Here is a 57,671-nt window from a genome sequence, read left to right as displayed (position 1 = left end):
CCAATCTAACGCGGCGGCAACAAGAGGCTTTACTGACACGAAAAACAGTAGTGCAATCAAGAAAAAAATCCGCATCAGCCTGTTCCTCAAAGAGAAGTGTAAAAGAGTGATTGTCGATCACGGATACGATTTGGCTTATATTGATTCTGAATGATCATGGAGTAGATTGCAATCCTGCGATCTCTGATGTCTTAAGAAAGAATGTTCCTTTGGGATTGAGCAATGCAGGAACTCTGCCTATGGTAAATAGATACTCGACTGTTTTTTAAAAAGAGGCCCTTATGAAATTCTTATTATCGCTTTGTCTCGCACTCATTTTTATGCATATCGGCCAGACTCAGGTAACAGCTGGTGAAGAACAGAAACCGCTTACTTATGAGGTCGATTTGCGGACTGTCTCTGAAGGCTTTGATGGTAAGACCTGTTGGGTGCATGCTCGCGCGGGCGTGATTCCGCAACGAAATAATGATAGACCATTAGTTGTGATGACCATGCAAAAATTATTGCTCAGTGGCTCTGACGTGTTTTACGCGCTGAATGAGATGAGAACTGCCGATGGTGAGAAATGGATCGGACCGATTGAGCACGCTCCGTTGGGGAGACGCCGATTATCGAAAACGAAAGAAATTGCTATCTGCGATTTCACTCCCGGATGGCATGCTAACACAAAGACATTATTGGGAACCGGTCATTCAGTACGCTATGAAAACAATAAAGTGATGCATGTTCGCAAAAGGCATGTTGCTTATTCCGTTTACGATGAGAAAGATCATAGCTGGTCGGAATGGACCACGATGAAAATGCCAGATGAGCCCAAATTCGAAAACTGTGGCTCTGGTTCCGGCCAGCGCGTGGATCTGAAGGATGGTACGATTTTGTTACCGGTTTACTTTAAGAAAAAAACAGAACGGCAATATAGCACTGCGGTTGTATTGTGTGACTTTGATGGGAAAAAACTGACCTACAAAAAGCATGGTAGCGAGCACACAGTACCCGCTAAACGAGGCCTGTACGAACCTTCTGTGGCAAAGTTTCAAGATAAATTTTATCTGACGATGCGGAATGACGAGAAAGGATATGTCTCAGTCAGTGATGATGGTTTGAATTACTCAAAACCTGTTATCTGGAAATTTGATGATGGGCGTGAACTCGGGAACTACAACACGCAACAGCACTGGGTGACACATAGCGATGGCCTGTTTCTGGTTTATACCCGCCGTGGTGCGAATAACGATCATGTATTTCGTCATCGGGCACCACTGTTCATGGCGGAAGTCGATCCTCAAACCTTACGCGTCATTCGGAAGACCGAACGAATCATCGTGCCCGAAAAAGGAGCCCGCATGGGAAACTTTGCGGTTGTGAAAATCAGTCCGCTCGAATCCTGGGTGACGGTTACCGAGTGGATGCAACCTGTGGGGATCGAAAAGTACGGTAGTAATAATCGGGTTTACACCGCGCGCATTAAGTGGTCTCATCCCTCGAAACCAGAGTAGGACTGCATTAGTCCTGTTTTCCGACTAACTCTCGCAGTGTTTGCATTAAGACCGCTTCGATTTCTGGGGCGGTTCGGGAGACGCGGCCCGTTTCATAGCCTCCTTCGGCATAGGAAACTTTCGTTCCAATATAACCTGGTCCCTGATCGCCATACGCGGCCATGCAGACAAAATTCTGAGGCGCCATTTTCTGTGCCGCGAGCTGGTATTCGACGAACAATTCTCCCGGCATGTGAATCACATATGCCGGACCAATCTGCAGGCAGGTGATATCAATTGTTTTGCCAGCTTCGGTTCTTTGTAAATAGACCAAATCACGCGAAGCTCGAATTCGGTCTGTGAGCCGCGCTTTGGGGTTTTCCAGGATGCTTGTCAGCTTTTCTTCGTCCAATGTATCCCTCAGCGGTAGTAATACAGGTTTCGATTTCCAGCTCACCTCCTTCGCAGAGACAGGTGTTTTTTTTGTTGACTCCCAAGCTTGTTTCATTCCTGCCGCCAGTCGTTGCGCGAGCAATGGACGATTTTCAGGATCGCCATTGTTGTATTTTCCTGCGCCGATATTTCCGCCTGCACCATTAAAGTGAATGGGAAACACATTCGGCAGACTCTTTTGTCTTAGTCCTCTCGCAATTCCTACCGTGTCACAACTCACGCCTCCCCGACCGTAATAGCTTTGAGGATGGGTTGCATAATAACTGAGGGCCGCTAAAGGCTGGTCTTGATTCCAGAAACTGAGGACACGGACATAGGGGTCAATGGTCCCTTCGGGCGCTGCGATGGCAGCAGGGTTGCGTGATGAACTGTAACGCACAATTTTGACCTTACCATTGGGACCGAGAATACGACGGTTAGAAGCAAATTGTTTCACTTTGCCTTTTCCCGTGCCGATGTGTGTCACAGGTTGTGATTGTTTCAAGCTATTGCGCGCTGCTTCTACCGAGCGATTCATTACGTCTTCCACATAGGCTTCATCAAACATGACTCCACTTATGTTATTCTGTTTGAGAAGTTCACTTGTTGAGAGATCTACACCCGGTGTATCGTGCTGGTGTAGACAGTGAATGGCACAACGCTCGGTTGATGTGTTGAGCGCATCGGCCAGTTTGTTTTTCCAGACATCTTGTGTCCCATTGTTCGCTCCCACCCAGTCGAGTGCCAGGATGACAATGGGTTGGCCTGAACCCAATAGAATCATACCCCGAGCACTCAACGGATCCACAATTTTTTTTGCTGGTGCTACGTGTCCATAACAGAGCGGACTTCCCAGAGGTGGCGTAATATCACATTCAAATGTGGCAATTCGTAACAGATTTGCCTTTGAGTTCTCTTCTGCCTGACAGATTTTACTTTGAGAGACGAACAGAGTACATAATACGGTCAGGCTGAGAATAAAAGTGATATATCTTCTGAGTAAGGGCATCGGTCGAACTTTCGTGGGAAATTAATAATGAGGATAGTTCTGGCTGGAGTTACATAGTATAACAGATTGCTTATTTATCAATTCAAGCTGTTTTTATAAATTTGAAACAGGAGAATGACATTCTAGATGAAAAAATTTGGGGCTAGTTTGTGATGCGTCAGATTTTTCTGGGTAATTTTGATTTCGAGCATCAATTAGCAAATGAAGTCTATGGAACTTCAGGAGGAACGACGCCGGTTCTGAATGCAAGTCTGGCGAGTTGCTGGGTTGGTTTGGCTGAAGACGATGATCTTATTTCTATTCCCGGAAAAATTTCTGCTGAGTTCACTACTCAGTTAGAATACGCGGGTTTACCTCGCGTCGAGTTCACGAATCAATGGCCAGGTCAGGCAGAGGCAGCCTCATTGCAATTAGTACCTTGGGGCTGGTCAAGCGAAATGCATCAGATCGTGAAATCAAAGGGCCTGCGGGCGAATGCTCCTCCCACTACTGCCGTGAAAACGGTGAATGCACGTACGTTTTCTTTTCAGTGTGAGCAGGAGTGGGACCTATTGTTGGCCGGGAGTCAACAGCTTGAGAATCTTGAAGAACTGGAGTCTGCGGTGAGCGCATTACAGAATCATCAAGCTAGCCAGGAAGCGTCGTGGGTGGTGAAAGCGAATTTCAGCATGTCCGCACGCGAACGGATTCAGGGGCAGGGGGGGCAGCTTACCGATCAGATGAGAGGCTGGGCCAAGAAACGTTTTGCACAAGGCCAGACGCTGTTTCTGGAACCCTGGGTAAATCGCAAGGCAGAAGCAGGTTTGCAGTTCGAAATTCCAAGCCAAGGGGCTCCTCAATTTATGGGAGTTGCTTTATTGCGTAGCGATGCGCGCGGACAATATCGCGGTAGCCAGATTGTCATCGATCCACGAATGCGAGAGGAGTGGCAGCCTGCGGTCGAAGTGGGACAGCGAGTTGCCCGACGCGCGCAACAGGCAGGCTATTTTGGCCCGCTGGGCATTGATGCCATGTGTTATCGGGACGAAAAGGGAAAACGGCAGTGGAGACCAATACAGGATGTGAATGCACGCCATACCATGGGGCGGCTGGCGTTGGAGTTTTCTCGGTTTTTAGAGCCGAATCAGGCAGCGAGCTGGTTACACTTTCCCTGGAAAGAGTCGTATGGTGTCAAGTTTTCAAACTGGTTAAGATGTGTTTCGGAACAAGGAGAATCGGGAACACGGTTGATTGCGACGTCACCCGATCAAATTAATGGAAACACGTTGCCGCTGGTCAGTGTATTGGTAATTGCCGATTCCGTCGAGCAATTGAAGCAGACAGAAAATCATCTGTTGGGTGCTGTTTCTGACCTTTCAGAGACCGGTTGTTGAGGTTGACATTGAATCTTAAAACAGAACAGACCACGGTAGCATGACCGAACAGCGGGAACCTCAACCACAACAGCGCAGTTGGCCCCGTCGATTGCTTAACCGAATGGAAGTCAATCGTGCGGTTTTTTATGCGCTGGTGAATCGAGGTTGGCAATTTCTTTCCGGTCCGGTGACGATGCTTTTGATCGTCGCGTTTTTTTCCAGTGAGGAACAGGGCTACTATGTTACATTTGGCGCATTGATCGCCTTACAGACCTTTGTCGAAATGGGCATGCAGGTCGTGACACTGTATCTGGCCAGTCATGAATGGCATAATTTGGATTTGAATGAACGGGGGTACTTGACAGGAGACTCATCGGCCTTATCACGTTTAAGAAGTCTGGCTGTGCTAGTGTTGAAGTGGTATGCAGTCGCGGGGACGCTTTTTGTGACGGCCATTGGTATTGCCGGCTATTACTTTTTTTTGTCTCAACCGGAAACAGAAGTGACTTGGCGCGGACCATGGCTTTGTGTGGTGGGATTGACGGCACTCAGTTTGATGGCGGCTCCCTGTATCGCATTGCTGGAGGGATGCAATCAGGTCTCTGTGACGAATCGGTATCGCGCGATGCAGGGGATTATGGGGACGTTGGTTGTCTGGGGAGCCATCTCCAATGGTGCCGGTTTGTGGACCTGTGTGGCGGTTTCAGCGGTGCGTTTGTTTTGGGAACTGTGGCTGATTGCCGTTCGCTATCGACGATTTTTTGCGACACTGTTAAAGCCTCAAACCGGACCACAAGTGAGCTGGTCGGAGGAAGTCTGGCCTCTCCATTGGAAGCTGGCGATTCAGGCGATGGCAGCTTATTTCACCAGTTCCTTCGTCATTCCACTGATGTTTGAGTATCAGGGAGCAGCAGTCGCCGGTCAGCTGGGGCTGACCTGGACTGCGTTAATGACACTGCAAATGGCCGCCTATTCCTGGATGCTCACACGTGCTCCCTTGTTTGGCACATTGGTTGCAAAAAATGACATTACCGAATTGAATCGTGTCTTTCGTCGTCTGTTTCAGGTTTCGACAACGGTGCTCTTGATCGGGGGAATCCTGTTTTGCCTGATCGTCTTCTTGCTGCAAACCATTCGGGATATGGACGTGCCAACTGCGTTAGTCGCTCTGGAACCAATCTGGAAATTAGCTCAAAGGTTACAGCAACGAATTTTACCCTTGTATCCGACCGTTTTACTGACACTGGCGATTCTTCCGATTCATATTGCATTGTGTGTGATGGCCTATATTCGCCCGTTCAAGCAGGAACCATTTCTACTCCTGAATACCATATCTCAACTGGCGACGGGTTTGCTGGTCTGGTATCTCGGTAAAATCTATGGTCCGGTGGGAGCGGGCTGGGGCTTTCTAATTATCGGCTATTTACTGACAGTGCCCGGTTTCCTGTTAGTCCTCAAGCGATTTGTGGCTCGAAGGACGTAATTTTTGTGTGGAGGTTGATCCCCCCCTGGGTTGGGTGCAAATGTATAAGAAATGGAATTCTCATTGACAAAAAAAGGCATGTCTGCGATGCTCGCCCCGCAAAAAAAGTCACTTCAGTCTGATTCATGGAAGAGTCATCATTATGCTTGAAGTTATCAGCCCTTATCAATTCTGCGAACAGCGCGCGGAGTACGATGCAGAAATCGCGAGAATGCGTCATTCGCATTACATGGAATACCCCAAGCACGTGCATCTGGAGACTCTTGCTCGCTGTAATGCAAGCTGTAATTTTTGTCCGTATCCGAATCTGAATCGCAAACATACAAAAATGAGTGATGAGCTCATCGATAAAGTATTGAATGAGCTCACTGAGTTGCCTCCTGAAATGAATTTTCAGATTTCGCCATTTAAAGTAAGTGAGCCATTTCTGGATACGCGTTTGTTTCAAACGCTGGGAAAAATTAATGCGTTGATACCCCAGGCCATGATCACACTGACTTCCAACGCTTCTCCGATTACCGAGGATAAACTAGAAGCACTTCAAGAAATTAAAAATATCGGCTATCTCTGGATTTCTTTTAACGACCATCGTGAGGAAGAGTACGAACGCGTGATGGCCCTGCCTTATCAACGCACGCGCGAGCGTCTGGATATGATTCACGATGCTTTCACTGAGGGAGATGTTTATTTTCCAGTGGTATTGTCCCGTGTGGGAGATGGTTCCCTCGTCGATCATGAGTTTGGAGAGTGGGTGAGTGTAAACTATCCACTTTTCAGGTCCAGCGTTTTTCCTCGTATGGAATGGACGGGGCAAGTGAAAGGTTTGACTGTGAACGAGGTTCCCAATATGGGATGTGCCCGTTGGTTTGAACTTTCTATTACGGCAACAGGAGAAGTGGCCCATTGTTGCGCCGATGGCCAGGCAGAGTATCCTATTGGTAACGCAAACGAGCAGCATGTTCTCGAAATTTATAACTCACCTGAATATCGTAAGCTTCGAGAGGCCACGGTTTCTCGATTGAGTGTCGAACCCTGCAACAGGTGTACCTTCATGTGACGAATCACTGAGTCCTGGTTCCTGAGTTCGTTTTCTTCAGATACGGTTTCAATTCTGGGACCGCTGTGGGAATCTTCTCTACTACAAGTCCTGCAATCTTGCGTGCCCCTTTACTGGTGAAGTGGCTTCGATCCTCTGGCTTGGGACTGAAGTAAGCACTTTTTTCATCTCCCAGTCGGTTGAACAACGCCACGCTTTTCTGGTGCAGATCGATGACCGGTACGTTTTTCTCGCGACCAACTTTCAGCATGGCATCCGCATAGGGACGCAGAGTGGTCCAGATCATACCATTTTTAAATCGTCTACGAGTTACGGGAGTGACGAGTATAGGTTTGATATTCGCTGCTCGGGCCTCATCAATATATTGTCTTAAATACTGTTGGTAATCGGTTGTGGGATGCGTGGAGCGATCTCCTTTGCCGGGGCAGTCGTTATGGCCAAACTGAATCAAAAGGTAGTTTGCTTTTTCAGCGACTGCTTTCTTCCAGCGACCTTCCTTGATAAAACTTTTTGAGCTCCGACCGGAGGCGGCCCGATTGAGGATTGTTACGTTGTCGTTGAAAAATTCGCCGAATACCTGACCCCAGCCCGTGAGATCAGGACGATCTTTAGGTCGTTTGGAATAAGTGGCGACCGTGGAATCCCCAATGAGCATCACCTGAATTTGTGGCTCTTTTGCAACCGTCGTGACTGGAGAACAGAACAGGCATAAAAAAGGCATGATCAATGAGATCAGAATTCGAAGGGGAGCAGTTTTCATAGGATAGTTCTCATTGTCAATTAAGAAATGGGCTTCAGTCTTTGATCATTCTTGTGATTCCTCAGTTTAGGTCGATAAGATTGTATTTAAAAGTAGGTTGACAGAAGAAAAAAGATGGCTAAAATGGACATTAATATCCGATATAGGTTCTAGCCTGCCCCGAAAAGCAGATTGCAGTATATTTGTAGTGCGTTTGTTTCCTGCCTTTAACTTCGAATGACTCACCCATGTATGCCAATATTTTGAATGTGCTTGTGAATGGTCTTCGTTTGATTGGTTTCTGCTGTTTTTTGCAGGTGCCGGTGTTACTGTTTGCCCAAGTCAGCTTTGAAGAAGCCCCCATCAATTACAACAAGGCGAAACCAGAAAATCGAATCACTCGTTTACAAAAAAAGCTAGAGCAGAATCAGATCAAGTTGACATACGACCGGAAAAAGGGAACCGGCTATTTAGCTGACGTATTGAAGTCTTTGGAGATTCCGGTTTCTTCTCAAGTACTTGTTTTTTCAAAAACGAGTTTGCAGATAAAGCACATCGATCCCCAATCACCTCGCGCGCTTTATTTTAATGACGACTTGTATGTCGGTTTTGTGCAAGGCGGCTCAGTACTGGAAGTTTCTGCCAGTGATGCGAAACTGGGAACTGTTTTTTATACGCTCTCTCAAACAAAAACATCTCGACCGACGTTCGTGCGAAAAACGTTTGAATGTACTCAGTGTCATGCTTCATCAATGACTCAGGGTGTTCCAGGTCACATTATGAGATCTGTTTACCCTGGTCCTGATGGTATGCCTGTCTTTCGTGAGGGTACCTATCGCAGCGATCAGTCTAGTCCGTTTCATGAGCGCTGGGGAGGCTGGTATGTCTCGGGAACTCATGGAAAAATGCGCCACATGGGAAATCTGCTTTTTCGAAAAGGGGACAGTTCCAATAATTTGAATCGCGAGAGTGGCGCGAATGCCGTTGATCTGGAGAAATGGTTCGATACGAGTGCTTACCTGAGGCCGCATAGCGATATTGTGTCATTGATGGTTTTGGAGCATCAGGCCAAGATGCATAACTTGATTACCCGCGCACAGTTTGAAGGGCGTATCACTTTGCGAGATGCGGCAGTCATGAACAAGATGCTGGAGAGAGAAACATCATTTCAGAGTGACAGTACGAAAAGACGTTTTGAAAGTTCGGCCAATCGCTTGCTCGATTACATGTTGTTTACTGAAGAATTGGTGCTGCAAGATCGAATTCAAGGGGTTTCCAGTTATCAAACCGAATTCCCATTGTCAGGTCCAAGAGATCGTCGGGGACGTTCATTGCGCGACTTCGACCTGGAACAGCGGTTGTTTAAATACCCCTGCAGTTATTTGATCTATTCAGAGTCATTTGATGCACTGCCACGTCCCATTCTGGATAAAGTCTATCGACGATTATGGGAAATTCTGTCTGGTAAGGATCAAACCAAAAAGTACGCTCACTTGAATGCACAAGACCGCCGAGCCATTCTGGAAATCCTGATCGAAACCAAATCAGGGTTACCCGATTATTGGAAACTTTAATCCTCGTCGTTTGGTGATATCCGTACTACAGTATTAGAAGTGAGGCGAGTGTTCGAGCTTTCTTCTGAAAATCGGGTTTATACGCTCACATCTGCTTTGGTATTGGTTGTTTCAGCGAATTGCGATGCATAGAATGACTCAATCATTGAGTTGTAATATTGGGGTGATTCTCTCTGTTTGAGCAGGGTGGGATAATAGAATGCTCCCATATACAATTTCGTTTCCAGCTTATCTGAAATCACGATTATCAACTATTAAGCTTAGTACTACTAGGAGCTTACGGGATGTTGCCCCGACGCGAAGTATTTCCACACGTCATCGAAATCAATTATCAGGCCAGGCAGCGTTTAGGGTGTTGTGTTTACCTTGTGTTTAATGATCAGAATGAATGGTTGTTAATCGACATTGGGTATGAAGACACCGTGTCAGAAATCATTGAAATGATTCGACAGATGGATTTTCCGCTGGCAAATTGCAAATATCTGATTGCAACTCACGCTGACGTCGATCATATTCAGGGACTCAGCCGTGCCAAAGAATTGTTACCCTCGGCCGAGGTCATTGCACATCCGAGTGCCGCTCGACTGCTCGAAGTAGGCGATCGAATCAGTACTTACGCAGAAATTAGTGCACAAGGCATTTCGATTGATATGCCTCCGTGTAAAGTTGATATTGAAGTAAAAGAAGGAGACGTCATTAACCTGGGTGAAGAGATCAAGCTGGAAGTCTGGCACACACCCGGACACACAGATGGGCAATTGGCGTTTCGTTTTGGGGAGCTACTTTTCTCAGGTGACAACATCTATCGAGATGGTTGTGTTGGGCACATTGATGCCCACCATGGTTCTGATATTCCGGACTTTATTAATTCGTTAGAGCGTATTCGGGACTGTGATGCAAAATGGCTACTCCCCAGTCACGGTCCAATCTTTCGGAACAAAAAGGAACTCTTGCAAGCGACCATTGATCGTTTGAATACTTATCTGCATATGGCAGATTTCGGGACCTGTGCCATCGATTGGCCACTGCAGGACGAGTGGGACGACGAGCTCGTAAAGGGATTTGATCCTGATACCGCGCAATAAGTTCCCTGGAAATGTGACTTTACGTTCACTTTTTATCTGTTTGTGAAGCTGCTGGTTCAGCTCAGGTCGTCTGAAAGCTTAATTTTAAACAATTACTGAACTCCCTATTTTATCTTTTTTATGGGAGTTTCAGTTCTCTATGGCCAAATTCCTGATGCTATAATCCGCAAAATTGCTATCATTATCAGGATCTTCATCACAAACACAAATGTTGCTTGTGTTGCGACAAGTTTAACCCGATGCGACGACGAAAAATACCGATATGCGTCGATCGTAAAAAGTCATATTGGCTGTGAACTGGAATCGGGCTTTTCATTTTTTTAGTACATTCTCGATTGATTCATGCTGTAAAAGTGTGACAATTTGGTGATTCCGATTTGAGTGAGTTCTGGAATTCTCTAGAAGAAATCTCAAGTCAGGTCTGTTAAGCAGTTTTTGAATCAAACAACTTTCAACTTGAATTTCGATCTTACAGTTTGAGAGCTGAAATTCGTTAATTTGATAAAGCCTATTCAGGCTATTGGATTACTTAATGGCTTCGTTTTTCGAAAAACGCGATCCCTGGGGACATAATCTCTCATTATGGGTCGTAGTCTTCATGATCTTCATAACTCCTGTGCTGGCTGGAGTTTTGCGAGAGATTCGTCAAGAAAATAATGTTGAGAATTGGCTGCCACCCGACGACCCACAGTCGAAAGTTCTGGCTTGGCATCGTAAAAGTTTCGGTATTGAAGACCGTATTCTCGTTTCCTGGGAAGGGAGTTCACTCACAGATTTGCGGGCAGAACGCTTGAAAACCCTTCTGATGGGAACCGCCGATGAAAAGGGAATACGACATGGTGGCTCTCCTTATATTCAGGAAGTGGTGACACCCCAGGATGCCATTCAGAGAATGGTTGAATACCGGATTGAGCCAGAAGAGGCACAAGAGCGTTTAAAAGGGGTCTTACTCGGTACTGGGATGCTGAAGATCCGCTTAACTGAGGCCGGCAAGAAACGACAGGAACAGACCACCCAGGAGCTCATCGATAAAGCGAAGAGCGAGTTGGGTTTGGTGCTTACCGTTAAGCCCGCGTTCAAAGAGTGGGTAGAGATGGTTGATGAGTCTGAGGAAGCAGAAACCATTAAAGAGCCTATTGATGAGGATGAAGAACAAGTCGATTTTAAAGAACTCGTGGCATCGATTCCAGCTCACGATTTTCAGGTCAGTTGGTCACGAATGCAACCTGATGCAGAACTCACAAACCAATTAAAACAAATAGCACTTTCACTGACACGTCCGTCGATTCTACCCGAACCACTGGCCGCGAGTTCTGAAGAGAAAACAGATTCTACCCCTCTGGTTCAACCGACTTTGATTGAAGATTGTTTTTTTGCAACAGGTACTCCAATTTCGATTTCGATTGCACTGTCAAACCCTGGTGATGCGGATCATGGTGCTGCGGTCGATGCAGTGAAAGCGGCGGCATTCAAAGCAGGTATTCCAGCAGAAAGCCTCCATATCGGCGGGAGACCCGCTGCAGGAGCTGCATTAAACCGCATGGTTAAAAAATCTTCCTGGGATACAGACTACCCTGCCTGGCAATTTCATAAACGGTCTGTGACATTGTTTTCAGGATTGATTGGAATTGCCCTCGCCTTTTTCATGTTACGGAGTATCAGGCTTTCTTGTATCGTATTATTAGTTTCATATTTCACAACGTTTGTGGCGGTTTCCGTTGTGCCTCTGACGGGAGGAACCATGAACATGGTTCTGGTTGTCATGCCGACGTTGTTGACAGTGTTAACACTTTCCGGTTCGATTCATGTCGCAAACTACTGGAAACATGCAGCACATGTGAATATCAAAACGGCCGTAGTAGAGGCAGTGGAAATGGCACGCGCTCCCTGCATGATGGCCAGCTTAACAACAGCCATCGGTTTGGCATCCTTAATAACCAGCCCTCTATCACCAGTTCGTGACTTCGGACTCTATTCCGCCATTGGTTGCCTCATCTCTTTGTTAATGGTGTTATTTGGCTTGCCGTCCTTGTTACAATTATGGCCAGCGAAGCCTCCTAAAGCCTCTGAGATTGACACCAGGAACTGGCAAAAGTTAGGAAACGCGCTGTCCAGACATCAAATGATGGTTTCATTGAGTTGCCTGATGCTCTTTGCCGTTTCCTGTTATGGCTTCAAGTGGTTCCGCACGGAAACGAAAGTGATCAAGTATTTTCCCGATTCATCCCGCGTGATTCAAGACTATTTGTTCCTGGAAGAAAACCTTTCAGGGATTACGCCCGTTGATACCGTAATTCGTTTTGATAAAAATGCACAGGATAATTTGAATTTTCTCGAACGCATTGAGTTGGTTCGAAAAATTCAAAGTCGTATTGAAGAGCATCCCGAAATTAGTGGCTCCATTTCCCTGGCTGATTTTCGACCTGTTTCAGAGCCGTTGCCTGAAGGAGCGAGCACGTTTCAAAAATTACGACATGCAAAACGCGTAAATGAAACCGAAAGACGTGTCCGTGAAAGCCTCGAGTCAGGAACTGCTAAATCGTTTCTACATTTAGCTGATCGGGAAGTAGTATTAGAGCAGGAAACCGCTAACGGTGCGAGGTCTGTGCCTGTGAATGAAGGAGACGAGCTGTGGCGAATTACATCTCAGGTCGCCATTATGACGGATTTGAATTATGGTGATCTTACACGAGACTTAAATCAGGTCACTCAGTCTGTATTACGAGACCATGCAGGTACTACGCATATCGTGACCGGCACGATTCCCCTGTTTCTGCGCACACAGGAGGCAGTTCTTGAAAGCTTGATCAAAAGTTTTGGTTTGGCTTTTGCTGTGATTGCGGTCGTGATGATGATTCTATTGCGTAGCCCTCTTGCCGGTCTGATTACCATGTTACCCAATTTGATGCCCATTGGTGTGGTTTTTGGATTGCTTTGCTGGATGAATATTTCGATCGATATCGGTACGATGATTACTGCATCAGTCGCGCTTGGGATTGCCGTTGATGGAACATTGCACCTGCTGACGTGGTTCAAAATTGGTATCGAGGAAGGCAAGACCAAACAGGAAGCAGTGGCTGCTGCACTCGGTCACTGTGGACCGGCGATGTGGCAAACCAGTGCTGCTGTCGCGATCAGTTTGGCAATGTTGTATCCGGCTGATCTTCTGTTGGTCAGTCGTTTTGGGATCTTGATGTGTGCTCTAGTCACAGCAGCCCTGGTGGCTGACATTATCTTTTTGCCCGCACTTCTGGCTGGCCCTCTGGGTTCTTTGATTGAAACATCATTGAAAAAAGAGGCGGCTGCAGATGTTCCGCTGTTACAGGAAGGCAAAGCAACGATGCCACATCTACAGCATGCGATCAAGCGTGCTCAGTCTGAGAAAACATTCGAGACTTAGTCCGAAACCGAAAAATGATTGATACTCTCGGACGATTTGGCTTGGTCTAGAGTTTTGAATCACTGTGTCTCCCCTTAGCCTATTTGTCTTCTGAAGGCTTTCGTACGTTTTTCAAAAATTCTAAGATCTTCTGAGTGGGAACATCATCTGATAGCCCAATTTCTCGGTTGATTGTGAGATGAGTTTTTCCTTGCGCAGAGACCAATTTCGAGGAAATTCCCTTTGATCTCAAATTTTTCTCCAGACTTTCAGACTGACGCCTGGATTCTGCTCTTTCAGCAACATGCACGATTAAAAAAGGGGGAATGGATTGCTTTTCGTGTATATAAGTGATGGGCGACGCCGTTTTCCACGTTTTCTCATCAGTTCCGAATATTGTTGTATAGAGCTTTTTTGCAGTCGGGCCAGCGGTCCTGATTCGTTCCGAAATATCATAACCGGCACCATCCAGTAAAATGGTTCCTTTAATTGATTTCAGCGAAAGCGACTCTCTTTTGAGATAAGCGGGATTTGTGGAAACCAAGGCGACGAGATGAGCTCCCGCTGAATGTCCCATGAGGAAAATTTGATCCGCATTACCTCCATACTTTTTGGCGTGTTCTTGGACCCAATAAATTGCTTCTGCAACATCCTGTGCCTGTTGATCGTATGTGGCTTGTGGATAAAGTCGATAATTAATGCTGGCTAAAATGAAACCATGGTCGGTAAAGAATTGCGGTTTGTTATTTACGCCACGTTTGTCACCAATTTTCCAGCCTCCACCATGTACCCAAATGACAATGGGATGATTTTTTCCTGATGCTGGTGTATATAAATCCAGACTCTTAAAATGCTTTCCTAGTTTAATTGTTGTGTCATAGGGAATGTTCCGAATGGTTTTGAATTTCTGGAGGACAGGCTGCTGTTCAGAAAATGCCATCGCGTTGAATAATGCCAGATACATGATTGACAACACACAAATCATCCAAGACCAAGTATTGAAAAAAGATTTATCTGTCATTGATTCTGACCTCGTTTTTTGACCGGAATGGGCGATTGGTTCCCGCTTTTAGCTGGATTCTCGTTTTTTCATGAAGTAAATATCCATACTCGATTTTTGTAATAGATCGAATTGTTCCCAGAGAGTGGGACATTCGAATTCAGCATCGCGTGGCGTTCTCAATATTAAGCTACAGTTTTCAGAAGAGACAGTATCTCGGGCCAGCCTTTCTAGCGATTCGTATAAGCGCGAACCGGGTTTGAGATCATCGATCATCTTGTAGGGAGGGTCGAAGAAGATCATGTCGAAAGGGACAAAATCCGGAACGTTTTTTGGTCGGAAGGAGGAAAGTTGGGCATTGGTCTTCCAGCAGAGAGTTTCTTTTTCCGCGCCGATATTTTCAACATTGCGTTTGAGAAGCTGGTGCGCTTTGCGATCTTGTTCGATGAAAACAACACTCCTGGCCCCTCTGCTGAGTGCTTCTAGACCCAGTGATCCCGTTCCCGCGTAAATGTCGGCAACACGCTTTTCTTTGACGGTCTCTCCCAACCATTCAAAGAGTACTTCTTTTACAAAGTCGGTAATCGGGCGTGTTGTTTGGCCTGGGTTGGTATGTAATTTACGCCGACGATATTTACCTGCTATAATACGCACTGCTCTGTCGTTTCAATAAAACTGGTGGGAAATTCAGTAGTCACGCTGATGGAAAATTATTTTAAACCCATATTATATAAAGACTTGATCACGATGAGAAGTGTCACTCATTTTCCCTCTTTTGTGCCATGCGTTCCCAGTGTTTTTTGATGATGTCTGCCGCTTCCTCAGCTACAGAGTGGAATTCTTTTTTCTCCTTAGGTTTAGGTTTGGGTGTAGTTGAATCAGACTCCGTGGGGGGGAAATTTGTCGTAGGGATAATCGTCGTGTCACCTGGTGAAGCGGCTGAATTGTTTGTATCCTCCGAGAGCCAGCTTGAAATATCGTCATCTGAAAGCGGTGGATCCGCTGGATCAGGGGTATAATTGCTTGGCTTTTTGACAGCTTTTTTCGCTCCAACTAACTCAAATACCATTGGGCCTACGCGAAGCAAGGCACCTGGCTCAAGAGGTGTTTCTTTTTGAATTGCGATATCATTAACGTAAGTTCCATTACGGCTTTTTAAATCAATCACAGAGATTTTTTCGTCGAGGACAATTAATTGGCAGTGTCTACGACTGACATCAGAGTCAGTAATACGAATATCGCATTCCAGCTCACGACCAATGGTGATGTCTCTTTCAGGAAGCTTTAACGTTTTCCCCTGATGCTTACCTGTTTTGATTATGAATTTTGGCATACTAGCCCTCAAAATTAAAACTGAAGTTGGCCTATTTCCTTTGATGATAAGGTATTGAGAACTTAAGTTTCATATTATTTAATTAAAATTATTGAAACGAAGTAAGATGAATCGATTTAATCATGCAGAGGAACCACAAGTGCTTCTTGACATGAGGGACATGTCATCGTACGCCCTCTATGTTTAACGCGAACTTTTAGTTTTTTACCACAGGGACAGTAGAAATGAATTCGTTCATCTAGGTCTTCCTTGGAAGAATCGAGGTGATCATGTTCCCAGACTTCATTTGAAATCTCTTTGATCATTTCCAGTAATTCATCCGGGTTAAACGGTTTCAACAGATAACCATCCGCACCAACTCGTTTTGCTAATTGACGTGATTCTGGAGAGTCAATTGCAGTCAAAATGAGGATGGGAACATCACTTTCTTTTTGTTTCATCCGTTCACAGATTTCAAAACCACTTTCGTGAGGAATGATTAAATCTAGAATCACAAAATCAGGTTTATGCATACTGAATGATGAGTGGGCTTGTCCGCCGTCTTTTGCTATTGTTACATGGTAGCCATGTTCCTCTAGCAGCTTTTTGAGAAATAAGGCGGTATCCTGTTCGTCGTCCACAACAAGAATGTGATTGACGATCGAAGATGTCATATCAAAGCGAGTTTCATTCGTAGCCATTAGGGAGACTCCCTGTTTCAGTGTCCCCGGTTCCGTCGGGCTTTTTGTTTTTATCTTTCACTTTCGCTGAAAAATATTTCGTTCATTTTCACTCTGTTGGAAGAGCATGCCTATAAAAAATGGGATTCATCAACAGTCGAATTTTGAATATTCCATCAATAAAAGCCAGAGTTTTATTATCCCAGAGGAATAATTAAATGACACGGCAAAAAAAATAATTTCGGTGGAAATAGCAAAAAGTCCTAAAAAATAGGGACAAACACATTGACTTTTAGAATTAAGATCACTTTACTTACGCTTGGCCATGAGAGAGTTTTAGTGATTTCTCAGGCTGAAAACATTATTACAACTCACTATGACGAGGTGGCCCCCCACTTCTTTCATTTTCAAATTCCAGTATCAGGAGTTCACAATGGCAGCAAAGGCTACTAAAGATAAGCCACTTACCAAAACAGAGATCCTCAATGCACTAGCTGAAAGTTCTGGACTCACCAAGAAAGAAGTAACAAGTGTTCTCGATAGCTTAAGTGATTTGATTTCCAAGAATATTGGGAAACGTGGTCCGGGTGTCTTCAATATGCCAGGTCTTCTGAAAATCCAAGTTCAGCGAAAGCCAGCAACCAAGGCGACAACACGCCCTAATCCATTCAAGCCTGGCGAAATGATGCAGGTTGCTGCAAAGCCTGCACGGAATGTCGTCAAAGTACGGCCTCTCAAAGCACTGAAAGAAATGGTCTAATCACCTTTCTGTCAGCCTTTTATCTTGCTCAGTAAACAAAGTGGTGTAGATGCAGTTCTCCTCAGCGGAAACTGCATCTTACCTTCTTTTGTTTATAATGATATCGCATCAAAGATCGAAAATATCGCTTACTCACTTGCCAGAAAATCATTCTGGCTCTTGATTTTGTAGGGGTCTTGATAGCACAAAACACTTAATTTCAAATTTTATTCGAAATTTAAGTGTTTTTTGTGAAGAATGGTATCATTAGGTCTTTACTGCAAGATGCTTTATGTAAGTGCCTTTAAATCATTACTTTACGTTTTTAGTTTTAAACCTAAAATCAAAATATGCTACTTCTCCCTATCCTGGAAGAGGGCGTGTATGCCTTGTTGTGCTGCGCTAGCCTCTTGACGGTATAAATGTGGGCATGTAAAATCTAGCCGTATGTGATCAATCAGTAATAATACTCATTGATTGCAGTAGTGTTTTACCTACCAGCGAACACTGCATTTAGATTTACGTGGGGTGCATTATGCATCCTCAGAGAGAAAATGGCATGTTAGTTTTATCGCGCAAGAAAAATGAGAAAATCGTAATTGATGAGAATATCATCATTACGATTGTTGAGATACGCGGTGACAAAGTCCGCTTGGGAATTGAAGCCCCTCGCGATGTTCCCATTCATCGAAGTGAAGTCTATGATGCAATTCAAAACGAGCAGAATCAAGTTTCTACCAAAGAGAATGGGACTTCTGAAGTCGTGCAATAACTTTGCTTTGTGCATCTTTGAATACTACCAAAGCCGCCTGAGGGTGGCTTTTTTTATTTCATTGATTTCTGAACATCAAGCGAGTTTGGGTAAAGTATTCAAAAGTTTTTTCAGAGAACGTGGATTCTGTTAATGCGATCCGCTTGACTTATCCGATGGAAACCTTAGATTACTAATCTCACCGGCCCCATCGTCTAGTTAGGCCCAGGACATCGGGTTTTCATCCCGAAAACAGGGGTTCAAATCCCCTTGGGGTCAGTTTAAGTAAAAGCAACGATTATTCAATTGAATAGTCGTTGCTTTTTTTGTGTTCATCTTGAAGTGTTTCGCTTCGAACAATCTCATCTGCGTGGTTTTGAATTCTCGACGTTGCTCTTACGATGATTTCCATATTTTTTTCATCCGTCAATAAAATAGGATGATGCAAAAGTACGAGATTGCGATCGCATGCTGAGGCACTTGGTAACTCATTAAACTTTTTAAATCGTTTTTGGCTATGAATCGTGTGTAATGCCCTGAATCCGGGGTGTAGGGCGATTCCTTCGGCCTGCATCGATTGGCAAAATTGAGCTCTCGACATACCTGCGAACTGCTCCGGTTGATATTGGAAACCCAATTTGTAGTAGCCAGGGCAGGAGGTAGTTTGATTTGTACTTTCGTCGTTTTGAAAGCTGACCAGTCCCGATGTTTCTTCCAGTTTTTGCTGCAGATGTAACACATTTTTATGTCGTTTTAGATTATCTTCCTGAAGCGATTTCATTTGTGGTAGTAATATTCCTGCCTGTAATTCTGTCAATGGGTAAGCCTCGTTTCCACGGTATGAGTAAAGTCTGACTCGTTGTGCAATTTGGGGTGAAGACGTAAATAGTGCACCACCGCGGCCTGCTGTTAATAATTTACTACCACCAAAGCTAAGTACTCCGATGTCTCCCCAGCTTCCGGCAATTCGTCCTTCAATGTTGGCACCAGGTAATTGGCAGGCATCTTCAATGACAGGGATTCCCCATTTTTTTGCGAGCTTCTTCACAGCTTGCATCGGGACCAGGCCTCCATGAAGATGAGATACCAGAATGCATTTTGTAGAGCTGCTCACGGCTTGCTCTAGCAGGCTGATATCCAGGTTACTATTCCTGCGATTGACATCAACAAGCATCGGCGTGGCGCCTACTGTCAAAATATTTTTGAAATTTCCTTCAAAGTCATAGGCTGCGAGAATGACTTCATCACCTGTTCCGATTCCAAGCCCACGCAGTGCAAGTTCGATGGCAACAGTTCCACTCGAGCAAAGAACCACTTCTTCAGTCTGATGAAGTGCGGCAAGTTCTCGCTGTAATTGTTCTGAATAAGGGCCATGATACTTGCCCCACACACCCGATTTTTGTGCCTCTTGTAAAATTTGATTGACTTCGCGATTTGGTAGAGGCCACTCTGGAGGACCTTGGGGGAACAATGGTGTTCCACCTAAAATAGCAGGTTTTTCTTGTGATGAACTGTTCATAAGCATTTGTTGCTGGTTTTGGATTTTAGATCGGAAGTCGGAATTCGTGATCCTCATAGTATTGTACTGAAGAATGTTTAACTAAACTATGTATATCGTGCGATTGCAGACTACAACCGGTGAGTTTAGAGCGTATAAATTCTAGTAATTCAAAATCAATTTCATTAGTGAGTGAGTCAAATATGACACATCAAATCAAATTCATAATGGTGGGTGGTTTTTTAGGGGCTGGAAAAACGACAACCTTAGGGCGATTGGCAAAGTATTATTCCGATCAGGGGTTGAATGTAGGAGTCGTTACCAACGATCAAGCTTCTGATTTAGTCGATACGAATACCTTGAGGTCACAAGGTCTACATGTGGGTGAAGTCGCAGGGGCCTGCTTCTGCTGTCATTTTGATGCTTTGATGGAGACGATCGAAGAGTTGGGATCAAAATCGAAGCCCGATGTGATTCTGGCAGAACCGGTTGGCAGCTGTACTGATCTTGTAGCAACTGTGATTCAGCCTATTAAACGCTTGTTTGATGCGGAGTTTTCCATCCATCCCTATGCCGTTCTCATGAAGCCCAGTCATGGTAAAAAGATTTTGAAAAATGAAAAAGGATCCGGCTTTTCCCCGAAAGCTGCTTACATACTGAAAAAACAACTGGAAGAAGCAGACGTGATTTTGGTGAATCGTATTGATGAGCTTGCAGCTGAAGATGTTGATGAACTTACTGCTTTGGTTGATGAACACTTTCCCGGGACTCCTGTCTTAAGAACATCAGCCCTCACAGGAGAAGGGTTTGAAGCACTGGTTGAGTTCTTAGAACAGGATGGTGATTTTGGGAGTAAGATCCTTGACATTGATTATGACATTTATGCAGAGGGTGAAGCTGAACTTGGCTGGTTGAATAGTAGCGTGCGCGTCACATCTGAAAATGTGTTTTCTCTCGATCAGTTATTGCTGGACGTCATTTCTCAGTTGCAAATTTCATTTAAGGAAAAGGGAGTCGAGACAGCGCACCTTAAGGTGATCGGTTTATGGGAAGGATTTTATGGTGTTGTTAATCTGATTAGCAATGACAGCGCACCAAAATTATCTTTACCGTCAGACTGCACAGTAAACGAACTGGATCTGATTGTGAATGCACGCGTTGCCTGTGATCCGGAAGCGTTAACAGAGCAGGTGACGCACGTTTTGCAGCATTGTGCAAAAACATTAAACGCAAATTTAGAGTTCCGTCAGACTCAAAGTTTTCGTCCGGGTAGACCTGTTCCAACACATCGCTATGCGTCACCTCAGTGATGTTCGCGATAGCCATCTGTTTTCATCAATCATGATTCATTTTTGATTTAATTTGAGTCTAATGTCTGAGCTGAGTTCTATATTTGATCCGAAGCGTCGGCAGAGATTTCGCCGACAACTGTTGTCCTGGTACAACACTCATCAGCGTGATCTGCCCTGGCGAGGGGTTAACGATCCATACGCCGTCTGGATCAGTGAAATCATGCTGCAGCAAACGGTTGTTGCAGCCGTGATTCCTTATTTTGAAAAATTCATGACCCGTTTTCCAGATCTGCAGACATTGGCGAATGCCGAGGAAAGCGAAGTGCTACAGTATTGGGAAGGTCTTGGATACTACAGCCGCGCGCGCAATATTCATAAGTCTGCTAAGATCATCGTGCAAGAGTATCAAGGCAAATTTCCTACGAGTCTCAAATCGCTCCAAAAACTGCCTGGAATAGGACGTTATACTGCGGGAGCCATTTGTTCTTTTGCCTATGACCAATCGGCTCCGATTGTAGAAGCCAATACATTGCGGCTCTACTCTCGATTGATTGGACTTGAGGAAGATCCGAGATCCAAATCAGGGCAAAATCAACTATGGGACTTTGCAGAACTCATTTTACCACGTAAGTCACCTGGGATTTTTAACCAGGCATTAATGGACTTGGGGAGTCTGGTTTGTACGCCTCAAAATCCAGCATGCAATCAATGTCCCGTCAGCTCGGCGTGTGAAGCATTTCTCAAAGACAGGCAGCATAAGATTCCGATTCCCAAGGTGCGACCGGAAATCACTCCCCTTACTGATGTCAGTATTGCCGTGTTTGAAGGGCACAAAGTGATGATTCGACAACGAATGTCGGGAGAACGTTGGGCAGGGTTATGGGACTTTCCCCGTTTTACGTTGGAGAACATGAACGGACTTGCTCATCCTGCTCTGAAAAAGCGAAAATCAAATGGTCAGAAGATGTTATTTGCAGAACACAACAACGAACGGTCGGGTAAAGATGATTTTCCAACGGGATTATCAGTGGACGTCGTTCCTCGCTTGGAGGAATATTTGCGAGAGCATGCCGGGGTCAAGGCATCGCTTCATCAGTTTGTTGCCGAGATTCGACATAATGTGACTCGCTATAAAATTCGTCTGCTTTGTTTTGTTGCAATCGTTGAGTCTGCTGATGCGAGCCAGGTTTCTTCTTCTCGTTTGCAGAGTGAGGAGCAAGCACTCTATCGATGGGTTACTGTCAGTGAGTTAGAAGCGTATCCGCTTTCAGTGACTGGAAGAAAGTTCGCTAAACTTTTGGCTCAAGAAATACCTTCATTTGACTAGTTCAACTGCGCAAAAAAATCCCCATTCTCAAAATTGCCTGAGATTGAGAATGGGGAAAACGTATTTGACTTAAGAGAAGAAAGCGGCATCCGTGCCAAAAAAGCCTTCCATGGAATTTAAGCCTTTAGGGTATTCGGATGAGATGGGGATTCTGAATGAGTCGCCTCCTTCTCCTGTAGTCAAAGACGCTGAAGAACAATGTGTATTGCGATCAGATTGGTGGGTTAGCCGGATAGTTCTTTGAAGAGTGTTCCGAATTCAGGCATGTCTTGTTCGAGTAGACTCTGCCATGCTTGAGGATTCCAGATTTCGACACAAATGACGGCACCGATAATCATGACATCTTGGTTTGGTTGGACTCCCAGAAACTCTCGAAATCCTTCGGGAATTGTACAGCGAGATCGATTGGCCAATTGAATGGTTCGATTTCTGGTAGAGAGTAAACGCCCCAGGCGTTGTACCTCGTCCCAGCGGTTTTCTAAGCGATGTGCCTGAATCTTTTGCTTGATCAGATCAACGCCCTGCTGTTGTCTGGTTTGCCAGTCTGATGCCTTCCAGAGGCTTAGGCAGCCAGCTCGTTCTTTGGTTAGCATTGTTTCCCCAGATTCGTCGGCGATGGCTTGAGCCATTTCTACAGGCAGCGAAATACGAAATCGGTCATCAACCGTTCGCTTCACTTCCCCCGTAATAAATGCTTCACCGCTCATTGCCAGCCTTCAAAAAAGGGTGTTTGTCTACCGTCTTTCAATGATTGTGAAAGAGTTTGATATTGTACTGGGCGAATAACCCACAATCAACTAGTTTTCAAAGATCAATTGGGCAGGAAACCCACATAGATAAGAATTTACAGCTCGATTACTAAAAAGGCAATCATTGATTGTCGAATTCTCGCGATTTTGTCAATTTTTCTTTTTGCGACGATTTTTCACACTGAGAAATGAAAAAGGGAGAGTAGCAGAAGAAGTTGATCTCTCTGTTCTCTGGGATCATGTTTTCAGTGCGCTCTATATCGTGCTTATGTAGCTGATCAGGATCAGTATTCAGCGTCAGATATCAGGGTGATAATAGATTGAACGTTTACAGACGCATGCTAGTTGTTTGAAGGAGCTCTCACTATCGGTCCCTCATGGTTCAACTGAAAATGATTGATGAGAATTCCATCACTCTGATTTTTATTTGATCTGAAAGCTTTTCTCGTGACTTTGAAGATCTTTGAAATTGACTTGTGTGGGTATAGCGATGTGATTCATGTGATATGTGATTGAAACTGTAGTGATATCTGATGATGGCACTTGATTCACATTCGATACTGTTCGAAATCAGCCGATAAGAACGTGATCATCGAAAACTGATGCTGAAGTTTCACATTCTTAACAGCAATAAACAGTCAGTTTAATAGTGAGAATATCATCAGAGGTAGAAGTATTCATGAGCAAGAATCATTTACTCACGCGCGCGACGCAGATTGCGCATTTTGGAGGGAGACACGGTCATGTCAATCTATAAAAAATCTCAGTAGATAATAGGCTGATTTGAAAGACTTACATTTGTCAAGAGTGCTTGAATGCAATAGAAAGGAAATGTAAATGTGAATCAGTAAGGGGACTGTTCAACGATTACTTCCGTTTGCCTGGCGAGAACTCCGAAGTTTATTCGAAACTCGCCAGGCAATAGAAGTGTTTGGTTGCAACTTAAGAATTGTCAATGAATTTTAATATTCGCGACGTTTCAAGATACCAGGCAGTGGTACAGGATAAGAGCCATCGGCTCGTGCCAGTACCGGAGCAGGGGAGTCCAATGTTAATTTATCGACATCAGGTGCAAATTCTTGTTTACAGTTAAGCATTTCATCATAGGTCACGACCTGCCCTGTATGAGCGGCCATTCTTCCCATTGAAGTGACTAGACTGGCTTCCGCACCACGTTTGACTTCGTTATAACGCTTGTCTTGACGAATTGCGTTGATCAAGTCATCCCATTCCAATTGATATGGGTTTGGCTCTGGTTGAGGATATGCCCATGCCAGATTCTCTTTCGCTTCATTATAGCCTTTATAGATGCGTGCTTTGGCTGGATGATGAGCGGATGTGGAAATCACTGCCAAACCTTTGGTTCCATGGGCAAAGCTGGCAAATTTTTGACGACAGCCAGGCATGGTCCGACCTCTCAGAAACATTTTGGTTCCGTCAGCGAAAGTGTATTCAACACTGTAACTGTCGAAATTCTGATCGACATTATCCCCACGATAGTGTCGGCCACCTGAGCCATCGGCTTGAACAGGCCAGGCATCTTTCATCCAGCAACTTTCATCGATGTTATGGATGAGGAAGTCACTGAATCCTCCACCACTGGCCCAGAGAAAGCCATGGAAATTTTTAATTTGATAGAGTAGTTCGCTCATTTTTTCGGGTTTAGGACCGGTGGCTGCAGATCCCGTTGGACCTGCCATTCGATAGGCTCTAAGTTCCAGAATATCTCCAATCTGTCCCTGCTTGATGCGGTCGTAAAGTTCCTGACGGGCTTTACAGTGACGGCACATCAGACCAACGCCGACTTTGAGATTTTTTTCTTCTGATTTCTTAGCCAGTTCGAGCATCTTGCGTGTACTGGGACCATCAACGGTCAGAGGTTTTTCCATGAAAACGTTAATCCCTTTTTCGATGGCATAACCGAAGTGAACCCATCGAAATGCGGGAGGTGTAACCAGCAAGACAACATCGCCTGGTCCAAGACAGCTGATTGCCTTTTCATATCCATCAAAGCCGATAAATTTCTGGTCGTCAGGAACGTCGACTTTGTCCCCAAACGCCTTTTTGAGGCTTTGATAACTTGTGTTCAAGCGGTTGTCAAAGACGTCTGCCATTGCGACCAATTTGATAGGGCCGCTGGTAGTTGAAAGTGCATTGGCTGCGGCACCTGTCCCGCGCCCTCCGCATCCCACTAACGCGATTTTAATTGTATTTTGGTCAGCGGCATAGACGTGTGGAATTGCAGTGCCAGCCAAAACAGAAGCCCCGGCAGCGAGTCGACTCGAATTTTTCAAAAACTCGCGGCGTGATGAGGTATCTTTAGGCGCTTTACTCATGTTGGACTCCTTTGTGGTTCATTGAATAATTTGAGGATCAAAGTGGGATGTTGATTTTATCTGATCAACCGATTGAAATCGGGATGCTGGGCGACAATTAATTATGTGGTCGAAGATCTATCAGATAAATACATATAATTGTATCTGATTATATCAATGTGAGAGAACCACTTGCAACTTGTAAGCGTGGATTCCAGTTGTGGTAAGAAGTGAGTAAACGAAGAAGCCCGATTCAAAATCAATAAAAAACCCCGGAGACTGAAGTTCAGCCTTCGGGGTTTGATTTGTGAGATATGTTAATTTATGAGCTTTTGCTTAGAAGTTGTAAGCGGGATTTTTGGGGTCAAAGTCAGCATCGCTCAGTCCTGCGTTCGTGCGGATGTTCGTGTACGTGTACTCTTCTACCAATTCAGGCTTACCGTTTCTTCTAGTTGGCCAGTCATATTGTTCGACGCGAACTGGTAGATTGGTTGCTTTATCGATGTATAAACGAGTCATTTGAAAGCGCAGTCCTGGTTTTTGTTGTGGGTAACTTGTTTCCAGGACTTTACATTGCATGTTACCAAGCTTTGCATCAGGGAAATATTTCACGTTCACCCCTGCATTGACTTGTCGTTCTTCTTTCCATTGCTTCAGAATTTGAAACAACATTTTTCGGATGCCGATCGTTGTGATGGGGTAACGGCTTTCATCCATTGCTTGAGGGCTATTGGGTTGAAGAGAAATCGTTCCTACAAGTCCTTTGATCCCTGTTTCATGAGCGAGGATCTGATTTCCATTTCTACCTTGGAAATAAATAACTTCTCTTCCTGTATGTGGTTTCTGAAAGTGTAGATAGACACTTAAAGGCTTCTCACGGAATTTAATGTTCATTGTCTGAGTAGGTTGCATGCGGCGTCCTACTTTTTCCCGTTTGATGAAGGTGCCTTCGAAGTCTTTCACTTGAGCGGTTGTATCATAGCTCTTCATTGCGAGCCTGATTGCAGGATCAAGTGGATGCTCTGCATCTGCTGCCGAAAGCAAATTGGTTTGAGTCAGAGTAGTGATCGCTGAAAGGACCATAAGCCCTGCCATGATAGCCACTTTTTTAGTCTGGCGGACCAGAACGAAGTTTGATTGGTAAGTGTGTTGTTTTACCATTGAATTTCGTGACTCCCTTTGTCGAAATCCACTTGCTTTGGGCTCATTTCCAACGGAGCACTGTTGTCGGATAAACTGCCGCAAAACTAGTAAGAAAATAGACCACTTTGCTAAACAAGAACTTCTGAAACGAAGCCCTCTTTTTGTGAGGTATTACGGTCTTGTAACTTAGTGTCGAGAATAGATACCATCCGTGTTTTGGCTCGACCTTGTAGACTACTAATCGAACTAATTGGTAAACCGTAATAAATTTTGATTACATGTTCTCTTTATTTTTTTGTAAATTGTCAAGACAGAATCTTTAGATTATCTCTTCTCACTCCTAGATTATGAACTTTTTATTCTTTTTATAGATTGTATTTTTCCTATTCTAACATGGTTCGCTTCAAAGAATATACAAGGAAATCGTTGAGATTTGCCGAAATCAATAGATTCTTCAAAACTCCAATTGTCCGTTCTCTGTTGTTTCTGTATGATCCGCCCCCTTGAGTTTGAACGTATTGAATTATAATTAGCTTCAGTATGGATTTCTCAGGAAAATGATCTGTGATTTGCTGATTCCAATGCATCAAGAAACAAAATCACTGATCGAGTAAAACTGTGGTTAACCAATATGGTTTCTGGTAACCCCAACATTGAGAACAAGGAGTGTTCCCATTGTTCAAGTCGGATAATTTCCGATAGCGTGTTGCGAACATGGAGGAGAAACGCAAATGCGCTCCAAATCGAATGACTTTTTTTCTACCATCCTAATGCTGATACCTTTGGTTGCAGTTCCGATGTTGGCCATATTTGGCATTCCGGAAATCGCTCCCGTTAAAAAGTCACCTTTCAATGAAAATGAGCAAGCCAACAGCGAAGAGTTTTCGGGCTCTCAATTCGAAGACATTTCATTTGATGCTTCAGCAGATGAAATTGATTTGGGAAGCGAAGGTGATTTTTCTCAACGGTCGGGGCCGAATCAAAACAGGGGAGAAACGAAAAGTCCCTTCGAAAAAATGGCATCGACTCAAAAAGGTTCCTTTAACGAAGAGGAATGGTTGCCACCTGCTGGCGCGCTTGAAGGTTGGGAGTTGGAGACAGTTCCCTCCAAGCTTGAAGTAGATCAGAAAGGGATCGAACTCTCTTCAGCAAACTCGAGCCAAATGTCCGAACAGAAATTAGAAAACAAACCGATTCAACAGGCGTCCTTCGAACAGGCGGGAACCTTTAATCAAGAAATCCGACAGGTCGAAAATGAAGTGAATCCATTCGAAAAAACAGCTCCCTCACGCCCGGCTACCGTCAAACCAGTTGATGAACAGTTTCGCTTACGAGCAGAGAAAATGTTGCGACGAGACCCTGTCACATGGGGTGCTGCCGTTGAAAAGTTGAATGAATTGGGGATCAGAGATTATCGACTTGAGCCAGGGGGGCGCCCTAATGAATTCTTATTTAGTTGTTCTTATTCTCCGCCTCAGAACCCAAGGATTTCCAGGCGCTTTGAAGCAGAAGCGCTCGATCCTTTGAAAGCTGTCATTCAAGTTTTACAACAGGTTGATGAGTGGAATCGAAATAAATAGACTCATCTAAAACAATCAGCCCTCTTTTAGTAGCTCACTAATAGAGGGCTGATTGTTTTAGATGAATTACGACTTAATGGCAATTAAGCGTTCTGACTCTTTTTTTTCTGTTTTGCCTTCTTCTTATTTTCGTTCTTCTTTTTTTGTTCCAACTTCTTTCGCAACTCTTTCGCTTTAGGAGGGGCCTTGCGTTTTTTGATTGTGGACTGTTTCTCAGAAGATTTTTCTGTGTTCTGCATGCTTTCAATTTGGCCACACAAGTCCGCACGAGAAATTTCAACATCTTGCTGCCGGTAAGAAGAAGATGCTGTCCAGGCACGGCAGCTTTGATGGCCTTCTACATGATAACTTTGATCCAGACTGCGGATCGCATGGCTGAACTCCAGCAGTTCATCATTAATGGCTGTTGAGGCGGTACTTAAGCCAACGGTGGCTCCAAGGACTCCAACGGTGCCTAACATGACTAACTCGGCTGATACGACCAAACCGAGTTCTTCATTCCAGAATTTGTTTAATAGATGCATGATTAAGATCTCTCAGAAAGCGGTGACAATTTTAGTTTGAGCGTAAGGTGAGAGTGAGTTCCGCCTGTTCCGATTGTATCGATTATTCGGATTAAACTGATTCTATCGATTATTTTAGAAATGTAAATATAGATAAAATAAGAAAATTGAGATGCTTTTGTTTTTTGAGAGTTTGGTGTTGCAAGGTGTTTAATAGTAATTGTTTATGTCATATTTGATTTATAAGGTGTCTAATGAGTTAAGATGCTTGAATTACATGCTCCAGTCTCTTCTGAAGACCTGATTAGAGTTAGGAGATCGGGCAATGGCAGCGTAGTAACCTGAGAAAACCGGCAAACAGACAATGGCAATGGCAGACCATTCAAAAGAAATTACTGGGAGTGAATCCCTTTATCCTTGCCTGAATTGGGGTTTCTGGACATGATCGTATCGATCAATGATCCAGTAACCTTAGAATTTAGCAACAGAATCAGGAGAAGGGTTAGCCCAGTATGTCATCACAGCAATCACCTTTAGCCATTGGTATTCGACTTTCAATTATGATGTTCCTTGAGTTCTTTGTCTGGGGAGCATGGTACGTAACCGTTGGAAACTATATGGATGCCAACGGGATGGGAAACGCAATTTACTGGGCATATACCGTTGGTCCGATTGCCGCGATTATTTCCCCATTCATATTAGGTATGATTGCAGATCGTTTTTTTGCATCAGAAAGGGTCCTTGCAGTACTGATGATTTTAGGCGGGGCTGCACTTTACTATGCCCCTAATGTTGTTGGAGAGAACGGGGCGGGAAGCGGCACTTTCATTCTTCTACTTTTGTTACACATGTTATGCTATATGCCAACTTTGGGGCTAACAAATTCCATCGCGTTTTCTCATTTGAAGAATCAGGAAGTCTGGTTTCCTTTGGTGCGTGTTTTTGGAACATTAGGATGGATTGTAGCGAACATTATTGTCAGTAAAGTCCTGGGAGCAGATAAGACAGCGACTCCATTGCTTGTTGCAGGCGGGGCTGGCGTTATTATGGGAATTTACAGCTTGACATTACCTCATACACCGCCAGCCGCTAAGGGAAAAAAGATCACAGTTCGCGACATTTTAGGGTTAGACTCACTGGCGCTTCTGAAGGATCGTTCGTTTCTAGTATTTATAGTGAGTTCATTATTAATCTGTATCCCGTTGGCTGCATATTATGCCTATGCACCTGTTTTCGTTGCTGATGCGGGGATCGCAAATCCTGCATTCAAAATGTCTTTTGGTCAGATGTCCGAAGTTCTATTCATGGTCCTGATGCCACTCTTTTTCAAATCTCTCGGTGTGAAACGGATGCTGTTATTTGGCATGTTCGCCTGGGTTGTTCGATATGCTTTGTTTGCTGCAGGTGCTTCTGACGGTGTTGCCTGGATGATTATAGCCGGGATTCTGCTACACGGAATTTGTTACGACTTTTTCTTTGTCACAGGGCAAATATATGTTGATCAGAAAGCAGGCCCCGATATTCGTGCACAAGCACAAGGATTTTTAGTATTGGCGACACAAGGGGTGGGTATGCTTGTCGGCGCACTAATCAGTGGTAATTTAATCAATGCAATTGTCACAGGCGAAGGGGCAGCAAAACTAGAGACTTGGAAAGATTTCTGGATCTATCCGACAGTCGCAGCCTTTGTAATTATGGTCGTCTTTATGATTCTGTTTAAGGACGATCCTAAGGGAGCTCAAGATGTCAGCGAAGAGGATGTGGCGAAAGCCGCCAGCACTGAAGAAATGGTCTGATTCTCTTTTGTTCTGATGAAGTTTAAAAAGCACCTTGTTCATTATTGAACAAGGTGCTTTTTGTGTTAACTGAGGGAACCGTGATTTTCGATTATCGTCCGGGTCTGATAACAGGAGCTGCCTGCAGTCGCACTTGTGTCATCGATTCTACAAGAATGAAGTCACCCCGCAAATCCGAGCGGAACCAGCGTTTGCCAGTGACTCCCATCGGACGCCCCTGGACGGCGTCCAGATTGATCTGGGGGGAAATCGGTTGTAAATATGCGAGGAACTGTCCACTTGGGGTTACCAGGGCATGTGTGGGCATTCCATTTCGACCGTTGTTGACACGTCTTACGATACCAGCCCCTGAAAACCGGGGTTTTTGAACGGGTGGTTTTGGTGAGGGCGGAGTTGTATTTTGTTGTGGAGGTACAGGTGCTGGTGCGCTGGGCTGCGGAAGTGGTGTGCCGGATAAGGTTGGCTCACTCGCTGGCTCAGGAGTGGGAGGAATCAAAGAATCCGAACCTGAAGCAGTATTGGGATCAGGATAACGGCTGGTCTTATTTTGATCGGGAGCCATTGAAACCAGTTCTGCATCACGTTTGCTGGTTTCTTCAGCAAGCTTGAGAAAATCTTCATATTCAGCCTGCACTTTACGATAGCGTTCGACTGCATCCAGTCGTAAATCAATTTTACTGGCGACGGCAGGATGTGTGATTTCTTGTTGTAATGTCTTGTAGTCTTTTTCCAGCGCATCCAGATCCCAGGCAGTTGGTTCTGCCTCAATCATAGCGCGAAACTGAATGTCAATGGTTTTAATCGCTTGTTTGGCAGCGGCAATCTGATCTTCTTTAGGTAGACTGCGTCGTGCTGAGCCATCTGTAGGAGTTTTAATCATCTCCTGTTTAGGAGAAGATGAGCCATTCTGAGTGACATTTTGACTAAAAGGGTCATTCTGGGTACCTGCGATTGGTGAATCTACAGGGCCAGGAGCACCTTTACTGGGTTGATATTGGTTTGCAGGAACCAACAAGTGACCTTCCATCCATCGCCATTCGCCAACAGGTGGATTGATCTGAAGCATCAACACTCGGCCAAATTCTGTTTGAATATTTTTGCTACCCAGAATTGTGACTTCATCATTTTTTGAGAGACGAATCTGTTCCACATCGCGCGATTCATTAAAAGCACTTCCTACACGCACAACAACCCCGTTTTCAGTGACGCGACCTCGGCGGGGGCCAATTTTTTCAACATATTCAGCTCGAATCCAACTGAAACTCCCCTGAGGGGGTGTGATCATGAACCAGCCACCTGGGTCATGCCTGTGGACGGTAACGCGGCTCCCTCTTTTGAGTTTTAGTGTTGGGTAATAACGGCGACCATTGCCACTTCTTACCAATGCTTCATCGGCGTTAATTGTTGCTTCGTAAGGAAATTTGCGTTTTTTCGCATACGTTTCGTCAGCGAGGCATAATAATACCCCTGTTATTAATAAAGGTGTCAGGATCCAGCGGTCTAACGGACACATGGAATAAGCCTCCGTGCTGACTTTTAAACAGCCCATTTGAAAAATTTTAATGATGTGGTTGAGAGTGATTGAGTAAATCGAATTGCTTTTGAATCACGTTTGGAAATGGATTCAAGTGTGAGATAGGTAGAGTTTGAGATATTGAAAGAGGAGCGATTGATAACGCAATTTTGATAGTATGGCAAGACCAAAAAATGGATAGATCGTAAAAAACCCCTTTTATCATCAGCAGAATATGCCGGAAACTCACTCAAATCAATTTTTATGTAAGATTATAAATGGTGTTGTACAAAATGAATGAGAAAGCAGACTTTTTCGTATTGACGTAAAATCCAAACTATGCAAAATTATCGTCCTCCTACGTATGGTTAGCTTGGTTCTATGACAGGACAACGGCTGTACCTTACAAGATTAATACACCATTTCCCAGAGATTGATAACGAAATTGATATCCAAAGGCTGAGTTCAAGATCGTCATCCAATCAAGAAAATATTTTAGTTCGTTTGATTACCACTACGGAGAGTGGTCCATTCTGCAAAGGAGTGCTTCGGTCGTGAAAAAGTTATTAGTATCAGTTTCGGTGATTGCCATTATCGCTTGTTTAGCCTGTTTCACTGAAACAGCGTCTGCACAAGGCAATACAGGCAATTCAAAAACAGTCGAGCACAAAGTTGGCCTGATTGATATGGCTCATGTGTTCAAGCATTATGAAAAATTTACCGCATTACGTGAAGAATTAAAAACAGAGATTCAGCAAAGTGATGCCAAAGCAAAAGCCATGGCCGAGCAAATTCAGGCTGTGCAAAAAGAAATGCAAGATTTCAAACAAGGAAGCCCTGAATACTTAGCACGCGAGAAGCAATTGGCACAGGCTGCTTCTGACTTTGAAGCGTTTCGCAAAGTTGCTCAACGTGACTTCCTGCGTAAAGAATCTCGTATCTATCACACCATTTATATGGAAGTGACAGACACAGTCAAGAAGTACGCCAAAATCTATAATTATACTTTGATCATGCGGTTTAATCGGGAAAATCTCGATACTGATGATCCAAAGAAATTGATTCAAGGCATGAATCGTCAGGTTGTTTTTCATCGTGCAGATGATGATATTACGCTCTCTGTTTTGGACTACCTCAACCGAAGTTACAAGCCCAAATCATCAGGTTCAGGGACACCGACTCGTTCAACAAGTCGACCAAAGACAAGTACAAATCGCTAAGCGATTCGTATCTGACCACTCCCATTGGATGTAGCGCAGGAGTCAGTCCTGCCTGCATCCTTTTTGCGATTTTTTCTTGGCGACAGGTTCATTTGCGCCATCGAAGGAGTAGGCAATGCAGACTCGGAATCAGAGAACGCTAGCCAGATCAATAGAATGTAGTGGCGTCGGAATTTTTACCAATGCTGATGTAAAAATTCGTTTTTGTCCGGCCCCGGAAAATCATGGTATTCAATTTATTCGAACCGACCTGGTGGATTCAAAGCCAATTCCGGCATTGATCCAAAATGCAGTATTCAAACAGAGGCGAACGGCAATTGAATATCAAGGGGCATCGGTCGAGATGATCGAACATGTCATGGCTGCATTGGCGGGATTACGTATTGATAACTGCCGTATTGAAATTAATGCTCCCGAGGCACCCTGCTTTGACGGTTCTTCACAGGAACTTTCAATTGAACTCCTGGAAGCAGGTATAGTCGAACAACCTTTTAAACGAGATTTAATTTGCATCGGGCAACCTGTCTCGGTTGAAGATGATACAGGAAGTTTTATCCAGGCGAAGCCGTTAAATCGTTCAGTGTTGGCCATTGGTTACTATTTGAATTATGGCGAAGATTCGCCCATCCCTCCCCAGTGCCTGACTCTGGAAATCAATCCGGAAACCTGGATGAAACAGTTGGCATTCTCGCGGACTTTTGTGTTGGAAGACGAAGTCGAAACGATGCGAAGTCTGGGGTATGGATTACGCCTTTCAGCGGGAGATTTGCTGGTACTGGGAGAACAGGGTGTCGTTGATAATGAATTAAGAACATTAGATGAATGTGTTCGCCACAAAATATTAGATTGTCTGGGTGATTTTGCTTTGATTGGTTGTGACTTGTATGGTTATTTCTGTGCGAATCAGTCGGGACATGCTCTGAATCGCGAGTTGATCAAAAAAATAAAATCGACTCATCAAATAATTTCATCGGAAGCAGCATGGAAGATTGCCTGAAGTTACAAATACTAGTTGAATTTTGGCACTATTTCATTCACATTCAGGCAGCTCATTGACTATAAATTTTTTAGGATGTCAGACATGTCGACAAATATTTCAAATCTCTCCTACGTCGATCCTAAAGCAGAAATAGGTGAAGATGTTTCGATCGGGCCGTTTTGCCACGTTGGCCCTAATGTGAGAATTGGAAAGGGATCTGTTTTAGATAGCCATGTTTCCATTACAGGCCATACAAACATTGGTGAGAGAAATCGTTTTTTTCCAACCTCAGTGATTGGTGCAGAACCACAGGATGCAGGATATTCCGGGGCACCAACCAGACTTGAGATCGGCGATGATAATCTTTTTCGGGAAGGTTGCACCGTTCATCGAGGTGCAGAGAAAGAAGACCACTGTACGCGGATTGGAAACCGAAATACGTTTCTCTGTAACTCCCATGTGGCTCATAATTGTCATATTTTTGATAATGTGACTCTGGTGAACGGAGTCCTGATTGGCGGTCATGTACATGTGCATGACCGGGCGATTATATCGGGAAATACGGTCGTGCATCAGTTTTGTACGATCGGAACGCTCGCCTTTATTACAGGGGCAGCACGAGCGACGATCGATGTGCCACCATATATGATCTGCACCGGTTCGGATGAATTCCGAGTCCGTACAGTCAACATGGTGGGTATGCAGCGCGCGGGTATTTCAGAAAGTTCTGTTGCCGCAGTTCGCAAAGCTCATCGATTGATTTATCGAAAAAACAAAAAGCTGGATGAGGTACGAGAAATTTTCAGTCAGGAATTAGAAGGAGTGATTCCGTTCACATTGAATGCATTATTTGAACATCTTGAAAGCATTAAGGGTAGTAAGGCCGGTCGAGGTCGTGAAGAAGCAGCTCGGAACGCCAAATTTACACCTGATGAGAACGATCAGAATTCAACACGGAGAGCAGCATGAGCTTATTAAAAGTCGCCGTAGTCGGAGTAGGAGCATTAGGTCGCCATCACGCCAGAATTTTGGCTGGAATTGAGGGCGTGAGTCTAATTGCTGTCGCAGACACAAACCCGGATCAGGGGCAGGCGATTGCCGAGCAGAATGGTTGTCGATGGGTTTCAGATTATCGCGAATTATTTGAGGAAGCTGAGGCCGTTTCACTGGCAGTTCCCACACAGGCTCATTTGGCTGTGGCAAGTGAGTTTTTATCTCGGGAGATTCCCGTTCTTGTGGAAAAACCAATCGCATGCAATCTGCAGGAAGCTGAAGAATTGGTGCGGATTGCCGAGGCTCATGATACACTACTTCAAATTGGCCATGTAGAACGGTTTAATCCAGCAACACAGGCTGCATTTGAACGTTGTTCAAATCCACGTTTTATTCGTAGCGAGCGTGTCAGCCCTTATACGTTTCGGTCAACGGATATTGGTGTGATTCATGATTTACTGATTCACGACATTGATCTGGTACTTTCTGTGGTAAATTCTCAAGTTCGAAATGTCGAAGCCTTTGGTGTTTCTGTAATGGGCGAAAACGAAGATGCGGTTCAGGCTCGCTTGCGTTTCCAGAATGGTTGCATCGCAGATTTGACTGCGAGCAGAATCTGTCCTTCCGCTAAACGGACAATGCAAATTTGGGGTACCTCTGGTTGTGTTAATGTTGATTTTACCAGTCGGGAAGTGACCTCATATCAACCTTCGGAAACGCTTTTGTACGGAACGCCGCCCCTTGAACGCGCGCGAAAAACAGGGGCAAATCTCGAAGCTTTGAAACAGGATGTGTTTGGCACTTTTCTGAAGGTGGATTCCCCAAAAGTTTCATCGGCAGACGCATTAACTGCAGAATTGACTAGTTTTGTGGACGCCATTCGGTCCAACTCAGAACCTTTAGTAGGCGGTGCACAGGCAATCGAGGCGATGCAGGTTGCGGAACAGGTGTTAGAAGCTGTCAACCGCCATGAGTGGGAGGGAAGTCAACAGGGGGCCATTGGTCCGTTTATCCAGTTTCCTGCAGAGGAGCGCCGCATGGCTGGTTAAACCAACCATGCGAGATGTTCGCCTTTTTTCCAGACATGAAGAGAGATGCGTTTAATCTAACTCCTTGAGAGCTTCTGCGACTTCAGCAACGTGTCCCTTGACTTTCACTTTGGGCCAAACAGCGGCGATCTTGCCTTCCTTATTAATTAAGAACGTGGAACGCTGGATTCCCATGTATTTTTTGCCGTAATTCATTTTTTCAACCCAGACACCGTACTTCTCAGCAATTTCATGATTTTCGTCTGCTAAAAGAATAAATGGCAACTCAAATTTTGTCGCAAATTTTTCATGCGAAGCAACTGAGTCCGGGCTGACTCCCAGAATGACAGTATCATTTCGTTCGAATGTGGAAGACTGATCTCGGAAATCGCAGGACTCGGTAGTACATCCGGGTGTATTGTCTTTGGGGTAAAAGTAAAGTAGTACATTCTTTTCGCCTTTGTACTGGCTTAAACGAACTTTTCCTTCAGGGTAAGCAGGAAGATTAAAAGCAGGGGCTCGCTTGCCAACTTCTGGCACATTGCTTTCAGTAACCATTGGGGGATCCTTCAAGAAGAGGAGAATAACGAAACAGAAAATTCCGTTATTATTTACAGAATTAAAATGTCCTAAAACAGATGTGAATTTGTGAAATCAAATTCGCATCTGCTAGCATGATAACAAGTAGGTCGAGAATTTTCGACTGAGAGCAGAATCGCTTATTTGCGAAAAAGTATGAATTCAGGATCGCCAATATTGTTTGTGATATTTGCTAATCGTTTGCAAAGCTGGCTTGGCTTGTCCCTCGCTGTTGATGAGGCCAGAGTGTGGGAATCGTCGGGCATCTTGATCTCTAAATCGGGACCAATACACACCCGTAACCGCAGGTTTAGCCAGGAGCAAAGGCAGGTATAAGTCAATCCATTCTGCTTGTGCTGCTTCTGACCAGTCTGTTTTCCATTGATTTGTCTGTACGGTTGACATGCCAGGATGGGCTTCTTCCTCAACTGTGTCACTACTGGGAAAAGCGAGAGTAATATGTAAAGGCAGATTTAGTACGCTCCATTTATCAATCAGCTTGGAAATATCCAGTAAATCATGATGGTGAGAGCCATTGGGATGGTAGCCAATACTAAGTTCCAGATCGATTCCAGAAAGACCGACACCCAGCCGATCAATGGCATCCACAAACTGCATCGGTGATAACTGATGTTGCCCTTTCGAGAGATAGTCTCCCCAGGGTTGTTCTACTCTGATGAAGCACTGAATCGAATCATCGGTTTTTTTGGCAACTTCAATAGCCCGCGCGGTCAACGTCAGGCGGGTTTCTTCGTTTAATCCAAAGACTCCTCCCGTATTCATGGAAGAAACCATTGTCCAGATTCGAATGCTTCCGGAATATCGAGTGATGGCAGTTTCGATGAAATGTGAAATAATGCTCTGGAAGTTAACCATGTCCAGCTTCCAGGATTCAAGCCAATCTGGTAAACCATGCGGGGCAAAATCCAGCAAACATCCTCCGCGAATGAGTAGATGATTTTTTTCGCACCAGTCGACCTGTTGATCACATAATTCCCAGTTCTGATCTCCCTCAATCGGCTCGATGAGTTTCCAGTTAATCAAATCGGTATTGGCGGCATCAAATGCCTGACAGATCAGCTGACTTTCTTGTTTGTTGGGGATAAACTCACCTAGATTACAGCCAAGTGAAACAGGGAGTTTCATTGCCTGAGAGCGCTGGTGGAGAATGGCCAATCGCTGTCGCGCATAAAGTTGAGTTAGCATTTCAGCTGCAGCGTGCGCTTTCTGTAATGCGACACTTGCCAGTTTTGAACATTCTTCTAAATGATCCTGGGCTACAGCTGCCTGCGCGAAGGCAGAGAATGCTTCATTATGTAAAGTCCAGAGCGCATCGGGTATATTCAAGCCAGCAACTTGCCATGCACTGAGCTGGTCTTTTAATGTAGAGATTTTACCGCGGGCTAATTCCAGCAGCAGCACATATGGTTCTTCCCGCTCTGGTAGTGAAGCGGTTCTAATCACGGGTCGTCCAAAGTTGTTAATCTGCCAGACGATGTTGAGTTTGCAGCTTTGTGATGTTTGACGGCGAAAGGTCAGAAGATTTCCATCCACTTCAACCCGCGTGGGAAACACCCTTCCGTCAACAGCGTTCAGATACGCGCGATGAAGATCAGACCAGTCTTCAGGTACTTGAGAAGGTGCAATTAAAAAACGCAAGTTGCCCATAAAACGGGTCGCAATCATTATCTGATTTTTCAAGGGTGATGTTAACTTCTGGCCACATAGTTCATTATCACGTTTGAGGGGCTGCAGGCAAGTGTAGACTCGTATGTATGTACATTGAACCTGAAGGGGAGATTAAGTACTCAGGAAACTGACGATCACTCATTTTATACGGGATTTAAGGGTTATGATTTATCATCAATTGTTTAGCATGCTTGTTCTCGCTACACTTCCTGTGTGTAAATTCATTGGATTTTAATCATGGTGGGTAGGGTTTATGGCATCAACTGCTCTTATTGAAAGTTCACTTTCAGGCATTCCCGTCAAGCGGGGAAAAGTACGTGACGTATACGATTTCGAGGATCGACTCTTATTTGTGGCGACTGATCGAATCAGTGCGTTTGACTGGGTGTTGTGTCCTGGAATCCCAGATAAAGGGAGGGTGTTAACTCAAATCAGTCGTTTCTGGTTTGAACGTTTTGCGGAGATTCCCAATCATTTAATAAGCATGAATCCTGCTGATTTACCGCTCCCAGATAATGCCGATCTGGAGGTTCTCAAGGGACGATGTATGGTAGTGAAAAAAACAGAAGTAGTTCCTTTTGAGTGTGTTGTTCGCGGTTATCTATCTGGTTCCGGATGGAAGGATTATCTCGAGACGGGAGCTGTCTGTGGTCTTGAGCTTCCTCAAGGGCTATCACAGAGTGCTCGGCTTCCAGAGCCATTGTTTACACCAGCCACAAAAGCGGAAACAGGCCATGATGAGAATGTTTCATTCGAGACGATGTGCGCGGGGGTTGGACAGGAGTTGGCGGAACAGTTACGAGATCTCAGCATTCAGATTTATCAACAAGGTTCAGAGTACGCATGTGAACAGGGAATTATTCTGGCCGATACAAAGTTTGAATTTGGTTTATTGAATGGGGAACTCATTTTGATTGATGAAGTTTTAACACCGGACAGTTCACGTTTCTGGCCAGCTGAGCTTTACCAACCCGGAGGACCTCAGCCTTCTCTAGACAAACAGTTTGTACGCGATTGGCTAGAGTCTACTACATGGGATAAAAACAGTCCGCCTCCTGAACTTCCTGAAGAAATCGTGTCGAAAACACGTGACAAATACTTTGACGCTTTTCGGCTGCTGACAGGGAATGAATGTACCTGGTAACCAATTCGGTTTCTTGCGCTGTTTCGCAGGAAATTATAGCTATTCACACTTTTTCTGTTTATACTGGGCGATGCAGGTCTGGTTGGAAGGGGCAGCATATTACTATTTTCTTTGCGTGATTTCTTCACATCATTTTCCTGTACGATTCAGAGATCGCTTTAGTAATTCTTTATCTTTCTTCATAGTTTTTCTCTGTGAGTTTTTAGGAGAATGGATCGATGTCTTCATCAGAAACTTCACCTCAAAAAGGAGCGGCCTCCTCAAACAAGATCACTCATTTGGGTGAATTCAGACTAAAACGCAAGCTGGGAGCCGGAGGCATGGGTGATGTCTATCTGGCGGAACAAGAGAGCCTGGATCGAAAAGTAGCGATCAAAACGCTGAAGAAAAAAATTGCCAACGATCCAAAATTTGTGGAACGTTTTTATCGTGAAGCCAAAGCGATGGCAAAGCTGGATCATCCTAACGTAGTCCGCTGTTATGCCGTGGGGGAAGACCACGGATTCCACTATGTGGCCATTGAGTATATTGACGGCAAGAGTATGCAGGATTGGATGAATCAGCTAAAGCGGCTTTCAGTAGGCGATGCGACGCTCATTATTCTTGCCTGTTTGGATGCACTATCACACGCTCATGAATCAAAGCTGATTCACCGTGATATTAAACCAGATAATATTTTGGTAACGAGTAAAGGAGTAGTGAAAGTTGCCGATCTGGGGTTAGCCAAAGCCGTAGACGAAGATAACTCGATGACGCAAAGTGGCACGGGATTGGGAACGCCCCTTTACATGCCTCCCGAGCAGGCACGAAATGCCAAACATGTTGATCATCGGACTGATATTTATGCCTTGGGGGGGACTTTTTATAACTTTCTAACAGGCAAATTTCCCTTTAGTGGTGATACGGCGCTGGAACTCATCATGAATAAGGAGTCAGGAAAATTTGAATCCGTACGCAAGCTCAATCCGGAAGTTCCCGAAAAACTTGACTTACTGATCGAAAAGATGATGGCTAAAAATCCAGATCACCGGTTTAAGAGTTGTTCCGAGATTATGGCTTTACTGGAAGAGATGCAACTCGAATCTCCAGCGCTTAGTTTCATCAGTTCTGCAGAGAGATCCAATGTCTCGCGTGGTCGTAGTAAAGGCAAAAACGCGACATCATCTAGTCCACCTCCTCAACGTAGTACTGGACATGAAATTTCCTCCGCCAAAGATGCCGAGCGATCTACGAGGAAAAATAAAGACGTAGTTGAGAAGCGTGTCTGGTTCATTCAGCACGAAAATGCTGCTGGAAAGACTATGGTCAGTAAAATGACCGTAGCACAGATTAAACAGGGAGTGAGAGCAGGAGTCATCAATACAGGAGCCAAGGTCAAACGCACGGCAGAAGGAAAGTTCATTTCACTGGCACAGTGTCCCGAGTTTGATTCTGTGATGCAGGTACGCACGATTAAAGATAAAGCAGACGCGCGTGCGATGAATATGGAAGATAAAATTAAAGAAATCAGCCGTGATTATGATCACAGAAATCGACGGCGATTTTTCAAGAATCTGGCTGAAGGGACCTGGGGCTGGATCACTCTGATCATTTATTTGGGAGTGATAGCCGGAATTTGTTACCTCGGATATCTGTTTATTCCGGAATTATGGCGTTGGATCGCCGTAAAATTGAATTTATCCTGAAAATTTATCAATTTTTAGATTCCATAGACGTAAATAGTTTATGGTATTATATATTTCTCACATTCCGTCAGTCTGTTTGACGATGAATTCAGTATGACTGAACGAATATTTTCCAAATCTGTTTCCCGCTATCACTGCGCGAATCTTCATTTCAAAAGAGCAAGCGTCATTCTTCTGGCATACTTGTTCTTACTGGTGCAAGGTCTATCTCCCGCCGGAAATGTTCGGGCAGGGGAAGTGGAACTGAAAAACGGAACCATCATTCGTGGTGAGCTGGCGCCCATTCTAGGTCTGACTGATGCTTTGGCTGCGAAAATTCAAGGCAAAGGACCTGAAGACCCGGATCCCGCGGCTCCGATTCTGATGGTTGATAATGGCATAATTCGCTATTTTGTGCCGCGCAGGTCGGTCGTACGCTTAAACAATGACCAGGATCTTTCTTTACTGGAAACGTTTCAGCTAAATCAACAAACCAGTGGTCGCCAGCATATGTTGAAAGAAGTGGGATCATATATTGATGTCACTGATTTTGATGAATATGGGCGTCGTACCGTCACTCTCAAAACAAGCAAAGGGCAACTGCCTTTGTTACAGGGAGTCACGGAGATCACTCCTCATCATCTCAAAGTGATCGGTTTGAAGCATCAATGGGAGTTAGGGCTTAGAACAACTTCTATAAAACATGAAATTCTCAAAGCAATGCTCAATCGTACGATTGATCCACTCAATCCAAATGAACGAATCGCTGTTGCCCGGTTTTATATTCAGGCAGGATTATATCTTCAAGCAGCGGAAGCATTTGATGGCATCGAGAGAGACTTCCCTGAGTACAAAGAGAAAATCACGACGTTTGTGAAAGATTTGCGTACGTTGCATAGCCAACAGCTTCTGGATGAACTCAAGCAGCGTCGTAAAGCAGGCCAGCACCAATTGGCACAACTGGCGATTACAAAGTTTCCCACGAATAATGTCAGCCAATCGATTCTCAGACAAATTCGTGAAATAGAAGATGATTATCTGAGAGGCCATGATCAAATCGAAAAAGCCAAATTTCGATTGGGAGAGCTGGAAGCAGAAGTCAAAGATCCAACCACTAAAAATTTGTTGCAAGCCTATCGTCGGGAAGTGATCACTCAGCTCAATTTCGAATCAGTAGAGAGGCTCTCTGCTTTCCTGAATCTGGAGAGCGATGATTCTCTCTCTGCCCGGGAAAAATTAGCGATCGCTTATTCGGGATGGATTGTTGGCGCAGCGAATGTGGTCACTGATCTGGATACTGCTTTAAATTTTTGGACTGCCCGTGCACAGATTCTCGACTACTTGCGTAGCGAAGAAGAAAAGCAGCAAGAAGCAATCTTGGAGGTGCTCAATAAACTGGAAGGTATTTCGACTGCAATTGTGAAGCAAATGATTCCGCTTCTTCCCCCGGTATTAGAAGCTCCTGTCAGGGACAATGCTGAAGCCTTTTCGATTCAAGTAACGGATCCAAATGCTGAAGTTCCGGTTTCGTATTCAGTTTTGTTACCAATCGAATATAATCCTCATCATATTTACCCGATGATTGTTGCGTTGCGTCCGTCTCATCGGACAGCCAAATCAGAGTTGAGTTGGTGGGGAAGGTTTAAAAACGGTCCCGGCCAATCACAACGCCGGGGTTATATCGTGATTTCTCCCGAATATCTGCAGAAAGGCCAGCAGGATTACCACGACAATGTGACTGCGCATTACGCGGTGATTCAGTCAATTCGCGATGCCCGCAAACGTTTCAGTGTCGATTCTGACCGCATTTTTCTTGCAGGACATGGCACTGGTGCAGATGCTGCCTTTGATATTGGTATGTCTCATCCCAGTCTGTTTGCAGGTGTGATTCCGATCGCAGGCAAAACCAGTGCATTCAATTTGCATTATTGGAAAAACGCAAAGCATTTACCGTGGTATATTGTGGGCGGGGAACTTGATCGTGATACACTCGCACACAATTCTCTCGTGGTGAACCGCATGATGCGATACGGTTATGATGTCATCTATGCCGAGTATAAAGGGCGCGGCTACGAGAATTATTATGAAGAAATTCATAACCTGTTTAACTGGATGGATCTGCAACAGCGATTTAAATATCCGAAAGAGATCGAAAAAAAAATTCTGCGTCCAATCGATAACCGGTTTTACTGGGTACGCACCGAGAAATTTCCTCCACAAATCATGCGACCCAAAATTGTAAACGGGAATAAACGCATTCAGGCCAGACCGGTTCCTTTGAATGTCAGCATCAAAGTAGGCAATGTGATTTATGTTCGGTCCGGAGGAAAAATTACCACGTTATGGCTTTCTCCCGAGCTTGTGGATTATGATGAACGCCTTGAAGTTCGTATTGGTGGGAAGCGAAAGTTTAACGATTTCCTCCGCCCTGATATGGATGCGATGTTAGACGATTTTCAAAATCGAGGTGACCGGCAAAAGCTGTTTGACGTTCGGCTCGATTTCTTTTAATCAGAATCATCAGAATGTTGGCTTGCAGCAATCGATTAATCAGTTCTTTCAATTACCAACAAAAGACATGATGCGGGCAGCATGTCCTTTACTAGATGATTTCTCACTCAGCCTGATCTTCGCCCGATGCTTACCCGGCTTTAACTGGCTGTCAAATACAACAGAGCGTGGGTAATGTAGGCCTTTACTATAATGGTGGTAAAGATCAAAAGGTTGAAAGGGACTATCATCAATACTCACTTCCAGTATCCCTGCATCGGGTCCGGCAACAACATAAACGCCCAGTGCTGTCCCTTCAAAAGAGAGTTCTATTTCCGCTCCTGGCTCAGTAGCTGTTAACATCGGAATACTTGTGAACCGACTGCGTTTACTTCCAGGGATAGAATCCCATTTGGGAACTTCAATGGTCCACCCCGATTGTGGCTTCGCATTCTTAATATCAATCAAACGACCATCTCGAAAACTGAATTGATCAAGTGGTGCTTTGGGGGAAGTGTGTTTGGCACGTTGTCCCTTTTCCTGCCAGGCTTGAGTGAGTAACTTTTCAATCATCGTAGCACAGATTGCATTTCCAAATGGTGCGGGATGAGTCCCTCCAAACTGTTTCCAGGTTAGTTGATTGTCATCAATGAGTCGGGCAACTTCACTCGCTAAATCGATGGTCGCAATGTGATAGTGTTTGGCAACACGCTCGTGGCTGGAACTGGAGAGTGGCTTTTTTTTCTGCTGAATCGTTTTCAGCATGGATGGATTGACGAAGTGTACCATTACAATATCAGCATACGGATTGTGGCGGCGAATCTGAGCGATCACGCCTTCCATACCACGTACGGCGGTTGTTGCTGTATGACCTGCGTCCTGATCGTCATTCACAGCGAATTCCACAAAAAACAGATCAACGGGACCTTCACTCAAAACATCACGCTTAGTGCGGAAAGCACCTGTGTTCGAACAGGTTGATGAGATACCTGCGTTCGTAAACTGAAATTTTGTTTCTGGAAACGTTTTTTCCAGGAATTGGCAAACCATCGGGCGGTAACCATTCATTTCTGTAATGGAACCGCCTAGAAAAGCGACGTGGCCTGTTTTATCCATTTCAAATTTCTGTTTACTATTCTGATAACTACCTCGCAGGTGAATGTGCTGCGCAGAGACGTCAGGAAGATTCTTCGGTTTTTCTGCATAGAGATTCGTTTTGAAGGAAAACACGATGGTCAGAGTGAAACAGGAAATCAGGATGGTCCTGAAAATATTGGTCTTCATGCTGCTTACTAACTCGATCAAAAGAAGTAAAAATGGAATTTCCAACTGAATTCGAAAGTTTTTATACTCTCCAGCATGCAGAATCTGAAGGGCAAGGTCAAGAGTTCTCCCGTTCAACAATTGATTTACGGTCACCTGATCCGATACGATAGAAGGTGAACCGAAGTTAATTGTTATACTTCACATAGATAACCCTCAGCGTTGGCAGGAGTATTCATGAAACCGTTTTCTTTTCTCTTGATTTGTTTTTCTTCAATCATGTTGGGATCAACATTCATAGCAGAGACGCAAGCGGGTGAGAAACCCCATGTGGTTTTTGTGACCGGCGATGATGAATATCGGTCAGAAGAATCGATGCCCATGTTAGCAAAAATATTGAAGCGAGATTATGGCTTCGATGTCACGATATGTTACTCACTTGATCAAGATGGCAATATTGCGCCGGGAAATCAAAAATCGATCAGTGGACTGGAAGCGCTTAAAGATGCTGATTTAATGGTTTTGTATACGCGATTTCGTGATCTACCCCCTGAGCAGTTTCAACATTTTTTGAGCTATGTGAAATCTGGAAAACCTATCGTCGGCTTTCGTACGGCAACGCATGCGTTTCTGTTCCGGGATCCCAAGAGTCCATATAAAGATTGGAATAATAAAAAAATTGCTGACCTGGTTGGACAAAGATGGATTACTCATCATGGTCACTTCGGTGATGGACACGAACATCTTACCAAAGTGACAATAGATGATGAGACAAAAGATCATCCCATCTTGCGAGGTGTGAAACCGTATAAAGCCTATTCATGGCTCTATCACGTTCACGGCGGTAGTGATGGTCACAAATTGGCCGGCGATAGCCAACCGCTTTTGACGGGCCACTCGCTAAAATCGAATCATCAGAAGAAAGGAAATACTAAAAAATTCCCGATGAGTAACCCCGTGGCGTGGACGAAGACCTATGAAGGGAAAGATGGAACCAAAGGACGAGTATTCTTTACAACCACAGCACATCCTTTCGATTTTAAGGATCCAAACGTACGAAAGCTATCGCTCAATGGAATTTTGTGGGCGCTGGGAATGGAAGACAAAATTCCTCAGCAAGGTGCGAATACAGAAGTTGTAGGGAAATATGATCCGAATAATTCCGGTACCGGTCCTAAAAAGTATAAAACAGGTCAAAAGCCGGAAAAGATTTAGTCAGAAAAAACGATCGAAAATAATCTTTGGAGCACGTGTCTAGACAGTGCTCCTTTTTTGTTCCTGCATCAATAGTTTTTCCAGAAGGAAGGGACCAGTAATACCAGAATCGCGAAGAGTTCGAGTCTGCCCAGTAACATGAGAACTGTCAAAAGGGATTTTCCCGCCAGTGTAAAGTCGGCATAATTTTCCGTGGGTCCCAATTCTCCTACTCCCGGGCCAATATTATTTAATGTCGCGACAACCGCGCTAGTGCAATCGATCAATTTCTCAGGTTTATTCATTTGCCATTCTGTATTAGGTTCGATTGCAGTTAGCAGCAGGGAACTGAATATAAAAATGGCTAATACCAGACTGAAATAAACAGTAACATCGTGTCGAATTCCTTGTTCTATGTTGGTTGTCCCAATGCGCACTGGGCGAATGACATTCGGTCGGAATGATTTTTCAATTTCGAGCCAAATGATTTTGGCAAACAGCACAAAACGAATGACTTTAATACCTCCTGCTGTCGAACCGGCACTTCCGCCGACAAACATCAGCAATAACAATAACATTTTAGAAGACTCATTCCAGGTGTCGTAGTTTCCAGTTCCATAACCGGTTGTAGTCATGATGGAAACCGCTTGAAAGCCGGCGTAACGAATGGCGTCAGGCAGATTACTATAAATCTGATTTTTCATTAAGTTGTAAGTCAGGAAGAGGGTTGCGGCTCCTAAAATGATCAGATAAGTGCGAAACTCGATATCATTTCGAAGCGGAGCGATAAAGTGTTTCCAGGATTTGTCCTGTGAGCGAATATTTTTCATAGAAAGAAAATAAAGTGAAAAGTTCGTGCCAGCAGCAATCATAAATAGCGCGATCGTAAATTCAATAAGCGGGCTCTTGAAATAGCCGATGCTGGCGTTGTGTGTGCTAAAGCCGCCAGTAGCCATGGAACCGAAACTGTGACAAAATGCGTCAAAGACGCTCATCCCTTCCAGCCACAAAATCAATGCCAGGATAAGAGTAAAAGCCACATAGATTGTCCACATGACGATGGCTGATTCGCGCACGCGTGGTCGGACAGCTTCACTTGTGGGGCCGGGAACTTCGCGTCGCATGAGAGCTTTTCCACCAGCCCCCAGATGACTTAGAATTGCAACGAACAAGACAATGATTCCCATGCCTCCCAGGCAGTGTGTGAAGCTCCGCCAAAACAGCACCGAACGGGGAACCAAGGCCGGGTCTTCCAATTCTCTCAACACGGAAGCCCCCGTTGTCGTGAATCCAGAAATAGATTCGAATAGTGCATCTGGGATGGTCATCGGTAGATCAGCATCCACCATTGTTCCTGAAAACAGGAAAGGCAGGCAACCAAGAACTCCGGCATATATCCAACTCAAACCGACAACGGCTAGCGCTTCTTTTCGCAAGATCGTGCCGTGTTCTTTGCGTCCCAGAGCATAAAGGATTGCCCCTGATACCAGGCTACAGCCAATGGCGTCACAAATCCCCCAGAAGCCCGCTGATTCAAATTCAATAGTTTCGCCAAAAACAGGAAATGCCCAGGGGAGACTGAATACCATAGAAACGCCTACAAGCATCCCCACGAGGCCTAATAAACGACAAAGGAGCAACCAATTCATTATATTTCAACTTATTGATTCGGTACTGATTTAACGACTGGAATCTTCCAGATCATTTGAGTTAAATATGAGTATATATAATTATGCGAGAGATTATAGCACGTCTGCTGTTTTGTAACGATACTACTCATTCCGTTTTAGGAATTTCAATAATGCCCGCTTTTTTTAGATTTCGAATCGTTTCTCATTTCTGTTTTATGGTCTTGCTACTTTCATGGACATTTTCGTTATTTGCAGAAGAGTTAGAGCAGTTGACCTACAACAATCCACAGCTTGAAGTGGATTTAGGAGTCGGCCTGTGGGCCTGGCCTCTTCCCATGGACTATGATGGTGATGGCGACATGGATCTTTTGGTTTCCTGTCCGGATAAACCGTCTAATGGAACTTACTTTTTCGAAAATCGATCAGATAAAGCAGAAAAACTGCCTGTGTTCGAACCCGGTGTGCGGTTGGGGAAAGGGTATCATAATACTTGTCTTTCTTATGTAGACGGAAAACCTCGAGTCCTGGTTTCAGGGCGTGAAGCCGTCGATTTTAAAAAGAAGGGTTTCGATAAGCTGACCGCATTACCCGTCGATAGAAACGTTCATGGAAGTAAAGTTCGGGGCAACCAATGGTTCTACGTTGATTATGATGGAGACAAAGACCACGATCTTATTGTAGGAGTAGGGGACTGGAGTGACTATGGATGGGATGATGCCTATAACGAACTAGGCCAATGGACTAATGGCCCGCTCCGTGGCTTTGTATATGTATTGAAAAATTCGGGTAGTGATAAAAAACCGAAGTATGAGAAACCAGCAAAAATCAAAATTGGAGATCGTCCCCTCGAAGTATTCGGTTGGCCCTCTCCTAATTTTGCTGACTTCGATCGTGATGGGGATCTCGATTTGATCTGTGGCGAGTTTCTTGATCAGTTGACCTATTTCGAGAACACAGGAACACGATCAGAACCCCGCTATGTGGCTGGTCGCCGTTTAACCAGCAATGGTCAGCCGCTACAGATGGATCTTCAGATGATTGTCCCTTCTGCCATTGACTGGGACAAAGATGGAGACACGGATCTGGTGATTGGTGATGAAGATGGACGTGTTGCTTTTATGGAGAATACGGGAGAACTGCTGGGAGGGCTCCCTCAATTTCTGCCTCCACGCTATTTCCGACAAAAAGCGGCTGGTGTTAAGTTTGGTGCACTGGCAACACCTTATGCTTTTGACTGGGACGGAGACGGAGATGAAGACCTGATTTGTGGTAACACCGCCGGTTACATTGGGCTCATTGAGAATTTGGATGGCAATACCAGTTCTCCCAAGCTTTCTGAACCGAGTTATTTACAGGCCGGAGGACGACCGATTCGTATTCAGGCAGGGTCCAATGGTTCGATTCAAGGTCCCTGCGAAGCGAAATGGGGATACACTACTCAAACGGTTGCGGACTGGAATCAAGATGGCCTACCTGATTTATTGGTTAATTCAATTTGGGGGGAAATTCTCTGGTATCAAAACATTGGTACTCGAAAAGAACCAAAGTTGGCCTCAGCACAAACTGTGAATGTGGCATGGGAAGGAGCCACTCCTAAACCAGCATGGAACTGGTGGAACCCGCGTGGCAAGCAATTGGTGACACAGTGGAGAACGACGCCTGTCGCAATTGACTATGACCAAGACGGATTAACCGACTTAGTGATGCTGGATCATGAAGGATATATTGCGTTTTTTAAACGTATTCGTGATGGGGGAAAATTAAAACTATTGCCGGGCCAACGAATATTCGTCGATGAGTCTCTTAAACCAATTCAATTAAATTCGAAACGAGCAGGTGGTAGTGGACGTTATAAACTGCATGTCGTCGACTGGGACGGCGATGGTCGGCTGGATTTGCTCGTGAATAGTATGAATGCTGATTTTTATCGCAACAAGAAAACTGTTGATGGCAAGGTTGTCTTAAAAAACCATGGGCCTCTCAGCACACGAAAACTGGCCGGTCATACCAGTAGTCCCTGCACTGTTGATTGGGATCGAGATGGTGTCCGTGATTTGATTGTCGGAGCTGAAGACGGTTATTTGTATTGGATGAGGAATCCAAACTCGAAGAAAAAGTGAACTAAGTTATTTTATCCTATGATCGTAATTCGCTTGGTAAAAATATGCTGATACAGAATCGAATGGCATTCAAAGAGTGGGGGGGTGTTTGTGCCGCATTAGGGCAAGGCATTCAGTCCGTCATTGTTAGAAAAGGGGGAATTCATGAAGGGCGACAGGGGTTCCAGGTAGCTCATCGGGAATTCTGGCTTTTTCCAACGCGCTTTCATCAAGGATCGGAATTATTGCAGCCGGCGTATTGTGATTTACTCAAAGCACCTATTGCTATTGAACCTGCCTCAGGAAAAATTATGTTGGCATTGTATGCTGTTGTAGAAAAAGTTCTGGAGCTCAAAGCAGCCTCAACACTTCACCAGTTGGATTCCCTTCAAGTCTTGAATCAAGAGACAATCCTCAACCGATTTGAATATAAAACTCCCGGGTTATTTGTTTTACTAATTCGAGCATACCAACTACCGCAACCATTTCAACTGGAAAACGAAATTCAATATGACGGCTGCCGAACCTGGGTTGAGTTGACACAAGAATTTCCTACCAGCAATCTGACACCTGTGCTCACAGACGAGCAGTTTCAGCAACAGTTATTGACACTTGAGGCGATTGTGGAGTGATTCAATTAACTGAATAGAAACGAAAACAGCCCGATTCATTTTGAATCGAGCTGTTTTGGTAGTTACTCTACTTAAGCTTTGAAGATTTTTTCCCGACCTTGTTTTACATCCTTTGTTGCGTTACGCGTATCAAGAACCATGTTCGAGTGTTCGACGATAAAGTTGTAATCATACGCACTATGGTCGGTGGCGATCAGCACACAATCCTGTTGTGCTAAATATTCTTTCGTCAATTCCTGACTCTCCATAGCAGGCACATTGTGATGCCGCATCTTGGGGAGCTTCGGTATATGTGGGTCATTATATGTGAAGTCCACACCCCGTTCGAGTAGTAAATCCATCAAATGAAAAGAAGGGCTTTCACGTGGATCGTCTACATCTTTCTTATAGGCGACACCCAACATACAGATTTTACTTCCCTTGAGTGGTTTCGCTTGCTGGTTGAGAAATTCTGCCAGCCGATCAATGACGTAACGTGGCATTCTTGTATTGACTTCACCTGCCAATTCGATGAAGCGTGTGGTAAGACCTTCTTTGCGGGCTAGCCAGCTCAGATAGAAGGGGTCAATCGGGATACAGTGACCACCTAGACCAGGACCAGGGTAAAAGGCTTGAAATCCGAAGGGTTTGGTTTTCGCTGCGTCAATCACTTCCCAAACATCAATCCCCATGCGGTCGAACAATGTTTTGAGTTCATTGACCATGGCGATATTCACGGCCCGGTAAGTATTCTCCAGAATTTTACAAGCTTCAGCGACTTCTGGTGAAGTAACAGAAATCACATTTACAACTGCATGTTCATATAAGGCGACTGCGATTCGCAGGCTATTTTCATCCATACCACCCACAACTTTAGGAATCCCCGCAGCTGAAAAATCCGGGTTGCCGGGATCTTCTCGCTCTGGACTATAGGCAAGATAATAATCTTCTCCGACGGTCAATGATTTTGAATTTAGAATCGGGAGCATCACATCTCGGGTGGTGGTGGGGTAAGTTGTACTTTCCAGTACGACTAGTTGACCGGGGCGTAACGTCTCAGCAATCGCTTCTGTTGTCTTCTCGACATACGTCAAATCGGGGTCGCGGCTGGAAGTAAGAGGAGTGGGTACGCAGATCAGGAGCGCGTCCGCTTCTTTCATCCTCGATAAATCAGTAGTGGCTTCAAACTGCTTTTTCTCTAACCAGCTGGTTACTGTCTTTGATGGAATATGTTGAATGTAACTTTGACCGGCTTGTAATTGATCGACCTTCTTCTGATCAACGTCAAAACCCATCGTTTTAAAACCGGTATTCACAAAAGCATCGATTAGAGGAAGCCCAACGTATCCCAAACCAATGATACCGATGATTGCCGTCTTATCTTTGATTGCCTGCTCAAGATGATTTGTCATCGAAATGCCATCCTTGTATAAGTCTTAAATGCAGATAAATAGTTCTGCTAAACTGGCCGGATCATATCAGTCGAAGTTATTTCCTGCAAGCATTTTAGCGTTCAGCCTGGAACCAGCAGTTTTCGAATGGGAGAGACCGATGATTTACCATATACGACTGTTGAAATCTTACAACGAGCATGTATGAGATACGCAGACTTTATTAATCAAAGTGGGCTTAGATCAAGTTTAAATGAGGCCTGTATGACGCAAGAGCGGTTCGGGACTGGGCTCGCGTCCACGAAATTCTTTGAAGAGTTCCATAGGATGGCGGCTGCCTCCCTGGGCCAGAATCGTATCTCGAAAGCGTCTGCCTGTTTCGGCTACAGTCCGTTCATCATCGAGTCCTGCTTCTTCAAAGGCACTAAAGGCGTCGGCGCTGAGAACTTCAGCCCATTTGTAACTGAAGTAACCGGCAGAATACCCTCCAGCAAAGATGTGTTGGAAGGAGCACAGAAATCGATCTTCTGGAAGCATTGGTAACACGGATGTGGTTTGACTGACTTCACGCTGCACATCAAAAATCGATTGAGGGCCATCAGGATCAAATTCACTGTGGAGCTTTAAGTCGACAACACCAAATTGAATTTGACGCAGCATTTGTGTTCCTGCTTGGTAATTCCGTGCAGCTACGATTTTTTCAAATAGATCATCCGGTAATGTTTTGCCGGTTTGATAGTGTTTGGCCATACCCAGTAAAGTCGGCTTGTGATAGCACCAGTTTTCCATGAATTGACTGGCCAGTTCGACCGCATCCCATTCCACACCATTGATGCCGGCAGCGTCTGCTTCGTTGATTGTGGTTAACATATGTTGTAATCCATGGCCAAACTCATGGAACAATGTCTCAACTTCGCGGAACGTCATCAATGAAGGACTGGTTCCAACGGGAGGCGTCGAGTTGCAGACGAGATGTGCGACCGGAATTTGTACATTTCCTGATACGATTTTGCGGCCCAGACAATCGTCCATCCAGGCACCTCCCCTTTTATCCTCAGGCCGGGCGTAGGGATCGAGATAGAAACCAGCAACGGTTTTTCCCTCTTCATTGGCAATGCTAAAATAGCGGACATCTTCATTCCAGACAGGAACCCCTTCCTTCACAGGTGAGACTGTGATTCCAAAAATTCGATTGACCAGTTGGAACAGTCCATCCAGTACCTTTTCCAGAGAAAAATAAGGCCGTAATTCTTCATCTGTGTAGTTAAATCGTTTTTCACGCAGTCGCTCGGACCAGAAGGCGAAATCCCATTGTATGATGGGCTCGATCTCTCCCTGTTCGGCTGCAAAGGTTTGCAAGTCTTTCAAGTCCTGTTGACCCGCTTCATATGAGGCCGTTCTGAGTCGCTCTTCCATTTCTAAGACCGCTTCGATACAGGGAGCCATTTTTTCTGCCAAACTGACTTCCGCAAAATTTGCATACCCCAAGAGCTTAGCTTTTTCTTGACGCAGTTTCAGGATCTGAGGGATCAATGGAGTATTATCCAGTTCGCCTTCTGAAGCACGAGTGATATACGCTCGGTAAACGTTTTCGCGTAAAGCTCGATTCCGACAATGTTGCATGAAAGGTCCGAAGCAGGGAAAATCCAGACTGATTCTCCAGGGACCCGCTTCCGGTGTTGCTTCTGTTTCCGCCTCTTTTTGATCCCAGCTATTGTAGGATTGCGCTGTTAGTTGTTTGAGACTGTCTGGGAAACCTTCAGTATCCTTAGCATCAGTAATGATCAGGGAAAACGCTTTTGTGGCGTCCAAAACGTTATTAGAAAATTGAGTTGCCAGGCGTGATAATTCCGTTGCAATTTCGTTAAAACGTTCGAGTTGGTCTCCTGCGAGGCCAATACCCGCTAATTCAGCCGACAGAAGGCTTTTGTCAATGATCCTCTGCTGGGCATTGTTGAGTTCATTCCAAGTGCTGCTGGTTCTCAGCGATTTCATTGCTTCATAAATTGGTTTACTCTGTTTCACACTTAATGAGAAGGCAACGATATCGGGAAGCACACTTTCGTAAGCTTCACGTAATTCAGGAGTATTTTTGACTCCCAGTAAATGCCCTACGGGTCCCCATGAACGTTCCCATGGATGGTTTAATTCTTCCAGAGGTTGCATCAAGCCTTCCCAGCTTGGTTCTGCTTGTGCTTCAATCTTTTTTAGATCGGCTTTTGATTGTTCTAGAAGAGATTGGATCGCTGGTTGAATATGAAATGGTTCAATACGGTCAAAGCGGGGAAAGCCCTCTGAAACGAGAAGGGGGTTATCTTCTAAATTAGGTTGCTGGTTCATTCGAAAAACTATCCTTCCTGAGGAAATCTCACTGATTGACCGAGATTAGCGTTTTACTCAATAGTCAGTGTGCTTTTGTGATCAGAGGGCAATTATAAAAAAGTTGAGGACTTGATTAAAAGGCATTCTATATATTCGACGAATCGATACAATGCTTACTAGAAGTTTACTTGTCAATAGACTGTACTCCATCAAGTGGATCAGGCAAAATGAGACAACTTATTACTGTCTGCGCAGGATTGGTTCTAGTGGTGGCTACTCCAACCGTCATTTGCGCACAAGAACCTGACAATTCATCTGTGCAGAAAAAAATAGAGGAGATCCAAAAGAAAGTGCTTCCTATTAATACCATGGGTGGTCGTCAGTTTTGGGGTGATGTACAGTTTTTTCAAGGCTGGAAGATTCAACAAAATGTGCTCACCAAACATTATCGTCTTTTGAACTCTTCAGATCAGCGTTATGAAAGCGGAACGCTGGAGGAATGTCAAAAGCGGTTGGAAGAAATTAAACAGGCCCAACAGCTAAAACCGATGCAGGGAAAAGCGGTGATTCTAATCCATGGTATCATTCGTTCTTCGAAATCGTTTGAAAAAATGAAGCGCGCCTGCCAAAAAACAGGCAGACTGGTGGTTCCCTTCGATTATCCGAGTACACAATGCACTATACCAGAGAATGCAAAATATTTAGAAAAGGTAATCAACTCGCTAAAAGGCATCGAAGAAATTGAACTGGTTGTGCATAGTATGGGAGGGCTGGTGGTTCGATCCTGGATTGCTCAACAGACGACCGTTGATCCTCGTATCAAGAGGATGGTAATGCTCGGAGTTCCCAACCGAGGGGCTAACATGGCGGACCGATTTCGTTCTAATCTGTTGTTTAAAGTGATCTTTGGTCCTGCGGGGCAACAGTTAGTGACTGAAGCTAATAGCGATTTTATCACCGCGCTACCAACGCCTCCCTTTCCTTTCGGAATCGTAGCCGGTGGTCGGAATACATTGAAAGGCTATAACCCACTAATTCCTGGTGACAATGATGGTACAGTTGGAGTCAGCAGTACAAGACTGCCAGGAGCTGTAGATTTTATTTTAGTACCCGTTTTGCATTCCTTTATGATGAATGATCCTTCGATTATTGAGCATACGTTGTTTTTTCTGAAAACAGAAACATTTCGTGAGTCAGGTAAAGCACAACCAATCCCTATCACAGAAAACAAAACAGTACCTTGATGTCTTTGGAAATCGATTGAGTGAATCCAAACAAGCTGGGATGAAATTTTCCCATCGAAAGAATTGAATGGGCTAAGAGCATGAACCGAGACGAACGACATCTAAAACTGCTTTCGAAAATACAGATTATTTATGGGATTGCTAACCTCTTCGTATCGTATTATTACTATGAAGCACTTTTCATTCTGGTTCATGAGTATCGAAAAATGCTCGAACAATCGAGGCCTGAGCTGGAAGTCGCTTTATTACTGGGCTTCGGTTTTGTGCTTCTTTTAATTGGAATTGCAATTTTATTTTGCATTATTCTGACTGGACAGTCTCTAGCTCAGCATCAGAATTATACGTTTTGTCTTATTGTGGCTGCCGCTGAATGTCTCATTTTTCCCATAGGAACAATTATTGGTATTTCAACTATTTGGGTATTGAGACGTGATTCTGTGAAAACATTGTTTGCAACCCCTGAAGGTGAGAGTGGTATTGGTTAGTCATTTCTCCAACCAGATTCTTCATCTGAATTTTACTAACGAAGTTCGTACTGTTTATGTCCGAAGTACAAGGCACACCCACTTCCAAATCTACCCTGCCCTGGATCTGGAAACTGATAAAGTGGGGATTACTGGCGCTCATCTTTTATTATGTGGGGAATCAAGGGTATCAGCTCTATCAAGAGCAGGGTGAGGCTCTAACAAAAATTCAGATCAAGCCTACATGGTTGATTTTATCTGGTATCTGTTATTTCATTGCCTGGCTACCTTCGGTTTGGTTCTGGCAACAATTGATGATTGCCTCAGGTGAGAGTCCTGGTTTTGGGCCGACTGCACGTGCTTACTATTGTGGTCATCTCGGAAAGTATATCCCTGGTAAAGTTTCTACATTGCTGATTCGGGCCACTTTATTAAAAGATTTTAGTGTGCGGGTGTCTGTATCCGCTCTGACAGCCGCCTATGAGACCTTGGCGGTGATGGGGGTCGGAATTGTGTTTTTTCTGGCACTGGTTCCTTATGTCATAAATGCAGATCAATCGACTGAATGGCCTGCCTGGATTCAGTCCATTCAATCTCGGCCCTTATTGGTGCCTATCCTATTTTGTTTCGCACTGTTTGTTTCTTTGCCCTTGTTGTCTCGGCTGTTAAAATGGATTTCCCAAAAGATGTCAAACTCAGAGTCAGGTGTCTCAACTGGAGAACAACAGGCTACAGTTTCGCTACGATTACTGTATATGGGAGTTTTCGCTTTTGTGATCAGTTGGAGTTTGCATGGTTTGAGTTTAGGATTGGTTATTGCTTCTTTGGGGGATGATGGCCTAGTTCTAAAGCAGTGGCCTCTCTGGACTGCCGCAATATCTGCAGCGCTTGCGTTGGGTTTTGCGGTCTTATTTGCACCTGCAGGGCTGGGAGTTCGAGAAGGCCTACTCATCGCGATCCTGGCTGGCAGTCCAGAAATTGGGCCTGTTAATGCCTTTGTTGTTGCCTTATTAATGCGAATCGTTTCTTTTATTAGTGAATTATTATCAGCCTTTGTTTTATACTATGGGTTCAGGAGTCATGCTAAAAATAATAGCACATCAGTACGATTAGATTCTTCTCCTGAGAATACCTGATAACGCCATTGTTACCACATGTAGTGAGAAAGGGGTCTGTTATGCTCTCTATCATGATTCCGACTTTGAATGAATCGGAAAGTTTGCCACAACTGTATCAGGAAATCTGTGATACGAGCCGAGAACATGATATTGATCTTGAAATTATTTTTATTGACGATGGTTCCACTGACACCTCTTGGGAAATTATTTCTAAATTCGCCGCGAATGATGGTCGAGTTTCTGGAATTCGGTTCCGCAGAAATTTTGCCAAGGCAGCTGCGTTGACTGCGGGCATGCGAGCAGCACGAGGGTCTGTAATCATGATGATGGATGCCGACCTGCAAGATAACCCTAAAGAGATTCCCCGTTTTCTGGAGAAATTGAATGAGGGGTATGATGTAGTTAATGGTTGGAAGGAAAGACGCCTCGATCCCTGGCATAAAGTATACCCCAGTAAAGTATTTAACTGGATGGTTGGCAAGCTGACCGGATTATGGCTGCATGATCATAACTGTGGCTTTAAATTATTCCGTAAAGAGGTTGCTGCCGAGCTTCGCATTTATGGGGAATTACATCGGTTCATTCCGGTACTCGCAGATGCACGGGGTTTTAAAGTTGCAGAAATTTCAGTTCACCATCGAGAGCGACAACATGGTCATTCTAAATATGGTGTTCGTCGTTTTTTGCGAGGATTTCTAGATTTGTTAACAGTTCGCTTCTTGACTGGTTACGGACAACGGCCGCAGCATATGTTGGGAGCGG

The 57,671-nt window shown here is 44.6% G+C and carries 46 protein-coding genes and 1 tRNA gene (2 of these 47 running past the window's edge); 28 read left to right on the top strand and 19 right to left on the bottom strand.

Going from position 1 to position 57,671, the window contains the following annotated elements; translation table 11 throughout:
- A protein-coding gene (locus V202x_RS08900) for a cellulase family glycosylhydrolase (protein ID WP_145173214.1) crosses the window boundary here: on the bottom strand, positions 1-75 show its start. The gene continues 1,023 nt to the left of window position 1, outside the view; only the first 75 of its 1,098 coding nucleotides appear in the window; the start codon lies at positions 73-75; its stop codon lies beyond the left edge, outside the window.
- Between the two features lie 206 nt (positions 76-281).
- Between V202x_RS08900 and V202x_RS08895 the strand changes: the two genes are divergently transcribed.
- Positions 282-1,496, top strand: coding sequence for a sialidase family protein (locus V202x_RS08895; protein WP_145173211.1), 1,215 nt, complete (start codon positions 282-284; stop codon positions 1,494-1,496).
- Between the two features lie 7 nt (positions 1,497-1,503).
- Here the strand turns inward: V202x_RS08895 and V202x_RS08890 are convergent, their stop codons facing one another.
- Positions 1,504-2,916 carry a hypothetical protein gene (locus V202x_RS08890; protein WP_145173207.1) on the bottom strand — a complete coding sequence of 471 codons (1,413 nt, stop codon included), beginning with the start codon at positions 2,914-2,916 and terminating at the stop codon, positions 1,504-1,506.
- Between the two features lie 152 nt (positions 2,917-3,068).
- Between V202x_RS08890 and V202x_RS08885 the strand changes: the two genes are divergently transcribed.
- The 3 genes from V202x_RS08885 to V202x_RS08875 all read left to right on the top strand — a co-directional run bounded on the left by V202x_RS08885 (position 3,069) and on the right by V202x_RS08875 (position 6,811).
- On the top strand, positions 3,069-4,289 hold the full coding sequence (locus V202x_RS08885) for a hypothetical protein (protein WP_145173203.1): 1,221 nt from the start codon (positions 3,069-3,071) through the stop codon (positions 4,287-4,289).
- 40 nt (positions 4,290-4,329) lie between these two features.
- Positions 4,330-5,754, top strand: a complete 1,425-nt coding sequence (locus V202x_RS08880; protein ID WP_145173200.1) for a hypothetical protein — start codon at positions 4,330-4,332, stop codon at positions 5,752-5,754.
- A 142-nt stretch (positions 5,755-5,896) separates the two neighbouring features.
- Entirely contained in the window at positions 5,897-6,811 is a 915-nt protein-coding gene (locus V202x_RS08875) for a radical SAM/SPASM domain-containing protein (RefSeq protein ID WP_145173197.1), read from the top strand.
- A 4-nt stretch (positions 6,812-6,815) separates the two neighbouring features.
- On the opposite strand, the gene V202x_RS08870 is transcribed toward V202x_RS08875, so the two are convergent.
- Positions 6,816-7,571 carry a rhamnogalacturonan acetylesterase gene (locus V202x_RS08870; protein WP_197993302.1) on the bottom strand — a complete coding sequence of 252 codons (756 nt, stop codon included), beginning with the start codon at positions 7,569-7,571 and terminating at the stop codon, positions 6,816-6,818.
- A gap of 227 nt (positions 7,572-7,798) precedes the next feature.
- Here V202x_RS08870 and V202x_RS08865 point away from each other — a divergent pair, with 227 nt between their 5' ends.
- The 3 genes from V202x_RS08865 (at position 7,799) to V202x_RS08855 (ending at position 13,609) form a co-directional block, all read left to right on the top strand.
- Positions 7,799-9,124, top strand: a complete 1,326-nt coding sequence (locus tag V202x_RS08865) for a hypothetical protein (RefSeq protein ID WP_145173194.1) — start codon at positions 7,799-7,801, stop codon at positions 9,122-9,124.
- Between the two features lie 284 nt (positions 9,125-9,408).
- Positions 9,409-10,209, top strand: a complete 801-nt coding sequence (locus tag V202x_RS08860) for an MBL fold metallo-hydrolase (RefSeq protein WP_145173191.1) — start codon at positions 9,409-9,411, stop codon at positions 10,207-10,209.
- A 532-nt stretch (positions 10,210-10,741) separates the two neighbouring features.
- A complete protein-coding gene (locus V202x_RS08855; protein ID WP_145173188.1) occupies positions 10,742-13,609 on the top strand; it encodes an efflux RND transporter permease subunit in 2,868 nt (955 codons plus the stop codon).
- 79 nt (positions 13,610-13,688) lie between these two features.
- Here the strand turns inward: V202x_RS08855 and V202x_RS08850 are convergent, their stop codons facing one another.
- The 4 genes from V202x_RS08850 to V202x_RS08835 form a co-directional block, all read right to left on the bottom strand.
- Positions 13,689-14,609, bottom strand: a complete 921-nt coding sequence (locus tag V202x_RS08850) for an alpha/beta hydrolase (protein ID WP_145173185.1) — start codon at positions 14,607-14,609, stop codon at positions 13,689-13,691.
- Between the two features lie 48 nt (positions 14,610-14,657).
- A complete protein-coding gene (rsmD, locus tag V202x_RS08845) occupies positions 14,658-15,242 on the bottom strand; it encodes a 16S rRNA (guanine(966)-N(2))-methyltransferase RsmD (RefSeq protein WP_145173182.1) in 585 nt (194 codons plus the stop codon).
- Positions 15,243-15,345: 103 nt separating this feature from the next.
- Complete coding sequence (locus V202x_RS08840) at positions 15,346-15,921, bottom strand: FHA domain-containing protein (protein ID WP_145173179.1); 576 nt, start codon at positions 15,919-15,921, stop codon at positions 15,346-15,348.
- A gap of 116 nt (positions 15,922-16,037) precedes the next feature.
- Complete coding sequence (locus V202x_RS08835) at positions 16,038-16,601, bottom strand: response regulator transcription factor (protein WP_145173176.1); 564 nt, start codon at positions 16,599-16,601, stop codon at positions 16,038-16,040.
- 412 nt (positions 16,602-17,013) lie between these two features.
- Here V202x_RS08835 and V202x_RS08830 point away from each other — a divergent pair, with 412 nt between their 5' ends.
- The 3 genes from V202x_RS08830 (at position 17,014) to V202x_RS08820 (ending at position 18,349) form a co-directional block, all read left to right on the top strand.
- Positions 17,014-17,340: an HU family DNA-binding protein gene (locus V202x_RS08830; RefSeq protein WP_232098918.1), complete on the top strand. Its 327-nt coding sequence runs from the start codon at positions 17,014-17,016 to the stop codon at positions 17,338-17,340.
- 538 nt (positions 17,341-17,878) lie between these two features.
- On the top strand, positions 17,879-18,091 hold the full coding sequence (gene csrA, locus V202x_RS08825) for a carbon storage regulator CsrA (RefSeq protein WP_145173170.1): 213 nt from the start codon (positions 17,879-17,881) through the stop codon (positions 18,089-18,091).
- Between the two features lie 183 nt (positions 18,092-18,274).
- A tRNA-Glu gene (locus V202x_RS08820) sits at positions 18,275-18,349 on the top strand.
- A gap of 19 nt (positions 18,350-18,368) precedes the next feature.
- On the opposite strand, the gene V202x_RS08815 is transcribed toward V202x_RS08820, so the two are convergent.
- Complete coding sequence (locus V202x_RS08815; RefSeq protein ID WP_197993301.1) at positions 18,369-19,589, bottom strand: DegT/DnrJ/EryC1/StrS family aminotransferase; 1,221 nt, start codon at positions 19,587-19,589, stop codon at positions 18,369-18,371.
- A 182-nt stretch (positions 19,590-19,771) separates the two neighbouring features.
- Here V202x_RS08815 and V202x_RS08810 point away from each other — a divergent pair, with 182 nt between their 5' ends.
- Both V202x_RS08810 and mutY read left to right on the top strand, forming a co-directional pair.
- Positions 19,772-20,878 carry a GTP-binding protein gene (locus V202x_RS08810; protein ID WP_145173166.1) on the top strand — a complete coding sequence of 369 codons (1,107 nt, stop codon included), beginning with the start codon at positions 19,772-19,774 and terminating at the stop codon, positions 20,876-20,878.
- Between the two features lie 61 nt (positions 20,879-20,939).
- Positions 20,940-22,187 carry an A/G-specific adenine glycosylase gene (gene mutY, locus V202x_RS08805; protein ID WP_145173163.1) on the top strand — a complete coding sequence of 416 codons (1,248 nt, stop codon included), beginning with the start codon at positions 20,940-20,942 and terminating at the stop codon, positions 22,185-22,187.
- A gap of 224 nt (positions 22,188-22,411) precedes the next feature.
- On the opposite strand, the gene V202x_RS08800 is transcribed toward mutY, so the two are convergent.
- The 3 genes from V202x_RS08800 to V202x_RS08790 form a co-directional block, all read right to left on the bottom strand.
- A complete protein-coding gene (locus V202x_RS08800; protein WP_145173160.1) occupies positions 22,412-22,894 on the bottom strand; it encodes a division/cell wall cluster transcriptional repressor MraZ in 483 nt (160 codons plus the stop codon).
- 1,004 nt (positions 22,895-23,898) lie between these two features.
- Positions 23,899-25,272, bottom strand: a complete 1,374-nt coding sequence (locus V202x_RS08795; RefSeq protein WP_145173157.1) for a Gfo/Idh/MocA family protein — start codon at positions 25,270-25,272, stop codon at positions 23,899-23,901.
- A 315-nt stretch (positions 25,273-25,587) separates the two neighbouring features.
- Positions 25,588-26,412, bottom strand: a complete 825-nt coding sequence (locus V202x_RS08790) for a DUF1571 domain-containing protein (protein WP_145173154.1) — start codon at positions 26,410-26,412, stop codon at positions 25,588-25,590.
- A gap of 713 nt (positions 26,413-27,125) precedes the next feature.
- Between V202x_RS08790 and V202x_RS08785 the strand changes: the two genes are divergently transcribed.
- Positions 27,126-27,974, top strand: coding sequence for a hypothetical protein (locus V202x_RS08785; RefSeq protein ID WP_145173151.1), 849 nt, complete (start codon positions 27,126-27,128; stop codon positions 27,972-27,974).
- Positions 27,975-28,057: 83 nt separating this feature from the next.
- On the opposite strand, the gene V202x_RS08780 is transcribed toward V202x_RS08785, so the two are convergent.
- Positions 28,058-28,498, bottom strand: coding sequence for a hypothetical protein (locus V202x_RS08780; protein ID WP_145173148.1), 441 nt, complete (start codon positions 28,496-28,498; stop codon positions 28,058-28,060).
- Between the two features lie 491 nt (positions 28,499-28,989).
- Here V202x_RS08780 and V202x_RS08775 point away from each other — a divergent pair, with 491 nt between their 5' ends.
- On the top strand, positions 28,990-30,273 hold the full coding sequence (locus V202x_RS08775) for a nucleoside permease (protein WP_145173145.1): 1,284 nt from the start codon (positions 28,990-28,992) through the stop codon (positions 30,271-30,273).
- 91 nt (positions 30,274-30,364) lie between these two features.
- Here the strand turns inward: V202x_RS08775 and V202x_RS08770 are convergent, their stop codons facing one another.
- A complete protein-coding gene (locus V202x_RS08770) occupies positions 30,365-31,786 on the bottom strand; it encodes a hypothetical protein (RefSeq protein ID WP_145173142.1) in 1,422 nt (473 codons plus the stop codon).
- A 554-nt stretch (positions 31,787-32,340) separates the two neighbouring features.
- Here V202x_RS08770 and V202x_RS08765 point away from each other — a divergent pair.
- The 4 genes from V202x_RS08765 (at position 32,341) to V202x_RS08750 (ending at position 36,027) form a co-directional block, all read left to right on the top strand.
- Entirely contained in the window at positions 32,341-33,006 is a 666-nt protein-coding gene (locus tag V202x_RS08765; RefSeq protein WP_232098917.1) for an OmpH family outer membrane protein, read from the top strand.
- Positions 33,007-33,121: 115 nt separating this feature from the next.
- Positions 33,122-34,003: a UDP-3-O-acyl-N-acetylglucosamine deacetylase gene (gene lpxC, locus V202x_RS08760; RefSeq protein ID WP_145173136.1), complete on the top strand. Its 882-nt coding sequence runs from the start codon at positions 33,122-33,124 to the stop codon at positions 34,001-34,003.
- Between the two features lie 84 nt (positions 34,004-34,087).
- Positions 34,088-34,954, top strand: coding sequence for an acyl-ACP--UDP-N-acetylglucosamine O-acyltransferase (gene lpxA, locus V202x_RS08755; protein ID WP_232098916.1), 867 nt, complete (start codon positions 34,088-34,090; stop codon positions 34,952-34,954).
- Positions 34,951-36,027, top strand: coding sequence for a Gfo/Idh/MocA family protein (locus tag V202x_RS08750; protein WP_145173129.1), 1,077 nt, complete (start codon positions 34,951-34,953; stop codon positions 36,025-36,027). Before lpxA ends, V202x_RS08750 begins: the two co-directional genes overlap by 4 nt.
- 51 nt (positions 36,028-36,078) lie before the next feature.
- On the opposite strand, the gene bcp is transcribed toward V202x_RS08750, so the two are convergent.
- Positions 36,079-36,564 (bottom strand): thioredoxin-dependent thiol peroxidase, encoded by a 486-nt coding sequence (bcp, locus tag V202x_RS08745; protein ID WP_197993300.1) that lies wholly within the window; start codon positions 36,562-36,564, stop codon positions 36,079-36,081.
- Positions 36,565-36,747: 183 nt separating this feature from the next.
- Positions 36,748-38,271: an endo-1,4-beta-xylanase gene (locus tag V202x_RS08740; RefSeq protein ID WP_145173126.1), complete on the bottom strand. Its 1,524-nt coding sequence runs from the start codon at positions 38,269-38,271 to the stop codon at positions 36,748-36,750.
- A 256-nt stretch (positions 38,272-38,527) separates the two neighbouring features.
- Between V202x_RS08740 and V202x_RS08735 the strand changes: the two genes are divergently transcribed.
- The 3 genes from V202x_RS08735 to V202x_RS08725 all read left to right on the top strand — a co-directional run bounded on the left by V202x_RS08735 (position 38,528) and on the right by V202x_RS08725 (position 43,593).
- Complete coding sequence (locus V202x_RS08735; protein WP_145173123.1) at positions 38,528-39,418, top strand: phosphoribosylaminoimidazolesuccinocarboxamide synthase; 891 nt, start codon at positions 38,528-38,530, stop codon at positions 39,416-39,418.
- Positions 39,419-39,636: 218 nt separating this feature from the next.
- Complete coding sequence (locus V202x_RS08730) at positions 39,637-41,103, top strand: serine/threonine protein kinase (RefSeq protein WP_145173120.1); 1,467 nt, start codon at positions 39,637-39,639, stop codon at positions 41,101-41,103.
- A 93-nt stretch (positions 41,104-41,196) separates the two neighbouring features.
- A complete protein-coding gene (locus tag V202x_RS08725) occupies positions 41,197-43,593 on the top strand; it encodes a hypothetical protein (RefSeq protein WP_145173117.1) in 2,397 nt (798 codons plus the stop codon).
- 48 nt (positions 43,594-43,641) lie between these two features.
- On the opposite strand, the gene V202x_RS08720 is transcribed toward V202x_RS08725, so the two are convergent.
- Positions 43,642-44,856, bottom strand: a complete 1,215-nt coding sequence (locus V202x_RS08720; RefSeq protein WP_145173115.1) for an SGNH/GDSL hydrolase family protein — start codon at positions 44,854-44,856, stop codon at positions 43,642-43,644.
- A 216-nt stretch (positions 44,857-45,072) separates the two neighbouring features.
- Here V202x_RS08720 and V202x_RS08715 point away from each other — a divergent pair, with 216 nt between their 5' ends.
- Positions 45,073-46,050, top strand: a complete 978-nt coding sequence (locus tag V202x_RS08715; protein ID WP_145173112.1) for a ThuA domain-containing protein — start codon at positions 45,073-45,075, stop codon at positions 46,048-46,050.
- A gap of 68 nt (positions 46,051-46,118) precedes the next feature.
- On the opposite strand, the gene V202x_RS08710 is transcribed toward V202x_RS08715, so the two are convergent.
- Positions 46,119-47,678, bottom strand: coding sequence for a TrkH family potassium uptake protein (locus tag V202x_RS08710; protein WP_145173109.1), 1,560 nt, complete (start codon positions 47,676-47,678; stop codon positions 46,119-46,121).
- A 152-nt stretch (positions 47,679-47,830) separates the two neighbouring features.
- Here V202x_RS08710 and V202x_RS08705 point away from each other — a divergent pair, with 152 nt between their 5' ends.
- Both V202x_RS08705 and V202x_RS08700 read left to right on the top strand, forming a co-directional pair.
- Positions 47,831-49,780 (top strand): FG-GAP repeat domain-containing protein, encoded by a 1,950-nt coding sequence (locus V202x_RS08705; RefSeq protein ID WP_232098915.1) that lies wholly within the window; start codon positions 47,831-47,833, stop codon positions 49,778-49,780.
- 44 nt (positions 49,781-49,824) lie between these two features.
- Positions 49,825-50,391 (top strand): DUF1802 family protein, encoded by a 567-nt coding sequence (locus tag V202x_RS08700; RefSeq protein WP_145173106.1) that lies wholly within the window; start codon positions 49,825-49,827, stop codon positions 50,389-50,391.
- Positions 50,392-50,462: 71 nt separating this feature from the next.
- Here V202x_RS08700 and V202x_RS08695 read toward each other — a convergent pair whose 3' ends face one another.
- Both V202x_RS08695 and V202x_RS08690 read right to left on the bottom strand, forming a co-directional pair.
- The gene (locus V202x_RS08695) at positions 50,463-51,782 is read right to left on the bottom strand and encodes a nucleotide sugar dehydrogenase (RefSeq protein ID WP_145173103.1); all 1,320 of its coding nucleotides are present in this window, start codon (positions 51,780-51,782) and stop codon (positions 50,463-50,465) included.
- Positions 51,783-52,010: 228 nt separating this feature from the next.
- Complete coding sequence (locus V202x_RS08690) at positions 52,011-54,101, bottom strand: M3 family metallopeptidase (RefSeq protein WP_145173101.1); 2,091 nt, start codon at positions 54,099-54,101, stop codon at positions 52,011-52,013.
- 209 nt (positions 54,102-54,310) lie between these two features.
- On the opposite strand from V202x_RS08690, the gene V202x_RS08685 reads away from it, so the two are divergent.
- The 4 genes from V202x_RS08685 to V202x_RS08670 form a co-directional block, all read left to right on the top strand.
- On the top strand, positions 54,311-55,327 hold the full coding sequence (locus V202x_RS08685) for an alpha/beta fold hydrolase (protein ID WP_145173097.1): 1,017 nt from the start codon (positions 54,311-54,313) through the stop codon (positions 55,325-55,327).
- An 80-nt stretch (positions 55,328-55,407) separates the two neighbouring features.
- On the top strand, positions 55,408-55,812 hold the full coding sequence (locus V202x_RS08680) for a hypothetical protein (RefSeq protein WP_145173094.1): 405 nt from the start codon (positions 55,408-55,410) through the stop codon (positions 55,810-55,812).
- Positions 55,813-55,868: 56 nt separating this feature from the next.
- Positions 55,869-56,927, top strand: a complete 1,059-nt coding sequence (locus tag V202x_RS08675; RefSeq protein WP_145173089.1) for a YbhN family protein — start codon at positions 55,869-55,871, stop codon at positions 56,925-56,927.
- Between the two features lie 41 nt (positions 56,928-56,968).
- Positions 56,969-57,671, top strand: partial view of a glycosyltransferase family 2 protein gene (locus tag V202x_RS08670; RefSeq protein WP_145173084.1) — the 5' portion only. Its footprint extends 275 nt past the window's final position; the window shows 703 of its 978 coding nt (coding positions 1-703); its start codon is at positions 56,969-56,971; the stop codon falls past the right edge of the window.

The sequence above is a fragment of the Gimesia aquarii genome (assembly GCF_007748175.1).
GTDB classification, from domain to species: Bacteria; Planctomycetota; Planctomycetia; order Planctomycetales; family Planctomycetaceae; genus Gimesia; species Gimesia aquarii_A.
Note: the sequence above shows the minus strand (reverse complement) of the source record. Positions and strands in the feature narration are given on the sequence as shown.

What these genes read in the sequence shown, in the direction of transcription:
- V202x_RS08700 (WP_145173106.1), top strand. Translation starts at nt 49,825, where the DNA reads ATGCTGATACAGAATCGAATGGCATTCAAAGAGTGGGGGGGTGTTTGT.
- csrA (WP_145173170.1), top strand. Translation starts at nt 17,879, where the DNA reads ATGTTAGTTTTATCGCGCAAGAAAAATGAGAAAATCGTAATTGATGAG.
- mutY (WP_145173163.1), top strand. Translation starts at nt 20,940, where the DNA reads ATGTCTGAGCTGAGTTCTATATTTGATCCGAAGCGTCGGCAGAGATTT.
- V202x_RS08785 (WP_145173151.1), top strand. Translation starts at nt 27,126, where the DNA reads ATGCGCTCCAAATCGAATGACTTTTTTTCTACCATCCTAATGCTGATA.
- bcp (WP_197993300.1), bottom strand. Translation starts at nt 36,564, where the DNA reads ATGGTTACTGAAAGCAATGTGCCAGAAGTTGGCAAGCGAGCCCCTGCT.
- V202x_RS08860 (WP_145173191.1), top strand. Translation starts at nt 9,409, where the DNA reads ATGTTGCCCCGACGCGAAGTATTTCCACACGTCATCGAAATCAATTAT.
- V202x_RS08870 (WP_197993302.1), bottom strand. Translation starts at nt 7,571, where the DNA reads ATGAAAACTGCTCCCCTTCGAATTCTGATCTCATTGATCATGCCTTTT.
- V202x_RS08890 (WP_145173207.1), bottom strand. Translation starts at nt 2,916, where the DNA reads ATGCCCTTACTCAGAAGATATATCACTTTTATTCTCAGCCTGACCGTA.
- V202x_RS08835 (WP_145173176.1), bottom strand. Translation starts at nt 16,601, where the DNA reads ATGGCTACGAATGAAACTCGCTTTGATATGACATCTTCGATCGTCAAT.
- V202x_RS08780 (WP_145173148.1), bottom strand. Translation starts at nt 28,498, where the DNA reads ATGCATCTATTAAACAAATTCTGGAATGAAGAACTCGGTTTGGTCGTA.
- V202x_RS08725 (WP_145173117.1), top strand. Translation starts at nt 41,197, where the DNA reads ATGACTGAACGAATATTTTCCAAATCTGTTTCCCGCTATCACTGCGCG.
- V202x_RS08885 (WP_145173203.1), top strand. Translation starts at nt 3,069, where the DNA reads ATGCGTCAGATTTTTCTGGGTAATTTTGATTTCGAGCATCAATTAGCA.
- V202x_RS08840 (WP_145173179.1), bottom strand. Translation starts at nt 15,921, where the DNA reads ATGCCAAAATTCATAATCAAAACAGGTAAGCATCAGGGGAAAACGTTA.
- V202x_RS08735 (WP_145173123.1), top strand. Translation starts at nt 38,528, where the DNA reads ATGGCATCAACTGCTCTTATTGAAAGTTCACTTTCAGGCATTCCCGTC.
- V202x_RS08895 (WP_145173211.1), top strand. Translation starts at nt 282, where the DNA reads ATGAAATTCTTATTATCGCTTTGTCTCGCACTCATTTTTATGCATATC.
- V202x_RS08855 (WP_145173188.1), top strand. Translation starts at nt 10,742, where the DNA reads ATGGCTTCGTTTTTCGAAAAACGCGATCCCTGGGGACATAATCTCTCA.
- V202x_RS08750 (WP_145173129.1), top strand. Translation starts at nt 34,951, where the DNA reads ATGAGCTTATTAAAAGTCGCCGTAGTCGGAGTAGGAGCATTAGGTCGC.
- lpxA (WP_232098916.1), top strand. Translation starts at nt 34,088, where the DNA reads ATGTCGACAAATATTTCAAATCTCTCCTACGTCGATCCTAAAGCAGAA.
- V202x_RS08790 (WP_145173154.1), bottom strand. Translation starts at nt 26,412, where the DNA reads ATGGTAAAACAACACACTTACCAATCAAACTTCGTTCTGGTCCGCCAG.
- V202x_RS08775 (WP_145173145.1), top strand. Translation starts at nt 28,990, where the DNA reads ATGTCATCACAGCAATCACCTTTAGCCATTGGTATTCGACTTTCAATT.
- V202x_RS08770 (WP_145173142.1), bottom strand. Translation starts at nt 31,786, where the DNA reads ATGTGTCCGTTAGACCGCTGGATCCTGACACCTTTATTAATAACAGGG.
- V202x_RS08695 (WP_145173103.1), bottom strand. Translation starts at nt 51,782, where the DNA reads ATGACAAATCATCTTGAGCAGGCAATCAAAGATAAGACGGCAATCATC.
- V202x_RS08800 (WP_145173160.1), bottom strand. Translation starts at nt 22,894, where the DNA reads ATGAGCGGTGAAGCATTTATTACGGGGGAAGTGAAGCGAACGGTTGAT.
- V202x_RS08680 (WP_145173094.1), top strand. Translation starts at nt 55,408, where the DNA reads ATGAACCGAGACGAACGACATCTAAAACTGCTTTCGAAAATACAGATT.
- V202x_RS08675 (WP_145173089.1), top strand. Translation starts at nt 55,869, where the DNA reads ATGTCCGAAGTACAAGGCACACCCACTTCCAAATCTACCCTGCCCTGG.
- V202x_RS08795 (WP_145173157.1), bottom strand. Translation starts at nt 25,272, where the DNA reads ATGAGTAAAGCGCCTAAAGATACCTCATCACGCCGCGAGTTTTTGAAA.
- V202x_RS08710 (WP_145173109.1), bottom strand. Translation starts at nt 47,678, where the DNA reads ATGAATTGGTTGCTCCTTTGTCGTTTATTAGGCCTCGTGGGGATGCTT.
- V202x_RS08730 (WP_145173120.1), top strand. Translation starts at nt 39,637, where the DNA reads ATGTCTTCATCAGAAACTTCACCTCAAAAAGGAGCGGCCTCCTCAAAC.
- V202x_RS08875 (WP_145173197.1), top strand. Translation starts at nt 5,897, where the DNA reads ATGCTTGAAGTTATCAGCCCTTATCAATTCTGCGAACAGCGCGCGGAG.
- V202x_RS08810 (WP_145173166.1), top strand. Translation starts at nt 19,772, where the DNA reads ATGACACATCAAATCAAATTCATAATGGTGGGTGGTTTTTTAGGGGCT.
- V202x_RS08720 (WP_145173115.1), bottom strand. Translation starts at nt 44,856, where the DNA reads ATGAAGACCAATATTTTCAGGACCATCCTGATTTCCTGTTTCACTCTG.
- V202x_RS08865 (WP_145173194.1), top strand. Translation starts at nt 7,799, where the DNA reads ATGTATGCCAATATTTTGAATGTGCTTGTGAATGGTCTTCGTTTGATT.
- V202x_RS08850 (WP_145173185.1), bottom strand. Translation starts at nt 14,609, where the DNA reads ATGACAGATAAATCTTTTTTCAATACTTGGTCTTGGATGATTTGTGTG.
- V202x_RS08690 (WP_145173101.1), bottom strand. Translation starts at nt 54,101, where the DNA reads ATGAACCAGCAACCTAATTTAGAAGATAACCCCCTTCTCGTTTCAGAG.
- V202x_RS08830 (WP_232098918.1), top strand. Translation starts at nt 17,014, where the DNA reads ATGGCAGCAAAGGCTACTAAAGATAAGCCACTTACCAAAACAGAGATC.
- V202x_RS08740 (WP_145173126.1), bottom strand. Translation starts at nt 38,271, where the DNA reads ATGATTGCGACCCGTTTTATGGGCAACTTGCGTTTTTTAATTGCACCT.
- V202x_RS08880 (WP_145173200.1), top strand. Translation starts at nt 4,330, where the DNA reads ATGACCGAACAGCGGGAACCTCAACCACAACAGCGCAGTTGGCCCCGT.
- V202x_RS08815 (WP_197993301.1), bottom strand. Translation starts at nt 19,589, where the DNA reads ATGAACAGTTCATCACAAGAAAAACCTGCTATTTTAGGTGGAACACCA.
- V202x_RS08685 (WP_145173097.1), top strand. Translation starts at nt 54,311, where the DNA reads ATGAGACAACTTATTACTGTCTGCGCAGGATTGGTTCTAGTGGTGGCT.
- V202x_RS08715 (WP_145173112.1), top strand. Translation starts at nt 45,073, where the DNA reads ATGAAACCGTTTTCTTTTCTCTTGATTTGTTTTTCTTCAATCATGTTG.
- lpxC (WP_145173136.1), top strand. Translation starts at nt 33,122, where the DNA reads ATGCAGACTCGGAATCAGAGAACGCTAGCCAGATCAATAGAATGTAGT.
- V202x_RS08705 (WP_232098915.1), top strand. Translation starts at nt 47,831, where the DNA reads ATGCCCGCTTTTTTTAGATTTCGAATCGTTTCTCATTTCTGTTTTATG.